38 protein-coding genes and 2 pseudogenes (2 of these 40 running past the window's edge) are annotated in these 57,671 nt (G+C 53.4%); 17 read left to right on the top strand and 23 right to left on the bottom strand.

What is annotated here, in order from left to right; all coding sequences use genetic code 11:
- The 13 genes from B1748_RS12530 to B1748_RS12475 all read right to left on the bottom strand — a co-directional run.
- Window positions 1-266, bottom strand: partial view of a sensor histidine kinase gene (locus tag B1748_RS12530; protein ID WP_087568247.1) — the start only. 1,609 nt of this gene lie to the left of the window's left edge; 266 of the gene's 1,875 nt are visible here — the first part of the coding sequence; it begins with the start codon at window positions 264-266; its stop codon lies beyond the left edge, outside the window.
- Complete coding sequence (locus B1748_RS36825) at window positions 239-385, bottom strand: hypothetical protein (protein ID WP_179215558.1); 147 nt, start codon at window positions 383-385, stop codon at window positions 239-241. Before B1748_RS36825 ends, B1748_RS12530 begins: the two co-directional genes overlap by 28 nt.
- Complete coding sequence (locus tag B1748_RS12525; protein WP_256975638.1) at window positions 372-1,139, bottom strand: HNH endonuclease; 768 nt, start codon at window positions 1,137-1,139, stop codon at window positions 372-374. Before B1748_RS12525 ends, B1748_RS36825 begins: the two co-directional genes overlap by 14 nt.
- A 166-nt stretch (window positions 1,140-1,305) precedes the next feature.
- Window positions 1,306-2,997 (bottom strand): ribulokinase, encoded by a 1,692-nt coding sequence (locus B1748_RS12520; protein ID WP_087568245.1) that lies wholly within the window; start codon window positions 2,995-2,997, stop codon window positions 1,306-1,308.
- A gap of 105 nt (window positions 2,998-3,102) precedes the next feature.
- On the bottom strand, window positions 3,103-4,818 hold the full coding sequence (locus tag B1748_RS12515) for an extracellular solute-binding protein (protein WP_087568244.1): 1,716 nt from the start codon (window positions 4,816-4,818) through the stop codon (window positions 3,103-3,105).
- Between the two features lie 34 nt (window positions 4,819-4,852).
- Entirely contained in the window at window positions 4,853-5,752 is a 900-nt protein-coding gene (locus B1748_RS12510; RefSeq protein ID WP_087568243.1) for a carbohydrate ABC transporter permease, read from the bottom strand.
- A gap of 29 nt (window positions 5,753-5,781) precedes the next feature.
- Window positions 5,782-6,684, bottom strand: a complete 903-nt coding sequence (locus B1748_RS12505) for an ABC transporter permease (RefSeq protein WP_087568242.1) — start codon at window positions 6,682-6,684, stop codon at window positions 5,782-5,784.
- On the bottom strand, window positions 6,681-7,778 hold the full coding sequence (locus B1748_RS12500) for a glycoside hydrolase family 172 protein (protein ID WP_087568241.1): 1,098 nt from the start codon (window positions 7,776-7,778) through the stop codon (window positions 6,681-6,683). Before B1748_RS12500 ends, B1748_RS12505 begins: the two co-directional genes overlap by 4 nt.
- Window positions 7,779-7,871: 93 nt before the next feature.
- The gene (locus B1748_RS12495; RefSeq protein WP_087568240.1) at window positions 7,872-9,509 is read right to left on the bottom strand and encodes a response regulator transcription factor; all 1,638 of its coding nucleotides are present in this window, start codon (window positions 9,507-9,509) and stop codon (window positions 7,872-7,874) included.
- 10 nt (window positions 9,510-9,519) lie between these two features.
- On the bottom strand, window positions 9,520-11,259 hold the full coding sequence (locus B1748_RS12490; RefSeq protein WP_087568239.1) for a sensor histidine kinase: 1,740 nt from the start codon (window positions 11,257-11,259) through the stop codon (window positions 9,520-9,522).
- 123 nt (window positions 11,260-11,382) lie between these two features.
- Entirely contained in the window at window positions 11,383-13,854 is a 2,472-nt protein-coding gene (locus B1748_RS12485) for a fibronectin type III domain-containing protein (protein WP_179215557.1), read from the bottom strand.
- 131 nt (window positions 13,855-13,985) lie between these two features.
- Entirely contained in the window at window positions 13,986-15,584 is a 1,599-nt protein-coding gene (locus B1748_RS12480) for a response regulator (RefSeq protein ID WP_087568237.1), read from the bottom strand.
- On the bottom strand, window positions 15,581-17,374 hold the full coding sequence (locus B1748_RS12475) for a cache domain-containing sensor histidine kinase (RefSeq protein WP_087568236.1): 1,794 nt from the start codon (window positions 17,372-17,374) through the stop codon (window positions 15,581-15,583). The genes B1748_RS12480 and B1748_RS12475 overlap by 4 nt, the downstream gene beginning before the upstream one ends.
- A 221-nt stretch (window positions 17,375-17,595) precedes the next feature.
- Between B1748_RS12475 and B1748_RS12470 the strand changes: the two genes are divergently transcribed.
- The 8 genes from B1748_RS12470 to B1748_RS12435 all read left to right on the top strand — a co-directional run bounded on the left by B1748_RS12470 (window position 17,596) and on the right by B1748_RS12435 (window position 29,938).
- Window positions 17,596-18,933, top strand: a complete 1,338-nt coding sequence (locus B1748_RS12470; RefSeq protein WP_179215556.1) for an ABC transporter substrate-binding protein — start codon at window positions 17,596-17,598, stop codon at window positions 18,931-18,933.
- Between the two features lie 64 nt (window positions 18,934-18,997).
- Window positions 18,998-19,885, top strand: a complete 888-nt coding sequence (locus B1748_RS12465) for a carbohydrate ABC transporter permease (RefSeq protein WP_087568234.1) — start codon at window positions 18,998-19,000, stop codon at window positions 19,883-19,885.
- Window positions 19,886-19,887: 2 nt separating this feature from the next.
- A complete protein-coding gene (locus tag B1748_RS12460) occupies window positions 19,888-20,718 on the top strand; it encodes a carbohydrate ABC transporter permease (RefSeq protein ID WP_087568233.1) in 831 nt (276 codons plus the stop codon).
- Between the two features lie 63 nt (window positions 20,719-20,781).
- The gene (locus B1748_RS12455; protein ID WP_087568232.1) at window positions 20,782-22,092 is read left to right on the top strand and encodes an FAD-dependent oxidoreductase; all 1,311 of its coding nucleotides are present in this window, start codon (window positions 20,782-20,784) and stop codon (window positions 22,090-22,092) included.
- Window positions 22,077-24,440, top strand: a complete 2,364-nt coding sequence (locus B1748_RS12450; RefSeq protein ID WP_179215555.1) for a glycoside hydrolase family 36 protein — start codon at window positions 22,077-22,079, stop codon at window positions 24,438-24,440. The genes B1748_RS12455 and B1748_RS12450 overlap by 16 nt, the downstream gene beginning before the upstream one ends.
- Window positions 24,441-24,518: 78 nt before the next feature.
- A complete protein-coding gene (locus B1748_RS12445) occupies window positions 24,519-28,580 on the top strand; it encodes a discoidin domain-containing protein (protein ID WP_087568230.1) in 4,062 nt (1,353 codons plus the stop codon).
- Window positions 28,581-28,721: 141 nt separating this feature from the next.
- Window positions 28,722-28,901, top strand: coding sequence for a glycoside hydrolase family 99-like domain-containing protein (locus tag B1748_RS12440; RefSeq protein WP_087568229.1), 180 nt, complete (start codon window positions 28,722-28,724; stop codon window positions 28,899-28,901).
- 170 nt (window positions 28,902-29,071) lie between these two features.
- The gene (locus B1748_RS12435) at window positions 29,072-29,938 is read left to right on the top strand and encodes an AraC family transcriptional regulator (protein WP_179215554.1); all 867 of its coding nucleotides are present in this window, start codon (window positions 29,072-29,074) and stop codon (window positions 29,936-29,938) included.
- Between the two features lie 803 nt (window positions 29,939-30,741).
- On the opposite strand, the gene B1748_RS12430 is transcribed toward B1748_RS12435, so the two are convergent.
- The 8 genes and pseudogenes from B1748_RS12430 to B1748_RS12400 all read right to left on the bottom strand — a co-directional run bounded on the left by B1748_RS12430 (window position 30,742) and on the right by B1748_RS12400 (window position 38,960).
- Window positions 30,742-31,899 (bottom strand): ABC transporter permease, encoded by a 1,158-nt coding sequence (locus B1748_RS12430; RefSeq protein ID WP_087568228.1) that lies wholly within the window; start codon window positions 31,897-31,899, stop codon window positions 30,742-30,744.
- Entirely contained in the window at window positions 31,900-33,075 is a 1,176-nt protein-coding gene (locus tag B1748_RS12425) for an ABC transporter permease (RefSeq protein WP_087568227.1), read from the bottom strand.
- Window positions 33,076-33,105: 30 nt separating this feature from the next.
- The gene (locus tag B1748_RS12420; RefSeq protein ID WP_087568226.1) at window positions 33,106-34,050 is read right to left on the bottom strand and encodes an ABC transporter ATP-binding protein; all 945 of its coding nucleotides are present in this window, start codon (window positions 34,048-34,050) and stop codon (window positions 33,106-33,108) included.
- Window positions 34,051-34,172: 122 nt separating this feature from the next.
- Window positions 34,173-35,642: a sensor histidine kinase gene (locus tag B1748_RS38020; protein ID WP_373271271.1), complete on the bottom strand. Its 1,470-nt coding sequence runs from the start codon at window positions 35,640-35,642 to the stop codon at window positions 34,173-34,175.
- Window positions 35,642-35,848, bottom strand: a pseudogene (locus B1748_RS38015) (response regulator transcription factor); the annotation flags it as partial. The pseudogene B1748_RS38015 and the gene B1748_RS38020, both read right to left, overlap by 1 nt.
- A gap of 62 nt (window positions 35,849-35,910) precedes the next feature.
- Window positions 35,911-36,256: pseudogene (locus tag B1748_RS38010) on the bottom strand (response regulator); the annotation flags it as partial.
- A gap of 761 nt (window positions 36,257-37,017) precedes the next feature.
- On the bottom strand, window positions 37,018-37,896 hold the full coding sequence (gene aguB / locus B1748_RS12405; protein WP_087568224.1) for an N-carbamoylputrescine amidase: 879 nt from the start codon (window positions 37,894-37,896) through the stop codon (window positions 37,018-37,020).
- 29 nt (window positions 37,897-37,925) lie between these two features.
- Entirely contained in the window at window positions 37,926-38,960 is a 1,035-nt protein-coding gene (locus B1748_RS12400) for an agmatine deiminase family protein (RefSeq protein WP_087568291.1), read from the bottom strand.
- Between the two features lie 179 nt (window positions 38,961-39,139).
- On the opposite strand from B1748_RS12400, the gene B1748_RS12395 reads away from it, so the two are divergent.
- Entirely contained in the window at window positions 39,140-39,574 is a 435-nt protein-coding gene (locus B1748_RS12395) for a hypothetical protein (RefSeq protein WP_087568223.1), read from the top strand.
- A 22-nt stretch (window positions 39,575-39,596) separates the two neighbouring features.
- Here the strand turns inward: B1748_RS12395 and B1748_RS12390 are convergent, their stop codons facing one another.
- On the bottom strand, window positions 39,597-40,463 hold the full coding sequence (locus B1748_RS12390; RefSeq protein ID WP_087568222.1) for an AraC family transcriptional regulator: 867 nt from the start codon (window positions 40,461-40,463) through the stop codon (window positions 39,597-39,599).
- 174 nt (window positions 40,464-40,637) lie between these two features.
- Here B1748_RS12390 and B1748_RS12385 point away from each other — a divergent pair, with 174 nt between their 5' ends.
- Window positions 40,638-41,765, top strand: coding sequence for a Gfo/Idh/MocA family protein (locus B1748_RS12385; RefSeq protein ID WP_087568221.1), 1,128 nt, complete (start codon window positions 40,638-40,640; stop codon window positions 41,763-41,765).
- A 193-nt stretch (window positions 41,766-41,958) separates the two neighbouring features.
- Here B1748_RS12385 and B1748_RS12380 read toward each other — a convergent pair whose 3' ends face one another.
- Window positions 41,959-47,109: a 3-keto-alpha-glucoside-1,2-lyase-like domain-containing protein gene (locus B1748_RS12380; protein ID WP_256975637.1), complete on the bottom strand. Its 5,151-nt coding sequence runs from the start codon at window positions 47,107-47,109 to the stop codon at window positions 41,959-41,961.
- Window positions 47,110-47,601: 492 nt separating this feature from the next.
- Here B1748_RS12380 and B1748_RS12375 point away from each other — a divergent pair, with 492 nt between their 5' ends.
- From B1748_RS12375 to B1748_RS12345, 7 genes are all read left to right on the top strand, one after another.
- The gene (locus B1748_RS12375) at window positions 47,602-50,262 is read left to right on the top strand and encodes a 3-keto-alpha-glucoside-1,2-lyase-like domain-containing protein (protein WP_256975636.1); all 2,661 of its coding nucleotides are present in this window, start codon (window positions 47,602-47,604) and stop codon (window positions 50,260-50,262) included.
- Window positions 50,263-50,378: 116 nt separating this feature from the next.
- Window positions 50,379-52,148: a cache domain-containing sensor histidine kinase gene (locus tag B1748_RS12370; RefSeq protein WP_256975635.1), complete on the top strand. Its 1,770-nt coding sequence runs from the start codon at window positions 50,379-50,381 to the stop codon at window positions 52,146-52,148.
- Window positions 52,145-53,770 (top strand): response regulator transcription factor, encoded by a 1,626-nt coding sequence (locus tag B1748_RS12365; protein WP_087568219.1) that lies wholly within the window; start codon window positions 52,145-52,147, stop codon window positions 53,768-53,770. The genes B1748_RS12370 and B1748_RS12365 overlap by 4 nt, the downstream gene beginning before the upstream one ends.
- 130 nt (window positions 53,771-53,900) lie before the next feature.
- The gene (locus tag B1748_RS12360; RefSeq protein WP_087568218.1) at window positions 53,901-55,307 is read left to right on the top strand and encodes an ABC transporter substrate-binding protein; all 1,407 of its coding nucleotides are present in this window, start codon (window positions 53,901-53,903) and stop codon (window positions 55,305-55,307) included.
- Window positions 55,308-55,382: 75 nt separating this feature from the next.
- Window positions 55,383-56,282, top strand: coding sequence for a carbohydrate ABC transporter permease (locus B1748_RS12355; protein WP_087568217.1), 900 nt, complete (start codon window positions 55,383-55,385; stop codon window positions 56,280-56,282).
- Between the two features lie 99 nt (window positions 56,283-56,381).
- A complete protein-coding gene (locus tag B1748_RS12350; RefSeq protein WP_087568216.1) occupies window positions 56,382-57,287 on the top strand; it encodes a carbohydrate ABC transporter permease in 906 nt (301 codons plus the stop codon).
- A 32-nt stretch (window positions 57,288-57,319) separates the two neighbouring features.
- Window positions 57,320-57,671: the 5' portion of a glycoside hydrolase family 130 protein gene (locus tag B1748_RS12345; RefSeq protein ID WP_087568215.1), read on the top strand. 659 nt of this gene lie beyond the right edge of the window; the window shows 352 of its 1,011 coding nt (coding positions 1-352); it begins with the start codon at window positions 57,320-57,322; the stop codon falls past the right edge of the window.

Below are 57,671 nucleotides of genomic sequence, written 5' to 3'. Positions count from 1 at the left end.
TCCTGCTCCGGTGTCCTTAAGTAGTTCTGTACGTCAGGATGGCCGATGATGAATAAGGACTGGTTCTCGACGTCGGTGACCATGTTCTCCAGATAGGCGCCGATCTGGCGGAGCGTGTTCATCCCCGAGCTCTGCGCCTTCTCCTCCGTCAGCCCCGCGGCTATATTGTAGGAGAACAACCCGAGAGACAGTACCGGGACCAGCACCGAAATAATAATCAATAACGACAGCTTGTGCTTTAGCGAGCGTCCCAGCCAATTCTCCATAGCCATCCTCCGTTTCGTCGCTTCAAGCCATTGGCAAACAGGGCGCCACGCAACTCCCATGACGCCCGCTTGCCGATTGACGCGCTCAACTGCAGCATGACGCCCTTATACGAATTCATCCTCCAGCGAGCTTCTGAATTCGTCAACGTCCCTGTTCGCCTTGCGCTGATTGCATTCGTAACACGCGCAGATGCAGTTCGACGGCGTCGTGTGACCGCCCTTCGCGCGCGGCAGCTCGTGATCGATCGTATCGCCGAATTGGCCGCAGAAGCGGCACGTATAATTGTCTCGTGTCAGGATCAGCTTGCGGAATTCCTTATTGCTGTAGAGACGCCTGATCGTCGAACGATTAACGACGACGGCCGCGCCTTCCCTCACCAGAATTTGCGCCAGCTCCAATTCGACCTCCTGATACCAGCGGCGGCCGTTATCCGTCTTGCCGCGCATGCGGATGAAGCCGCTGGCGGTCGTTCGCAGGTAGGAGGCGTCCGCGGGATCATGCGTGCCGCGCTTCGGCGGCTCCGCCAGCAATCTGGGCTGGGCGGCGGGCCGCCTCTTATGCCCGCGTCCTCGCTGCTTGCGCGTCGCGGGGTCGCTCGGGGAAGCCGCTTGAGAGCCTTGGCCGGCAGAAGGCTGGGCCGCTTCCGCTTTCGGCGCATGCTGCGGATGCCGGACCGCTCCTTTGGCAGGGAGCGATTCGACAGACTGCCGCCCGCGGCGGCAATCCCGGCAGGTGCCGCGCCGGCCTTGTCCGCCCGCGCGTCGCCCCGTGCGGCGCAAAAACTCGTTAAGCGGCTTCATCTCGCCGCATTGCGCGCACAACTTCGTGCCTATATGTGGATGTTGGTTGGGTTCGGAATGTTCGGTAGTCATACGTAGAGTATAGCATATGGGGGCCGTTTCCTGCATGTTCGGGAGGCAAGGGATTGGAGGATTTGCGGGAACCTCAGAGAAATACCGAAGCTCTGAGGACCTGCCTGCGGACGGCGATACGCCCTCCGATGTCTATCGCTGCCAGTTATGGATTCGGATTTCACATTTATTGTACATACGTACGGTTTCCTCCGACCGGTTCTCTTACCGCTTTCAACCGTTTCATAACATCATTGTCGCCGCGTCCGAAGTAGTCATGAAGGCGGTGGTATTCCTCGTACAGCTTGTCGTACAGCGCAACGCTCTCCGGGTTCGGCTTGAACGTTTCCTCGCGCACGCGCGCCATCGAAGCCGCCGCGTCGACAATGCTGTCGTAGCCGCCCTTCTCCGCGCCTGCAGCCACCGCGCCGAACATTGCCGCTCCCAAGGCCGGCGTCTGCTTTGATGCCGCGATCTTGATCTCGCGGTTCGTCACATCGGCGTATATCTGCATCAGCAGACGGTTCTTCTGCGGCAGCCCTCCGCAGGCGTACAGCTCGTTCACCTCGACTCCGCTCGCATGGAACGCCTCCACAATTTTGCGCGTGCCGAACGCCGTCGCTTCCAGCAACGCGCGATAAATTTCCCACGGCTTCGTCTGAAGCGTCATCCCGAGCAGCACGCCCGTCAGGTCGGTATCGACGAGTACGGAGCGATTGCCGTTCCACCAATCGAGCGCCAGCAAGCCGGATTGCCCCGGCGCAAGCTCCTCCGCCTTGCGGGTCAGGTACGCATGCACATGTTCGCCAGCCGCTTCCGCTTCCTTAAACACATAAGCCGGAGCCGCCTCCTCCACATACCATTCGAAAATATCGCCAACCGCCGATTGACCGGCCTCATAGCCGTAGTAACCGGGAATAATGCCGTCCTCCACCACGCCGCACATCCCTTCGACTTCCTTCTCCTCCGTTCCGAGCAGCATATGGCAAAGCGAGGTGCCCATTGCCATGACAAGCTTGCCCGGAGTTACGACGCCGACGCCCGGCACGCCGGCATGCGCGTCTACATTGCCGACCGCAATCGCCGTTCCCGCCGCAAGCCCCATACGCGCCGCGAAAGCCGGCGTCAGCTCGCCGGCTTTCGTGCCGAGCGGCTCCACCTTGCCGCGCAGCTTCGTCTCCGTCAGCTCCGCCAGGCGCGGATCAAGCGCTGCGAGAAATTCGCGGCTCGGATAACCTTCCGCCTTGTGCCAGATTCCCTTGTAGCCCGCTGTACAGCTATTGCGGACAATATTGCCCGTCATTTGGCCAACGACCCAATCCGCCGCTTCCACGAATTGATCCGCCGTTTCATAGATTCCCGGCGCTTCGTTCAGAATCTGCCAGGCCTTGGCGAGCATCCATTCGGATGAAATTTTGCCTCCGTAACGCGCCAGCCACTTCTCGCTCCGCGCCGCAGCGACCTCATTGATCCGATTGGCCTCGTCCTGCGCCGCATGATGCTTCCACAGCTTCACCCAGCTATGCGGATTGTCCTTGTGCGCCTCCTGCAGGCACAGCGGCTGCCCCGCCGCATCGATCGGCAGCATGGTGCATGCCGTGAAGTCGATGCCAAGCCCGATCACATCGGCGGGATCAACCTCCGATTCCTCCATAACCGCCGGAACCGATGTCTCCAGCACCTCGATATAATCCAGCGGATGCTGCAGCGCCCAGTCATGCTCCAGCTTGATGCCGCTCGCCGGCAGTGCCTCGTCGATGACATGATGTCGATATGGCGTCACATGCTCCGCGATCTCCGCCCCGTCCGCCAAATCCACCAGTACCGCCCTGCCCGACTGCGTGCCGTAGTCGACGCCGATTGCATACTTGTTGCCCATTCTATCTTCCTCCTCTTATAAAAATAAAGAAACCCCTAATCGCATTTGCCAGCTACGCACCCGCAGTGCATATCCGACGTCTACGATTAGGGGCTCGTCCTGAACTTAGTGAATGATATCGTCTCTGGTTTTCGCTTTCTCGTTCATGAATGTTTCGTACTCCTGAACGCCGCCCTTGATCAATTGATTGCGGTAATCATTCAAGATTTGAAGTGCTTTCTCATCACTTGCAGCGAAATAGGCGCTTTCGATGACATCGCGTTGCGTATTGCTGTCCAGCAGGGTTTGAATTTTGTCGAATTCCGGATACTCGTTATTGAAATAACTCAAGCGGTAGCCGTCCACAACCGTCAACCCGTAAACTTCTTTCGATGTCTCGTACAGTTCGTCAACTTGAGCCGCATCGCCGGCCGCCTGGAACATCCGGTTCGGCAAACCGTATACGCCGAGCGTATAAACGCTGCCAATTCCTTGGTTGACGGCATAACTCGGATCGCTCTTCGCGCTCTCCAAAAATTTCTCCGTATGCTTCGGCTGACCTGCGGCATCCTTCGTCCAGTGCTCTCCTTCGACGCCAAGATACACCAGAAGTTTGCCTTCTTCGCTGTTAATAAAGTTCAGATAACGCATGGCCGCTTCCGCATTTTTCGAATCTGCGCCAATGAACATCCCGGGCACGCCGGATTGTCCCTTCAGGACTTTGGATTCGACCATCGTATTCTCGCCGTTGGCATCCGCAATCGGCCCTACCGGCACATATTCCATCTCCGGATGATCCACGTACAGCGACTGACTCAGCACGGTATTCATATGCGGATAATGAGCGCTCACCATCGCTACGCGGCCCGTCGCCATCTTTTCCTTCGCGACCGTGTCGTTCTGGCGGAACGCCTCGGGATCGAACAGTCCCTCTGTCACAAGTTTCCGCATGAATAACACTCGTTTGTCGGTCAATTCCGAGAAAATGCCAAGACGATATTGCTCATCAATCTTGGTAAATGCCGTAAAGTTGTTCTCCGTAAAGGAGTTCAGCATCGAACCGTAATTCCAGCCGTTCTGCCATGCTCCGGACGGAATAACGGGCCTTCCTGCCGTATCGGTAAAATTGCCGTCCTTAATTTGCTTAAGCAACGGATACAGATCCTCGGAATGGCGAATATCGGACGGCTTCACGTCGAGCGCCTCGAGAATATCTTTTCTGACGAATACATTGTACGCCCATTGCGTCGTATCTTCGGGGCTTAGCGGCGTATGCATCGGCAGCAAATAACGCTCTCCGTTGAACGAAACGTCCTCCAGATCGTTTTCCCTGAAGTCGGAAGCGACTCCAACATTGAAGGCGTCCTTCATATTGGAACCGTACTTCTCGATCAGGTCGTTCAACGGCATAATAAGACCTTCGCGCGCCGCTTTTTTGATCGCGACCGTATGGACATCCTGGCCGCCCCAATAAGGAGCCATGACCATGTCCGGCATGTTGTTCGTGGCGAACAGCAAGTTGAGCCGTTCGATTTCGGGAATCGTAATCCACTCGACATCGAGTGTAACGCCCGTTTTTTCTTTAATAATCTGAGCCACCGGATTGTTCGCAAGATCGGACGGCGCGAGGAAGGACAACCCTTGCCAGGCCACCAGCAGCTTCAGCGTCACTTCCTCCGGTTTCCCCTCTCCGCTTGCGTTGTTTTGCGAACCCGCGGGGGAAGCAGACGTCGAGGGGTCATTGCTTTTGCCGTTGTTTGCGTTCGTGCAGCCCAATATGGCAACCGAGCAAATCAACATCGCAAGACCAAGCGAGAAGCCTTTTTTCAACCAACTTTTCATGGACCGTTACCTCCTGAAGGGATGTATGTCTCCCTTATTCTTTGATTGAACCGATCATAACGCCCTGCACAAAGTACTTCTGCAGAAACGGGTAGACACATAGAACCGGAATCGTCACAATGATGACAAAAGCCATTCGGAGCGCTTCGGGCGTCGTATTCGAGACCGCTTTGGCCATCAAATCCGAATTCATGCTTTGCTGCATCGCATTGGCCTCGAACGAAGTTTCGGCAAGCACCTTCTGCAGCAGCGTTGCCGCAGGGATCAAGTCGGGATTGTTCACGAAGAACGCCCCCGTCACCCAGTCGTTCCAATGCGCGACCGCCACGAACAAGGCGATCGTAGCCAGTACAGGCTTGGAGAGCGGCAAGTAGATCTGGAAGAAAATGCGCAAATCGCCTGCGCCGTCCATTCGAGCCGATTCCGACAAGCTGTGCGGAATGTTCTCGAAGTACGTTCGAATAATGATGATATTGAAAAAGCTGTACATACCCGGAATGATGTAAATCCAGATCGAGTTGATAAGTCCGATTTCCTTGTACAGCATGTAGAGCGGTATAATGCCGCCGCTGAACAACGTCGTAAAGAAACAATAAAAAATAATATATTTTCTGCCGGGCAAATCTTTTCTAAGCAGCGCGTACGCCGCCATGGACGTCAGCAAAACCGACAGAAACGTTCCCACGCCTGCGCGAAGCACCGAAAGCCGGAAGGCGCTCATAATATTCGGATTGCCGAATGCGGTCTGGTAGTTGGCCAGCGTGAATTCTCTCGGCCAGAAATAGATGCCGCCCTTGAGCGCGTCTATGCCGTCGTTGAAAGAAAGAACGAGAATGTAAAAAAACAAATAGACGGTACTGCATCCGAACAAAATAAGAAACAGGTAGTTGCTTATTGTAAACCACTTTTCGCCGAGCGTTTCTTTGTAGACCAATTAACGATCCTCCTCCTTTCCTTGGGCGCTTACCATAGGGAAACTCCCGACGCGCGCCTGGAAATCGAGTTGGCTGCAAATATGATGACGAGGGAAACGACTCCCTGAAACATGCCGGCAACCGTAGCCAGGCTATAATAGCCCTGCCGCAAGCCCATATGGATAATGTAAGTATCCAGAATTTCGGATACCGCCAGATTGCTTGGCTGCCGCATCAGATAGATTTGCTCGTAGCCCGCGCTCATGAGCCCTCCCATGGACAAGATCAGCATGATGCCGATAATCGGCCGAATACTTGGCAACGTGATATACCACATACGCTGGAACCGTCTGGCGCCATCCATGCTGGCAGCCTCATAAAGCTCGGGATTGATTGCCGATATGGCAGCCAGAAATATGATCGTGTTCCACCCTACGTGTTTCCATACGTCCGACAATACCACAATCGAGTGAAACCATGACGGATCTCCGATAAAGAAAATGGGATCTCCGCCAAACCATTTTGTTTTCAGCTCATTGATAGGGCCGGCGTTCGGCGACAATATTTTCGAAAAAAGCGTCATGACCACGACCCAGGACACGAAGAAAGGCAAATACGATACCGTCTGGATCATCCGCTTGAACCAACGGCTTCGAATTTCATTCAGAAGCAGCGCCAGCCCGAGCGCAGCGGGAAAACCGAACAGCAGCTTCAGGAAACTGATAAACAGAGTGTTGCGAATCAGATCCCAAAATTTGTAATAGTTGATGAATTGGTCAAAGTATTGCATGCCCGCCCAAGGCATCTCCCAAATCGACTTGTTGAATTGGAATTCCTTGAACCCGAGCGTAATGCCGTACATCGGAATATAGGCAAAAATAAAGTAATAAATGATTGCGGGAAATAAAAACAGATACAAATATTTGTATTTCCACAATGACTTCAATCTCATACAATCTCAACCTCGTTGCGCGTCGGGTAAGGCGGGAATTGCTTGGCCGGCTGGGCCTGGTACCAGAAGGCGACCGAGCTGATATCATGCGTTCCCGGATAGAAGCGGCCTTCATCCCGCCAGCCGAGCGCCTGTATGGTCACCTTCAGATCGTTCCGGAAGCGGATCGGGTCTACAACATGCCAGCGATACATGGCGTGCCGGTGCTGCGATTGATAGAGCCCGTCCGGAGCAAGCACTTGATGCATGCCCATATAAGGCGTCGTATACGTCCGGTATTGACCGTCGACATCCCAATTGAATGCGCCTCCGAAATAATCTTCCGTTCCCGTTCCGCAAATCGTGGGAAACGCATCGTCTCCGTCCATATAAAACTTGATTTCCCCTTCGCCCCACCATCCGTTGTTGTTGATGCCCCAGCCCATAACGGTACCGACGTAATGCCCCTGTCCTTCAATGCCGTCCACGATCGTGTACACCTCTCCGTAGGGCAGTGGATTTTGCCGTCTGAACTGGGCGTGGAAATACGCGGCATCGTCCGGCACATCGGTCAGCGCATAGTTGATCTGGTAATAGATAACCTGATCCCGGGAAGGATGAATATTTTCCAGCGTCATGTAGCAACGCTTGCGGAAAGGCATTTCCCAGAAACAATTCATGCCCCGATTCGGATTGACCGCAACCATCATCGAGCTGATTTGCGCGAATGGCCCCTTGGTCGGGACCGCCGGGTCCATGAAGGCGAACGGTGTTGCAAAAAAGTCCGACAGCGGGCATTCCACGGAAGGCTGCTCGTTGTCATCCCAATAAATGCGCAGCACAAAGTCCCGCCCGATCGTCCCGGCGCACCACATGCTCTGAATGGCGCCCTGATCCTGAATATCCGCCAGAACCAGCGTTTCGCCCGGCTTCACCCATATGCAAGGCCTGCATTTCCAGCCCAGCCCAAGCTCGCGAGCGGGTCCCTTGGGATCAGCCTCGGCTTTGGCTCCGCCAGAAACCTCTCCTGTCGGGTTCTCCGGCGAAATCGATCGCGTCCTCGCGTCGGACAATTTCCATAAGTTGTTCGGATGCGTTTCTAGGCCGTTAAACATTTACATCGCTCCTTCTGTCTTCTGATGTATCTATCTTAATGTTTGCCGGCCCGGCGCATAATGGAGGAATCTTTGTTGCGGATTGGACGAAACTCAATTGTTGCGGTATTCAAGAGGCGTAATTCCGAAGCTTTGTTTGAATTTGCGGTAAAAGTACTGCACGTCGTCATAGCCTATGCTTGTCGCGATTTGCGAAACCGGCATTCCGGTGAGGCGCAGCAATTGCTGTGCCTTCTCCATTCGTATACGCGTCAACTCTTTCACGAACGTTTCTCCCGTCTCCGCTTTGAACAAGGTGGACAAATAATTGGGATTAATGGCAAACTTGCGGGACAGTTCCTTCACTGTCAGGTTTTCGGCATAATTAGCCACCATATAGCTCCTGACGTTGTGAATAATGGCGCTGCAATCCATTGGCAACGAATGGCCCGGCTTGACAAGCGTGACGATCGTCGTCAACAAATATTGCACCAAATCCTCGGTCCGATCAAAGTGTCTTGCCACATCCATATTCAAAAAATCAAAATCAAGGGAATCTGGCAAATCCAGCTGCTGCTGCGAGCTTATCCGCATCAGCGTACGTATAATTTCCATATAAACGAGTCGAAAATCCAGCAACGACGCATCCTTTAGCTTTTTGTTCGCAAGCAGCTCCGACAAGATAACTTCTACATTGCGGAAATCGGACAACTCAATCGCTTTGCCAAGCAGACTGAGCTGCTCCACCGGAATTTCCATTCGCGAAGACAGGAAGGCGTCCTTGGCATAAAACACGTTATGGTTGCCTTTGATCAAACGCAAATCCAACGCCGCTCGCGCCTGCTTGTACAGCTCTTCCGAAACCCGGTCCAGCGGAGAGCTGACCCCTATCGTTACCGTTATTTTCAGCAGCTTGGTTACGGTTGTAAACAACCGGAAAATAAACGGATCGGTATTTAGACCGCTCTCGTCCGACGGGCCGGCTTGCAGCAATATATGCACCTGGTTCAAATCTTGCAAATTGTTGCCGATTAGAAAAGGCCGGTCGGCCAGCAAATTTTCCGCGATGTTTTTAATCGCGAATTTGATCAAACCCAGATCGTCGTAATGGAACCGTTCGCTATTGTAGTTGGAACGATCAATATGGACGATAACCAGCGTGTATTTCATATCGGCACGGTCAAACTGCCGTAGATGCTCCGGCAACTCCGCGTCGGCATAACCCCACTCCTCGAGCAGCCCTTTGGGAAACGTCTCCTCATGCCGTGCCCTGTTTTGCGACAAGACGTGATTCAACATTTTCTCCTCGACCAGTTGTCTCGTCTTCTTTATTTGCATTTCGTGTTTGGCCTCCGACTGCTTCCGCTCCCTGCTGCTCCTCACATCCTCGCAAAGCTTGAAGAACACCGCACGGAACTGTTCTTCCTTGATCGGCTTCAGCAAGTACCCCATAACGCCCATATTGAGCGCCTGCTTGGCATATTCAAATTCCGCATGGCCGCTAATGATCATAAAGCGCAAGTCGAGCCCCGTCTCTCTGACCGCCCGAATCAATGAAATGCCGTCCATATCGTCCATTTTGACATCGGTAATGATAATATCGGGACAATCCGCATCTATCATCTCCAGTGCGACCCTGCCATCGTCAGCCTCCCGAATCCATTCGTACGGCATATTTAATTGCTGCAATTTAAACACGATTCCTTTGCGAACCCACTTCTCGTCATCCACGACAAGCACCTTGTACATCATTGCTCCGCTCCTATTTCACATATGGTACAACGATCGCAACTTTGGTCCCGATACCCGGATCGCTTTCGATCCGTAATCCGTACGACTGACCGAAGGTCAGATTGACCCTCGAATGCACATTTTGCAATCCGATGCTGTGACCGTGACGCTCCCCGGAGAGAAGCGTATCGTTCAGTTGCCGCACTTCTTCACTGGACATGCCCGCGCCGTCGTCCGTCACAATCAGCCACAGCTGCTCGTCCCGCTGCTCCGCCGTTACTTCCATATGGCCGACGTTTCTGCTTCCGCGAAAGGCATGCAGTATCGCGTTTTCAATAATCGGCTGCAAAAGCAGCTTCAGAACCTTGGCGCTCTGGAATTGTTCCTCCACCTGGATGGAAAGCAGAAAACGATCGTCGAAGCGAACATTTTGAATTTTGACATAATGGACGATATTATTAAGCTCTTCGCGAAGCGGGACCAGAGAGTCGCTTATATTGATGCTATAGCGCAGCATGTCGCCGAGACTTTCCGTAACCGCGCTGATTTCTCGCGCGTTCATCACCGTGGCCATCGCGTTGATGGATTCGAGCGTATTGAACAGAAAATGCGGATTAATCTGATTTTGCAGCGCCGACAGCTCCGCCTTCTTTTTGGACAGGCTCTGAATATAATTTTCCTGAATCACTTCATCCAGCCTTCGAACCATCGTGTTGAATTGGCTGTCGATAATGGCGATCTCGTCTCTGCCCTCGATATATTCGGCTATTTCCAGCTTTCCTTCCTTTACTCTGGCCATCTTATTGATAAAACGCCGCAGCCGCTTCATCAGAATAAGCGACATCAAGTAACTCATCATCAGCGTAAAGATGAGGATGAGGATGACAAAGAAAATCACCCTTTTGAACACGGCCTTGGTTTTTTTGTCGATTTCAAAGTCGGGAAACAGAAATAGGACCTCGCCGTTTAAAGCTTCGATCCTTTCGCGCACCAGAACCTCTCCCGAATCCATAAATTCAACCATGGCTTGACCGGACATGGCGCCGTTTTCGAGGCGAGCCGTGAAGGCTTCATGCGATCCGTATAAAATATGGTTTCGGCTGTCGCGTATCGCGAATTGGAATTCATTGGTTTGTTTCCTGACAAGGCTTTCCTCGAAAAAAAGCTCCGCTTCCACGTCGATTTTGAGCCAAGCAAGCGTCTTGTTGGACGAGCCTGAGGACAGGTCCTTCATCGGACTTGCGAACGACACGATTTTTTTCTTCGCCCCAAGCGTCCGGTAGTCAAAAACAATCGGCTCCAGCATATAGGTTGCCGGAACGGCGGAAAACCAGTATTCGCCCTCCATCACCTCGAGACTGGCGACATGCCTGCCATCTCTAGGAAATTCGGGATTTTCGGCGTAAAACATAATATTGTAGATTTCCGGGTAGTCCGAAAAAATGACATTTTTGATTTCGGATGAAACGAGGTTGCTGATGTAAACCATATCCTGGGCATCATAGAGGTACTGATTCTGCATAACGGTCTGAACGGTCTGATTGGCTAATAATGTTTCTTGCAGGTTTTTGTAGATATCAAGCTTGTAATTCAAGTTGGCGACATATTGCTCTGTGACATGAACGTAATTCGAGCTGACCTCCTGCCTGATGGATTGCTGCATCTCCTTTACAAATAACCAGCTCATCAGAAAAACGGGAATCATGACCATGGTAAATACCATGGCCACGATTTTATTGGAAAGCGACATATTAAGGAATATTTTTCGCATTGGAATATCCCCAGCATTTTTTCTAGTATACTAACACATTACAAGTTCATATGCAGTAAAATCATCACTCTGTCGGGTGCTAGTCTGAAGGTATTTCGATGACGGATGCTGCCCGCCGTTCGCCTACAATGTGCGTAATGAAATTCTTGTCGCTCCCTCGCTACCCCCGTTGCCGTTGATCGCCCTAACTTCAACCTCGTACTGCGTATTGGCTGCAAGCCCGGTAATATAGGCGCCGGTAACTGCCGACACGCTTTCGGGCCAGAGTGTCCATGTGCCGCTGCCATTCGCTCTGAACGCGATCGCGTAATCGGTTACGGCGCTTCCTCCGTTCGAAATCGGAGCCTGCCATGTCAGCGTAAGGCTCGAGCTTGCGGCAGATATGGCCAGGTTTTCCACATAGCCGGGTTTAGCGCTCGCCCGCTGTTGATTGATGCGAATGCTTTCCCTGGCCCATGCCAGATTGGCGTCGCCTCCGCTTCCCCTGGATTTGGTAATGTGGAACCACTCTGTCCAGCCGTTCCATGGGCCGAACGTGACGCCCGCCGAACCCAGCTCCGTTACGGCCAGCGTCTGCTGCAAGGCCCGCCATTGCGCCGTTTTTCCATATACATCGCTGGATGGGAACACATTGGTCGAATCATAGCCGGCGATCATGAACGAAGCAACCGGATAACCCGCGTCCTTCCACGTCTTGAGAAACCGTGTCGCCCAGCGCGTTCTCTGCTCTTCGGTACTGCCGTCGACTGTCAGCTCCCAAGGATGAATGAGCAGCACATGCGCATTGCCGGCCAAGTCTGCAGGTTTCGGCCCATAAGCTCCCGGCAGTATACCGCCTTCCGTTTCTTTCGGCAGTCTTGTCGGATCCAGAGCAAAACCGATCTCCATATCGTAATCCGATGCGACGGCTTCCGCTATGTCTGTTAAATTGTTATCGAACAAGGATGACGCATACGGCTCCATCTTGACGGATTCGATGAAGGATACGACCTGCTTCGCCTCGCCGTCCACGTTGTACAGCTTCAGCCAGCTCGGCGAATCGCCCCAACGCTCGGCCCAATAGCCGATTCTGTCCACTAGCTTCTGATTGGCGACGCCAAAGTCCAGATAAAAAGACATGGTGCTTGACGTCTCAATCAGCGGGTAGAAATAAAGTCCTTCTTCCTCAATTAAAGCAATAAGCCGATCGTAATCCTCGAAGATTTGTCCATCCGTACGATTGCGCCAAGCATTCATTGGAAGAAATTTGGAGCCGCTTAACGTATCCGCTCCGAAGAAGCTGATTTGCACCGCATTGATGCCGATTTCTTTCATGCGTCGAAGCTGTACGCGAATGTCTTCTTCCTGAAAGTTCATTTCGGTCTCAAGCGGCAGCGCCGTATAGGCGGTCATATAATTGTCGTTCGGTTTGCCAGGAAAATACAAGGTGGACGCCAGCACATTGGAGGCAGCGGAGTCGTCCGCGATTTTGCCCCAGGCATTGCCCAGCTTGCGGGACAACACATCGGATTCAAGTCCTGCTCCGTAGCTGTTGACGGCGCGAATCCGGAAGTCATACCAAGCGTCGACCGTCAACCCCGAAATGACGGCCGACCTGGACGCGGTCGTGCTATGGAGCAGCCAAGCACTTGAGGATGCTTGTTTGTACTCGACCCGGTACCCTGTGACCGGCTCGTAGGAAGAGAGCGGCGCCGACCATTTCAGCGTGACTTGATTGCCGGCAACAGTTGCCTTCAGCTTCCTCACCTTGTTAGGCGCCAAATAGCGCCCGGTCTGATCCGCTTCGATCGCCGACCGTTCCACGGAGCTTAACGCATCGCCGAATATGAGCGCCTCCTGCAAGTAGCCGACAAGCCCGACGCCAACCGCATTGCTGCCAAGCGTAGCCGTAGAAGTCAGCCCATTGCTGCCCATCGTGCCGGCAACGACTGTTCCGTTCAGGGATAGCGAGGAAGAGGAGCCGTTAATAATTGCAGTACTCACAAAGCTTTCCCGGAAATCGAGACCCGGCGTTTGCAGCAGATGACCGGCGTTCCCGACCCGCATCTCATTAGCCGCCGGCGCTACGTTCCAGCGATACAGCTCGGCGCCGTTCGGGTCGAAAAGATAGCGGCTGCCGTTGCCGAACGTCGTTCTGCCGACCACATTTATGGAGAGCGGAGCAGGAACATTGATGTCGCTTAACGCCAGCTCATTGAACTCGTCGAAGTAAATGGCCGGTCTGCCGTCCAGCATCTGGGGGACTCCCTCGCTCACGATGAGCGGCTGCCGGGCGGGGACGGCCTGCACGGCATTGGCTGCATTGCCGCTTTGGTCATACCAGACGGCAACATGACCGTTCGCGCTTCCCACAAATTCCAGAAGCGCTTCAAGCTCAAGTTCGCCTTCCGCGTCGCTGTAAACATCCATTGTCGCATGGTCGTCGGATCGTCTGACTTGAATGAGCGGTCCATTGTAATCGCTTACCAATTGACGCAAGCTGAACAAGGCCGCTTGATTGTCTGCGTCTTCCACACCTTGTGCCGCCGCGTTGCCCGCATTCGGTACCGCGATTATTCCCAAGCCGCAAATCAGGCAGACAAGAACCAATTTCAAATGATGAACCACCATTATCCACAACCTTTCGCCATTAATACCATCTATCATACCGAACATTGCCGTTCGGCATAATAGACAAACGTTAGAAGGCAGGTGGACATATCTCGATTGCGCCCGAACTTGGGCCGCTACAGCTCCTTATACTGGTTCGGCGTCAAACCCGTCTGCTTTTTAAATACTTTGTAGAAGTATTTCATGTTATGAAAACCCGTCATCGCCGCTACCGCGTTAACCTTGTAATTGCCGCTGCCGAGCAGCTGCTTGGCCTTGTCGATACGGTAATGGCTCACATAGTCCACAAAGTTTTTCCCGGTTTCTTTTTTGAAAATGCTGCTGAAATAAGCCGGCGTAACATAGACATGGGCTGCCACCGTCTCGAGAGACAAGTCCTCCATGTAGCGGTTGTGGATATACCCGCGCGCTTTTTCGATGAGCTTGCGCGCGCCGGTTTCCCGGTTGCTCAGCAAGGCGTCAAACGCAAGCGCCAGCTTGCCGGCGAACCAGTCCAGCATAGCCTCGATGCTTGTGCATTGATTGACCTCCTCGTACAAGGACAATTCTTCTCCCAGCAAGGGCGCAGGTTCGGCGTCAAACCGTTCCAATATTTTGAACAGCAGTACAATGAGCTGGAAGTTGAGTTTCAGCAAGCTGGCTCTGTCGATAAAGTCGAGCGCAATAAACGGTTCGTACATCCGGCGCACAATCGCCATTGCGGCTGCCTGATCGCCCCGTTCGAACTCCAACAGCATGTCCTGTTCCACCTGAAAGCCGATTCCTTTAAACTGATCCGGGGACGCGACGGGCCGCTCGTAAACAATAACGCTGCCCGTTCCCTTTACCAATCGCTGCAAAAGCGCTTTGCCCGCCGCCTCATAGGAGGAAGGAAGCTCGGACAAGGTGCAAGCCAGGCTGCCGATGCCAATTGTCGCATGCTGCCGCAAATAACGCCGGATACTCTCTTTCACTTCCGTACACAGGGACATCAGATCGCGGGGATATTGCACGGATAGAGGGATATTCGCCAACAGAAAGAAACCTTGTTCGGCATCGCCCGGCCAGACGCCGACATCCGCCTGCTGCAAAATTTCGCAAGCGATGTTCTCCGCCCCGTATTGGATCAGCGCCTGATCGTTGGAAGGAAGTCCGCTCGCCGGCCCTGAAACCGGGTCGAGCTCGATGCGGACAATCGCGAACTGCCGATGCGCAAAGCCGATCTCCAGCTCCTTCAACCGTCCCGCCACATAACCTTCGGCCAGTGGCGTCGTCGCAGCCAGCTCTCCGATGAAACGCCGCCGCATAATCTCCATGCTCTGTTTCAGTTGGATGTTCGTACGCATGGCGGTTTCCGACCGGATATCCTGCAACTGCCTGTCCAGACGAACCTTTTGAATAACGGCATAAAGCTCGTCCGGATTGACCGGCTTAAGCAAGTATGCCGTCGCTCCCAAATTCAGAGCGGTCTGGGCATAGCTAAACAGATCGTAGCCGCTGAGCATGACGTACGGCAGCTGGATGTTCAGCCGCTTTAGACGCTCCAGCAATTCGATGCCGCCGAGGCCCGGCATACGAACGTCGACGATGGCCAAATCCGGGCGTTGCTCTTGCACAAGCTGCAGTCCCGCATGGCCATCGTCGGCCTCGATAATATCCGAGATGCCGAACGTTTCTAACAAATGGACGACTGTTTCGCGGACGAGGTGCTCATCGTCGATAACCAACACTTTCATGTAGCGAGCCTCCTTGCCGGAAGGGTGATTTTTACGCCGGTTTCGCCCGTATTCCCGCGATACAGGCGAAGTCCGAACTCTTTGCCGTAGTAGAGCTTGATGCGGGCATCGACGTTCAGCATGCCCAGGCTGTCCGACTGCGATCGCTCTCGAATATCCGCGCTCTGCTGCAATTTGTCGTTTATTTCATTCAGCTTGCCATCACTGATGCCAACGCCGTTGTTGACAATGTAAATATAATAATGGTCGCCAAACGCTTTGGCCGTAATTTTGAGCTCCCCGCCTCTCTTGAGCGGCTCTAACCCATGTATGATCGCGTTCTCGACCAGCGGTTGCAGCGACAATCGGACAATGCCGTTAGCGAGCACCTCTTCGTCGATATCGTAGCCGACCTTATATTTGCTGCCGAAGCGGCAGGATTGGATATACAAATATTTCTGAATGTGGGCGAGCTCCTCTTGAAAGGCTACGATCGCGGCTCCCCGATTCAGGCTGTATCGAAACAAATCGGACAGACTGCGCAGCATCGTGGACGAACGCTCATAATCCCGTTTGTTCAGCACCGCCAGGATGGAAGACAACGTGTTGAATAGAAAATGCGGATTGATCTGACTTTGCAGCGCATCGAATTCCGCCTGATTTTTTAGCATGTCCTTCTGATAGTTTTCCTGAATGAGCCTCTCCATATTTTCCACCATGCCATTGAAGGTCGTACCGATCTGGCTGAATTCGTCTTCCCCCCCGATCGCCACTCGCGTCTTGAAATCGCCCTTGCCCAGCTTGCGCAACGAGAGCAACAGATGTTTCATCGGTTTATTGACCAGATAGGTAAAAAAGATCGACAGGAGAAAGGCAATCAAAATGAGAAAAAGCAGCAAGGACAAGTGAATATCGCGCAGGAACAAGCTTTTTCGGGATAACTCCTCGGCCGGGATGGACGTAATGACTTTCCAACCGTAATTTTCCAGCGTATTGGAATGGACGAGCAAGCTGCCCGCGTCCGATTCGACGCGAAACGATTCGCCCGCCCCTTGCAGAAGCAGCTGCAAATCGTCGTCCGATGTTTCCGTCGCTTCCGTATTGCTGTAGATCGACGCTCCGCTGCTGCCGATAATTCTGAACTGCTGATTGCGTTCCCATTCCGTGTCGGATACGTTTTGCACAAATTGCGAGACTTCCTGGTCGAATACGACAACGCCAAGCGGCTTGCTGTTCGTAAAGTCGATGATGGTGCGCGAGATGGACAATACCGCCTTGTTGTTGGGCGATTTGTTGTCGATATAGGACTTGTAATGCGGCTCGATCAGCAGCGGCATGCCCTTGCGCGCCAACGTTTCCTGAAACCAGGCTTCGTCGGCGACCTGCTGCAGGTTGATCGAACTGCCCTGCTTGCTGGAATAGTACAGCACTTTCCCTTCCATCGAAAGCAGGCTGACGGCATATAGACGGTCGTTGCCTTGGAGCAAACTATACAGGAAGTTGGAAGCCGGGCCGTAGCTGGCGACCGTATCGGCAAGCCGGCCGGAAGCGCTAGCTGCAAGCAGATTGACAATATCGTCCGAGTTGGCGTACACCGCCATGGATTGACGAGTCATGTTTTTAATGTTTTCTTCCAACGTTTTTACAATTTGCCGATTCAGATTGCTTTGCGCATTTCTGTACTCCTGTTCAAGCGTTCGGGTGGACATCGTATACGACAAACTGCCAAAGAGGAGGATAGGGATCGTAATGCCGATAATATAAAGCGAAAAGAGTTTGATCTTGATGCTTTTGCGAATAAAGCGCAACATGCCCGCATCCCCCTTTTTTTCGGCGCGCAACGGTGAGTTTATTCTATCACCCCTCAATTTGCGGTGGCAATTGTCGCAAGAGCGAAGCGTACAACTGCATATAAAAGTGGACTATATCGTAAATTTTGAACCCTGCCGCCCTGCGAGCATCGTTGATATAGTTAGCGTGTGCCCCGAAACGAAGGCATGATGAAGATGAAATGACAGAAGAGGTGGTTGCAATGAAGAAGAAATGGTTAATGCCGCTGATCCTGATGACGACGGCAGTCGCGCTCTACGGCTGCAGCTCAGGAAACAATGGTCAAGGTCCGGTTGCTTCGCCAGGCGGAAGCAGCAATAGCGCCAGCGAAAGCCCCAAACCAAACGTTACGCTGAAGTATGCATCCTGGATGTCCAAGGGGGAGGACAAACCCATTATCGAAGCCTTCATGAAAGCGAATCCCCACATCAAAGTAGAAGAGGAAGTCATTGACGGCGGTCAATACAGCCAGATGCTTCAAACGCGCATCCTGTCGGATGACGCGCCGGATGTCTACTTGCTGCCGTTTAACCAGTACACGCAATATGCGACGGAGGGCCATTTGTATGATCTGAGCAACGAGCCGGGGATGCAGTTGATGATCGACAATCCGCTAGTGGATCAAGCCTTCCAAATTAACGGCAAACGGTTCGGATTTATGGTCAATGCGGGCACGCCGGTGAGTCCGATCTATTACAACAAGAAGATTTTCGAAAAATACAACCTGGATGTGCCGACAAATGCGGAAGAGTTCCTGGCGGTCAACCAGACGCTGAAAGACAACGGCGTTGAACCGCTCGTATTCGGGGCGAAGGACGCGTGGACCTTGTCCGGCACGCTTTATACCGCCATATTCAGGTCGTATGCGCTGCCGAAAACCGACGGGGACATTTTTTATGCGCTGGCCAAAGGGGATGTCAAACCTTCCGAGGTCATTGATTATCCGCTGCAATTTATTGCCGATCTGGTAAATAAGGGCTATGTCTCCGAGGCCTCCTCAACCCTTACCTATGACCAGTCCGTGCAATATTTCGCCGACGGCAAAGCCGCCATGCTCCCGCAAGGCACCTGGGTTCCGACGCTTGACCCGATTGTTAATGCGGACAGCGCTTCATTCGAGCTAGGCGCGTTCATGCCGCCGGTGCCTCGGGCGGACGGGATCATTCATGCGATGAGCAACGGCGATCGCATGCTGGTCGTCTCCGCCAACACGAAGCACCCGGAAGAAGCCAAGGCCCTGTTCAACTTCTTCGTCAACCCGGATAATTTGAAGCCTTATTTGGAGGAACAGTCCTTGTTCACCGTGCTGAAAGGGTTGGATATCCAGACGGCTCCGGTATTGCAGGATTATGTGAACGGCTTCTCGGCGGATGACGTGTCCGTCGTCATTGGCAGCCGCTCGGCGGTCACGCCGGCATTCAGCAAGGAAGTGGACATCTCGCTGCAAAATATTTTGGTCGGCTCGTCCGTGGAAGCGGAGCTGAAGCGGCTGGACGAGGAATTCGGCAAAACGAAGGACCAAATGGTAGTCAAAGAATAAAACAGCTCGCAAGGGGGCCGGCAGCGATGCCGCCCCCTCCCGGTTGAGAGATAGGAGTTCGGACATGATGAGATACCGGCGGAGATTGGATTTACTCTATGCGCTGCTCTTTGTATTGCCGGCGTTAACGTTGTTCCTTGCCTTCAAATATTACCCGCTGTCCATGACGATGTTCTATTCGCTCACGAATTGGGACGGCTTTAGCCGATCCTACCAGTTTGTCGGATTGGACAATTTTATATCGGTGTTTAGCGATAGCAAGGTGCTGGGGGCTTTTTACAATACCGTTTATTTTGCGATAGTCAGTATATTGCTCGGTACGGTCATTCAACTGGGCCTCGCCCTCATCCTTGTCAATCGCATCAAGGGAGCCAAGGTTTTCCGCACCGTGCTGTATATGCCGGCCGTCATCAGCGCGCTGATTATTAGCATGACCTGGATTGCCTTCTTCCAATACAACGGCATCATCAACCAAACATTGAAGCTTGTCGGACTGGAGACGCTGGCGCACAACTGGCTGGCGCATCCCGTCATTACGATACATGTGCTGATCGTTATCAACATCTGGCAGTGGGCGGGCTATGGCATGATTATTTATATAACCGGCTTGCAAGCGATCCCGACCGAAATCAACGAGGCGGCCGCGCTGGACGGCGCGACGGGATGGCGCAAGCTGCGTCTGATTACGTTGCCGCTTATTATGCCGGCGGTCACGATTAATATGTTCATTTCGATTACAGGGTCCCTTCGCGTATTCGAGCTGCCGTTTGTATTGACCGGCGGAGGTCCGATGAATACGACGAACACGGTGACGATGTCGATCTACAATACGGCCTTTCTCTCCAACCAGTTCGGCTATGCTAGCAGCATTGGACTTGTGTTTTTCCTCTTTATCGCGACGATTACGCTGATTCAGTTGACGGTGACGCGACGGCTGGAGGTGGAGTATTAATCATGGCATCGGCAAACGGAAGATGGCTCCGAATGTTTAACTATACGATTTTGTACGCGGCGGCAGTTATTATTTTGATCCCGGTCCTTAATATAATATTAAGCAGCTTCAAGACCAATCAGGAGATCAATCGGGTATTTACGCTGCCCTCCTCGCTGCAATTCGACAACTATGCCCGGGTTTTTGACAACTCCTACGTCTGGCTTAACATCGGCAATTCCATTTTCATTACCGGCATTTCGATTGCGGCGGCGATCTATTTGACCTCCATGGCGAGCTACAGCTTGGCGCGTCGCAAGGAATGGATCTTTCAGGCGCTTTATTTGGTGTTTATCAGCGCTTCCATGATTCCGCTCGCCGCCAATCTGGTGCCGCTTTATGTCCTGATGAATAAGCTCGGACTGGTCGATACCCGGACATCGGTCATTATTATCAGCATTGCGGGAGCGATCCCGATGGGCATTATGCTGTACACCGGTTTCATCAAAGGAATCAGTCGAAGTCTGGACGAATCGGCAAGCATCGACGGCTGCGGCCGAGTACGGACTTTTGCCCTGATTATCTTGCCATTGCTTAAGCCCGTTACGGTTACGTACATGGTCATTTCTTCGATCTCGATCTGGAACGATTTCCTTATGCCGCTTTTGTTCATACGTTCGGCATCTAAAAAAACGATTACGTTGGCCGTGTACTCTTTTATGAGCGAGTATGTCAACGATTGGGGCGCGGTCTACGCGCTGCTCACGATCGCCTTTTTGATTCCGGTGGCGTTTTTCCTTTACAACCAGAAGCACTTTTATGGCGGAATGACGGACGGATCCGTCAAAATGTAAACTCGACTGCGAGTTCCAAAAGTTCGGATATCAGTACAAATGGTGTGAGCGGAGGTAGACAAGGTGAGTACAGAACTATTTCGGGAGCCGGCGCGGGATATTGAAGTGTTGCGGCAAGCCGATGTCGTCGTATGCGGCGGCGGACCCGCAGGGGTATCGGCGGCGATTGCCGCCGCCCGTACGGGCGCGAAGACGGTGCTGCTCGAGGGGCACGGAGCGTTGGGCGGCATCTGGACATCCGGTTTGTTGTCCTGGATTATCGATGCCGGCAACAAGCCGGGCATCATGAAGGAAATCATCGAGCGGCTGGATAAAAAGGGCGCCCGGCGGCAAAGTCTGGGCGAAGATTTTACGTACGATCCTGAAGCGATGAAGTTGCTCCTGGAGGAGATGTGCTGCGAAGCGGGCGTCATCGTTCAATTGCATACGAGGGTGTGCTCCGCCGCGGTCGACGAAAGCGGCCGTTTGGCGCTGGCGCTGACCGAATCGAAATCGGGACGGCAGGCATGGGCAGCCGCTTGCTTTATTGATGCGACGGGTGACGGCGATCTGGCGGCACAGGCGGGCTGCGGATTTGCGCTTGGAAGGCCTGACAGCGGCGAGACTCAGCCGCTTAGCCTTATGGCGCTCGTCTCGGGCATTCGTCCGGAGGAAGTTGCGCCTTATACGATGGATGGCCTCAGCGAGGAGCCCAAACGGCGTTTGCTGGATCAGATGGGCATAGCAGGCGTGTTCCCGTCGTACTCCGGCCCGTCGTTGTTTCATATCAGAGACGGCCTCTTTGCTTTAATGGCTAATCATATGTACGGCGCGAAGGCGACCGATGCCATGCAACTATCGCAGGCGACAATGCTGGCGAGGCAAGAGCTTCACCGGATTATCGACGGGCTGCGGGCGGCAGGCGGCGCGTGGAGCGGCCTGCATATCGTCAGCACCGCCGCCCAGATCGGCATCAGGGAAGGGCGGCGTATTGCAGGACGCTATACGGTCGACGAGCATGACTTGCAGGCCGGCCGCGTTCATGAGGACGGCGTATGCCGCGTAAGATACGGCATCGATATCCATTCAACGAATCCCGAGGATGGCAAGGGTTTCGGGGATGACGGCAAGTCGAGCAAGCCGTACGATATTCCGTTCCGCGCTTTGATCGCGGCGGACGTGGACGGTCTGCTGCTTGCGGGCAGATGCATCAGCGGCGATTTCGTTGCCCATTCCAGCTACCGGGTTACGGGCAATGCGGTCGCCATGGGCCACGCCGCCGGAGCAGCGGCAGCGTTATGCGCCAGCCGGCGTTTGTTGCCGCAGCAGCTCGCTTGGCCGGACATAAGGGCTACACTATCGAGGCTGGAGGAGACGCAGTGGAACAAACTATAATTCGGCATCAGGCCTTGCCCGACGGGAGGATCCGGCTGGAGCGGCCCGCGGAGGCAACGCTTGATTTCGGCTTTCGCATTGTGCGCGGGGACGGGCATGTCTGGGATATATCCGACTTTCCCGAGAGGCAAATCCTCCCTCCTCGGCGTGGACAAGAGGAGCGATACGGATACGTTTATCGGAATGACGCGCTGCAGGTCACTCTGGAGTTGATCCTGCCGGAGGATAAGGGATATGCGGAATGGAGGCTGCGGCTGCGCAATGAAGGCGACGATCCGCTGGTCCTCTCAGCCGCCCATTTGTGCGAGGGGCAGCTGCGCTGCGCGGCAACACGGGCGATTGAAGACGAGCGCGGAATTGGTACTGGCGAGATTGGAGCAACTGCAGCAGGACGCGACTGGCTCGCGCTTAATGTCGGGCTGCAGTCTACCGACATGCACATCGGCATTGAAGCGGTCGAGCCGGGTCGCAACCATTATTTTGACGGCTTTACCGTGCTGCACGAGCCGACATTGAACCAGCATCTTTTGATCGGGTGCAGCTCGCATGCCACCTACTTTCCGCATGTGCTGGCGCGACAAGATGCGAATAACGAAGGTTTCGATGTCTGCGTAGCCAATCAACTCGAGAACCTGGTTCTCCGTTCCGGCGAGACCGCCGATACGGAGTGGGCGATCTTTATGACCGATCATGGGCATGATCGGCTGCTCAGCCGTTACATGGACCGCGTTTGCGCAGCCATGATACCGGCAAGCGCATTTCGCGAGCCGGTTACCGGCTGGATTTCCTGGTATTACTACTACGGTACCGTGACGGAGCAAGCCGTACTGGACAACGTGCGGGCGTTGCTGGAGTTTCCGGACATCCAGCCGGAGTATGTCGTCGTGGATGCGGGATGGTTTCTGGAGACGGGATTCGGGGACTGGGAGGCAAACGGCAAGTTTCCGCATGGCATGGAGTGGCTCGCGGCCCGTATTGCCGAAGCGGGCTTCAAGCCCGGCTTATGGTTTTCCCCGTTGCTGGCGGATGCCGGTTCGCAACTGGTCGACGAACACCCGGACTGGCTGCTCTGGAGGGACGGGCAGCCGGTAGCGGGGATGAATCCGAACGGCAGCGATGTGCTCGAGCTCCATGAGAAAAGCAATATCAAATACGTTCTGGACATTACGAATCCGGAGGTGCTCCAATACCTGCATCGGCTCATTCATCGGGCTGTGCACGAGTGGGGGTATCGTTACATCAAGCTTGACTTTCTGGTGCGCGCCCTATTTACCGACAAGGGCACGCACTCAAGCCTGGAGCGGGATCAGGTGCATTATCCCGGGACGACGACAGCGCGGGCTTATCGCAATGCGATGCGGGTTATCCGCGAGGCGGCCGGGGATCAATGTTTCATTTTGGGCTGTGCGGCCCCCCTGTTCGCGAGCCTGGGGCCGTATATCGACGCCAATCGGATGACCCCGGATATTACGAGGCGGACTTATACAGCCTTGCAGGAGCGGCCGGGGTATTGGGAGCTGGTGAAAATTTGCGCCCAAGCGATGGCCGCCCGCTATTTCCTGCACCCGCGCGCCGGCTTCAACGATCCGGATGCGCTGGTTGTCCGGGGACACGAGCCGGAGGGCATCGTCGACGACTACACGCCGACTCTGGACGAGGCGCGAGTGTGGGCCGGCGTCGTGGCGTTGTCGGGCGGTTTGCTGTTCTACAACGACAAGCTGTCGGAGCTCGAAGAGGAGCGGCGGCCCCTTATTAGCCAGCTGTTCCCTGTCGGCCCCGGCGTCGCTGTTCCGCTCGACTACTTCAATCCGGATATTCCCCGCTTCTGGAAGCTGTCTATCGAGGATAACGGACGGCGTTGGAGCGTGCTTGGCGTATTCAATTGGAGCGATGCGCCGGATGCTCCGTCACTGCCCCTTCAAGAGCTCGGCTTCCATCAAGAAGAGCAGGTAATCGGTTGGAGCTTATGGGATCGGCAGGAGACGGCTTTGCTTTCCGACGACGCGGTGAACGCCCAATTGTCTCTTCACGAAATAAAACCTCATTCGATGCAGTTGCTTGCGCTTCGCGCCGCTGCCGGGCATCCTCATCTGGCGGGAACGGATATGCATTTTACCCAAGGCTGGGCCGAATTCGGCGATGAGTGCTGGGATGCAGCGGAGCGGCGGTTGATCTTGCAATGGAGGCCGGGTTATACGAAGCGCGGCACCGTATACGTGCACATACCGGAGTCGTATCGCCAAGCCGTCAAGTCCAGCAATGCGGTAATCGCGGATGACGGCGGAGACATTGTCGTTTTGCATTGTTCAGGCTGTACGGAACCGCTGTTGTGGATCGCTTTTGATTAAAAGTCGGCCTCTCTGCCTGATGCATATTGCATATGCGGCGGGGCCGGTCTCAACCATAAGAGTGGAGGGGATTTTGTTATGAACCTGTTAGACGAAGACGACACCATCAGGACAAGAACTACCGGTTATTACAGGATCAGCATGTTGGTCATGTTATTTTTTTCATTATCCGTTATGTTAGCGCTTACCGGAAGCGTCTCGGCCAGTCAGGAGCCTGACATTGAGTTGTGGCAACCTTATGAAATTACGTTATCCAGCTCCGAAACGTATGCCAATCCTTATCTGGACGTGCAGGTATCCGCTCAATTCAGCGGTCCGGGAGGACTGGAGATGGAGCTTCCCGGCTTCTGGGACGGAGATGCGGTATGGCGTATCCGGTTCGCGCCGCCGGTTGCTGGCGAATGGACCTATGAGACGAGCGCTACCGATTCGGGAAACGCCGGCCTGCACCAAACGGGCAGCTTTACGGCAGTTCCCTATACGGGAGATCAGGCTATTTACCGGCATGGATTCCTGCAGCCGTCGGTTAATAACCGTTATGTTGCCTATAGCGACGGAACGCCGTTCTTCTGGCTTGGCGATACGCACTGGATGGGATTATCCGGACGGGAAAGCCTGAACGGCTCCAATGATGCGAGGTTCGATTCCCAGTTCAAAGGGATGGCCGATATCCGCAAGGAGCAAGGCTACAACGTTTATGCCATGAGCTTGTTTGGCGGCAGCTGGGGAGATGTTTCCCCCCAAGGCACTTACAATGAGGGCGGCCCGATCTGGCAGGCGGCAAGCCTCGCCGCCTCCGCTTCCAGTGCCGTAGCGCCATCCGGCGGCGGGGATCATCACGGCGCCAAGAAAGCGCTGGACGGCAATTTAGGTACGCGCTGGCAGGCTACAGCCGCGACTTACCCGCAGTGGCTTGAAATCGATCTCGGCGAGATTTCGTCCATTGGTCAACTCGATTTGCATTTTGGCGAATCCGATACATGGTCGTATATCATCGAAGGCTCCCCCAACGGCATTCAGTACAATACGCTGGTGAACCGTTCATCGGGTGCATCGGGCCAAAATTTCACCGATGCGGTCTCTGCCGCCGCACGCTATTTGCGCGTCACGATTACCGGAGCGCTCTCCGGGCGTCCCGCCTCCATAACCGAATTTGTCCCCTATGGAACAAGCATGCAGCCGCTTAACAACAACGGCTTGTTTAAGCAATTAAACCCGGCGTTTTGGCAAAGCGTCGATGAACGGATCGCTTATCTGTCCGAGCAAGGAATGACCGCTGCGCTCGGGCTCGACTGGGGCCGCAATCTGGAAGCCGCCAATGAGGCGGACTATATGCGGCTTGCCCGGTATGTCGTGGCCCGATATGCGGCTTATCCGGTAGTTTGGCTGGGTGCGGGCGAATATTCCACCGGCAACACGGCTTCCTGGGGAAATGTGTCTGCGTATATTTATGAACAGGACCCCTACAAGCGTCTAAACTTTTTGCATAATGCCGTATGGAATGCCAATAACTTTCGAGATGAGCCCTGGTACCAAGTGGACTACCTGCAGGCCGGTCATGGCGTTCAGAAATCCAAGGATTATTGGCTTGGCCACTATAATGAAACCCCGACCAAAATTATGATCGAGGCGGAAGTCAATTACGAGAACATTAACGGCATCCCTTCCTCGTTTACGAGAGAAGCCGCCTGGAACGCGTTCATAGCCGGCAGCGCAGGTTTTACGTACGGCGCGGAGGGGATCTGGCAAGCTACGCATGACATGAAGGACACATGGCAGGTATGGAACCTGGCGCCGACACCATGGTATGAAGCGATTCATAAACCGGCGGGCGAGCAAATGCGGTTTTTAAAGGACTTTTTCACCGCGCTTCCTTGGTGGGACATGACCCCCGACGCGGCTCGCGTTCAATGGCAGGGCGCTCCGGCGCTTAACAACAAGGCAGCTCCTTATCAGCGTTCTACGGCGGATGGAGCGGTAATTGCGGCTTACTTGCCCTCGCATACGTCCACTTATACCGGCAAGGCGCAAGGGCTTGAGTCTGGCGAAACGTACCAAGCAAGCTGGTACAATCCGCGTACCGGCCAATACACGGCGATTTCGGCGGCATTCGTTCCGGACGGGAACAACGAGTGGCAAATCCCCCCACAGCCAAGCGCTTCGTCGGATTGGGCGCTGCTCATTCAGCGAATCTCGGATCGGGCTGCGACGCCGAATGCCGACAAGAAAGGCGGATCCTATCGCTCGCCTGTGACGGTGGCATTGTCTACGACAACTGCCGGAGCCGCGATCTATTACACATTGGACGGCACAGAGCCGAATGCCGATAACGGCTTGGTATATACCTCGCCGATCACCATTCAATCTGCCGCCACCCTTAAAGCGGTGACAATAGCCGACGGGTTGGAGCCTTCGCCATCGATGGTTTATTACTATCGTTTTCCGGGCAACCTGGCGTACGATCGGACGTACAGCAGCTCAACGACCTTTGCGTCCGGTCAGGAGGCGGCTAAAGCGTTTGACGGCAATCTGTCGACCAACTGGCAGGCGGGCAATTTGGATCGGCTTAATCAATGGCTGGAGGTTGATTTCGGAGGAGCCGCTACATTCAACCAGGCGGTCGTGAGCGAATACGGCAATCGGATCACTTCATTCCGCATTGAATATTGGAACGGTTCTGCCTGGCAGACGGCGTATACCGGGACGACGATCGGGGCTGACGCCAATGATCGTCGCACATTCAACTTTCCGGCCGTGACCGGCAGCAAGGCAAGACTGTATATCGTTCATGCCACGCTGCAGCCGATTATTTACGAGTTGGAATTGTATCATGCTCCGACGGGACTGGCTGCGGTTTCGGGGCACGGAACCGTATCACTGTCCTGGAATGCGCTCTCCGGGGCTAGCCATTATGAACTTTGGCGACAGGATGCAGAGGGCGAACCCGGTCGTGTCGTCGCTGCGGGCAATATGTTGGCCTATACCGACACCGGGCTGGGGAACAAACGGGAGTACAGATACCGGCTTGCCGCCTTCGACAGCTACGGCAATGAAATGGGGGGATCAGCTTCTGTTCAAGCTGTAACTTCGGGAGCGCAGCCGTTAAGCATCAATCGCACATATGCCGCGTCCTCCGTATTCAACGGCTCTCAGACCGCCGACAAAGCGTTCGATGGTTTGCAGAACACGAATTGGCAAGCGGCAGTCGGCCAGACGGCGGGCCAGTGGCTGGAGGTTGATTTCGGCGAGCCGGTCGTCTTCAACAAAGTCATTGTGTCCGAATTCGGCAATCGCACGCAAGGGTTCGAGGTGCAATATTGGAACGGCGCGTCCTGGCAAACGGCATATAGCGGGACGACGATCGGAGCGACTGTGTTCGACCGCCGGCAACTCCACTTTCCCGAAGTGACGGCAAGCAAAGCAAGGCTGTATTTCACCGCCGCTGCCTCGCAGCCGATTATTTACGCCTTTGAGCTATATGAAGTTCCCCAAGGCTTGCAGGCTGCTGGCGGTCCGAAGACGGCGAAGCTGGCATGGGATGCGATTCCGGGCGCCGAATCCTATTCGGTTTACCGCAGCATGTATGCGGACGGCGCATATGAGGCGGTGGCCGAAGGACTTGAAACAACCGACTTCCGAAATGCCGATTTGCTGGAGGGAGCGACGTATTACTACAAAGTATCGGCGTTGATCGACGGAAAGGAAACCGAGTTATCGCAGCCGATTGCGGCCACGACCTCGGGACCGTTTAATTATGCTTACGGGCGCGTCTACCAAAGCTCATCCAATTACAATTCCGCGCAACATGCCGCCATGGCGTTCGACGGAATGACCCAGACCAACTGGCAAGCGGGGGTCGGCAAATTCGCGAATGAATGGCTGGAGGTTGATTTTGGAACCCCGGTTACCTTTAACAAGGCTATATTGAGCGAGTTCGGCAGTCGAACCTCGGCCTATCGCATCGAATATTGGAATGGAAGCTCCTGGCTGACGGCCTATACAGGCACTACAATCGGCAGCTCGGCGCACACGCCGTTGACGGTCAACTTCTCGCCGGTTACCGGCAGCAAGGCTCGCATATATTTTGTGTCGGGAACCTCGCAGCCGATTATTATCGAGTTTGCTATTTATAAAGAGTAAGAGTGAGGAGCATAATCGATGCATGATAAAATAGAAGTAGGTAGGCCGGATTAGTATGAAAGTTTCGCGAAGAAGGCAGAATGACGGGTACAAATTCCGGGATCAATATCGCATCCCCTATTTCCCAAACGTCTCTATGGGATGGGATTCCAGTCTTCTTTACAATCGGTCAAACAGTTTCTATTGGAGGGGGGGACGAAACCCCCGATTGTGACCATCAATTCATGGAATGAATGGACGGAAGGCAGCTATATCGAACCGGATACGATACATGGAATGGGGTACCTGGAGGCGATCCGGACCGTATTCAAGCTGGAATAGCCTTCCGGAATGTAGAGGATTAGAGGATTTCAATAAAGAAGAATCGAATAATAAACACATCCTTCTTCTATATCGCAAGCTTCCGATAACCTGTTCGAGAAGCGCACGCAATGACAGGATTGTCGGCAGCCCGCTTGATAAAATAACAATCGAAGGAAGGTGACGCGCAGGTGGAAGCGCTTATTCGCATGATGAACGCCCTGGATTACATGGAGACGAAGATGGAAGAAAAGCTGGATATGGAAGAGATCGCGAAGAAGGCGCATTCGTCCACGTTCCACTTCCAGCGCATGTTCCACTTCCTAACGGGCATGTCGGTGGCCGAATACGTCAGGAAGCGAAAGCTTACGCTTGCCGCACAGGAGCTGGCTGCTTCGAGCGCCAGGGTTCTCGACGTTGCCCTCAAGTACGGCTACGATTCGCCGGAATCGTTCGCCAAGGCGTTCCGCCGCATACACGGCATTGCGCCGTCAGAGGCCCGGCTGCCCGGCGTTCAGCTGAAGGCGTTCCCCCGCCTCTCCTTCCACTTATCCTTGAAGGGAGATCAAGACATGGATTACAGAATCGAAGACAAGGAATCGTTCACGATCGTAGGCAAGTCGCTAGCCGTATCCTGCGTGGATGGCGAGAATACCAGAGAAATACCGAAGTTCTGGGGAGCCAGCCACGCGGATGGCACGGTTAGGGCACTCGAGGAGCTGGCTCCGGGCGAACTCTGTCTTGGCGTCTGCCTCGACATGAAGCCCGAGACGGGCGACTTCAACTATATGATCGCCGTGAAGGCTGACGAGGACAAGGCAACGGGCGATCTGGTCGCGCGCGCGGTTCCCGCCTTGACTTGGGCGATCTTTACGTCCATCGGCCCCATGCCGGACGCCATCCAAAGCCTCTTCGGGCGCATCTACTCGGAGTGGTTCCCCGCCACGGGCTACGAACATGCCGGCGGTCCGGAGATCGAAGCCTATACGGACGGCGATACGACATCCGAAGAATATCGCTGCGAGGTATGGATACCGATCATCAAGAAAGCCAAGTGAGAAAACCTCTATCGTGGCCTTTCAGAGATGAGCGACCTGCAGCTTTGCAAAGCAAAGTTGCTTCGGAAGCATGAGGCAGGTTTAATCGCCAAATAGCATTTCGGTTTTCGAATGCTTTAGATCGATGGCGCCGACTTAAATCTTGAAAGACAGCTAGTCAGCGAGCTTTAGATCGATGACGCCGACTTAAATCTTGATAAACAGCTATTCGGTGAGCTTTAGATCGATGACGCCGACTTAAATCTTGAAAAGCAGCCAGTCGGCTAGCTTTAGATCGATGTCGCCGATCTAAATCTTGAAAAGCAGCCAGTCGGCTAGCTTTAGGTCGATGTCGCCGACTTAAATCTTGAAAAGCAGCCAGTCGGCTAGCTTCAGGTCGATGTCGCCGACTTAAATCTTGAAAAGCAGCTAGTCAGCGAGCTTTAGATCGATGTCGCCGACTTAAATCTTGAAAGGCACCAGTCGGCTAGCTTTAGGTCGATGGCGCCGATCTAAAGCTTGAAAAGCAGCCAATCGGCTAGCTTTAGGTCGATGTCGCCGACTTAAATCTTGAAAGACAGCTAGTCAGCGATCTGCACCGCGTGCAGCTCCCAGCGCGCGGTGGGGCGGCACGGGTGTCACCGATGCGTTTCAGAATGTTGGGTTCCATACTTTTACCACAACAAAAAAAAGAGGCGGGAGACATCCCACCTCGAATATTTTATAAATTCTATAATTATGAGAAAAAACTTCTATCTAAGCGCTTCGGTGGAGCGACCGCATTTATGTGGAGAAACGGCCTCCTTCCGCCGCTGCCGCTATTCTTAAATGAAAGTCCTCGTATCCCGATTGCGTCCGAACTTGTAGGCCGCGACGAGGCAGAAGGTTAACGCGAACGCCGCCAAAGTGAGGCCGTTCAGAACCAGCGTCGCTGCAGGCGCGCCGGATTGCAGCCCGTCGATGCCCTCCAGCAGCCATCGCTGCGGCAGAAACTCGGCAATCGCCCGCAGCGGCGTCGGCATGGCCTCCACGGGGAACATGCAGCCTGCGATCAAGCAAGTGGGAATGATCAGCAGGTTCTGCAGCGCGTTCGCGGATATGGCGTTTCGCGAGAACGCGACGATGACCAAGGACAATCCCACCGCCACCCATGCAAATAACACGAGCGCAAGCGCAATGCTCCAGAGTGGGGCCCCGGGCCGGATGCCGAAGCCCACCGTCATGACCGTTAGCACGACGGCTACCTGAAGCATGAGAAGCAGGACATTGGCGGCGACGTTCGACGCCACGTAGGCTCTGGAGGAAGAGGGGGCGGCCAACAGCCTGTAATAAGTCCGGTTCTCCCTCTCTTTGATCATATGGGTCGACAAGCTGACGGCGGAGAACATCATGACGATCACGAGGTAACCAATGGATCGGTTCGTCATGTCCCGCCCCGCGGAGAGATCCTCCGCCGTTTCCTTCCGCAGACCGAATTCGGCCGCGACGAGCTGTGCATACCGTTCCTCGAAGCCGGAGACGTCCCCGGACGTTGCCGCCGCAAGCGCGCTTACGTTTTCGACGTACCGATTAAGCATGAGCTCCACGTAAAAAGCGACTTCCGAGCCTTCCAGAGCCATTAACTCCGCTCTCGCATCCGCACGCCCCTCAATTAGAGCCTGCGCGTAACCTTCCGGTATGGTAATCGCGACATCCAGCTCCCCCGACAGCACGACTTTTTCGGCCTCGCCGATGGACGGAAGCGTCGCGATTTCCATAGGTTCGATGTCTTCCAGATAGGCCAGGACGCCATCCGATACCGGCTCCCCCGCGTCCAGATTCACGACTCCCACGTTAAGCGGGCTGGGATTGGCGCTGCCTCCGATGATAAGAAAGGCCAGCACGATGCCGATGACCGGCGTAATCAGGAAAACCAGCAAGCTTTTATATCCCCGCAGCATGGACCGTATCGTCCTTCGCAACAACCAGATCATATCCTTCATCTATAACCCTTCCTTTCTGCGCATGATCCCAATCGCAGCGGCCAGGAACAGGACGGAGAAGCCCATGTTCAGAAGGATCGCCGCGTATTCCGCGGACATCCCGCCAATGGGACTTTCCACGCCGCCGTAAATGACCGAAAGCAGCCCGTCGTTGGTCCAATCCAGCGGCGAGAATCGCGTCAACTTGCTGAAGGAATCCCCGTTATCCACGTTCTGGAAGTACGATCCGCCGAAGAGCGCCGCCAGTTGAATGATCGTCATGATGACGGCGCCGGACGCCTTCGATCCGAGCATATAGCTGCTGCCAAGCCCCAAGCTGATCGCGAACACGATTTGCGAAGCCAGCACCAGCAGCACCATAACGGGATTGTCTCCCCAATCGGCTCCGTACATATATTTGCTGAGAAGCACGATAAGGATGACGAAGAACAAATGAAGCAGGAGCGACCCCGTTATTTTGCCGGCAAAAATCTCCGCCTTCGTCACCGGCGCCACCAGCAGGCGATTAGCCGTATGGCGAACGCGTTCGTTCTCGATCAGGAGGCCCGCCGTCATGGAGATGTACATGATGATCATCGTCGTCACGGCTACCGAATAATAATCGATGGCGTTCGGCTTCGGCGGCGCTTGCAGCTTCCTTGTCTCGAAATGTTCTCCCGATGATGCGGCCCCCTCGGCCGCGCCCGCAGCTTCCGGGAAGACGAGAGACAGCTTGCGATGGTCCGCGTATGCCAATAACAAGCCCTGGACGATCGCGTTCTCGGCTCCGATCCGGTCGTTGCCGTAATAGCGGATGCCCTCGTCGCCAATCGTTGCATAGCCGATGTAATCGCCGTTTTTCACCTCGTCGATCGCCGCTTGCTCTCCCATCTTGGCTTCATCGAAGGCGATCCCCTTTACTATAATCCCCCTGTCGCCCCGCTCCGTGCCTTCGAGCCCATCTGTCTCGTCGATAGATCTGCCGATCCAGGACTCCCAATGCTCCTTCACTGCTTCGTCCCCGCTTGCCGAGTACAATACGCGGACGGTTCCTACGGCCTCTTTGCCGTTGAAGTTGCCCGACAGCACCGAGCCGAGAATGAGAATGAGCAGAACGGGCGTAGCCAGCATAAAGATCAGCATCGCCGGGTCTCTCGACGTCATCAATTCCTTCATCGCAATTCGCCAAACGTTCACGCGGTTCTCCTCCTTTCTTCTCCTGCCATTCTAATCATCCCTCAAGCTGCGGCCGGTCAGCGTCAGAAAAACCGTCTCCAGACTCGGTTGTCTCTCGTCGACCGAGCGGATCTCCATGCCGCTCTCCATTATGCATTGAAGAACCCGGTTCAGGTTGTTGACCTCGGCGTCCGATTCTACGCGAACCGCGCTCCCCTCAACGTCTAAGGCCACGGCCCTCACTCCGGCGATGCCGCAAAGCTTCTCCTCGTTCAGTCTTTCCGCGGATTTCAGCTCGATCATCAGCGTCTTTCGGTCGGTAATGATCGACTTGAGCTGCGCCTTCGTCCCTTCCGCGATCATCTTGCCATGATCCATAATCGCGATGCGGGTGCAAAGCTCTTCGACTTCCTCCATGTAATGGCTCGTGTAGATAATGGTGCAGCCCATCTCGTTAAGCTTCCTGACGGAATTCAGAATGTAGCTGCGGGACTGCGGGTCGATGCCGACCGTCGGCTCATCCATCATGATCAGCTTCGGACGGTGGGCAATGGCGCAAGCGATGTTCAGCCTCCGTTTCATGCCCCCCGAGAAATTCCGCGGGAAGCTCTTATGCTTGTCGTCGAGCCCCGCGAACGCGAGAGCCTCCTCCGTGCGGCTCTTCAGCTCCGCGCCCCTCAATCCATATAATCCGGCAAAAAAATGCACATTCTCGTAAGCCGTCATATCCTCGTAGATGGCAATTTCCTGCGGCACGAAGCCGATGTTCGACTTCGCGAACCTGCCGTTTCGCGCTATATTGCGATCCAGCAGCCGAATCTCGCCTTTGCTCGCCGGAATCAAACCCGCGATCATGTGGATCGCCGTGCTTTTGCCCGCGCCGTTGGGGCCCAAGAGTCCGAATATTTCGCCCTCCCTTATGCTAAGCGACAGTCCGTCCACGGCTGTAAAGTCGCCGAATGACTTCGTCAATCCCTCCAGTTGCAGTACGTTCATCCGCATTCCCTCCCGTAACTCTTTCGTCTTGCCCTTATCGTACAAAAAAAGATGAACCCCGCGGAAGTGCGTAAGTTCATCTTCTGACATGAGAAATCTCATGGTTATGGATATGGCGATACTCATGCCTTGCCGCAAGGAAGGAGCGTCGTGACGGAGAAACCCGCCGAGCCGTCTACGATGACCTTGCCGTTCGCGGACGCCGCCCGTTCCTCCATGCCGGCGATGCCGAGTCCCTTCACGATCTTCGAAGCTCCGACTCCGTTGTCGGAGACGCCGGCCTTCACCATCGTGTTCAACACCTCGATATGGACCGACACGGTGGTTGCCCGCGCATACTTCGCCGCGTTCGTCAGCGCCTCCGTCACGTTGCGATGGATAATTTGCCAGTGCAGCTGCTCGATTCGGCCCACGTCCCCCTCGAAGGTAAGCGCGACGCGCAGCCCCTCGTGCGTGGCCGCAAATTCGTCGATGAACAGCCGCAGCCGGTTCAGCCCAAGCTGCTCGGCCAACGGCTTCATGTCCCGGAGGACGAGGCGAATGCTCTCGATGCCTTCCTTGGATATGGCGATCGCGTTGCCCAGCAGCTCGGCGGAACGTTCCGGATCTTTGGCCTGCAGCCGTTTGGCCGCCTCCATCTGAATGAGCGCTCCCGTCATGGAATGCCCGATCTTGTCGTGAATATCCTGCGAGAGACGGTTGCGTTCCTCCAGCTTGAACGTATACTCCGATTGGCGGATGTAGTCGTTGCTCTCGCCAAGACTCCTTTGCAGGCGATGGATGTCGGCGCGCAGCGCCTCCATCGCAGCCTTGGCCGTCGCGGATTGACGGGCGTGCCTGTCCAGCAGCCAATGGAACAGCAACGAGAGCAAGGCGATTAGTCCGTAGGAAGCCTGCAAGTCGCCTTGAAGAAGCGGCAGCGGCGCCAAGGCAGGCAAGTATAAGAGAGCATGCCATTGCGAGAATCCGGAATTGTCATGGACGCCGCGTTCCGCTGTCGGCTGCAGTGTGCCGGAAAGCGGCGGACCGCCGGGGGCGTCCGCATACCGCTCGCTCCCGTCCGGCCAACTCGAGCGCGTCGTCGTATACGCCGCTCCGGACGCCTGCCGCGCCGAGCCGCTCGTTTGGCTATACGCCGCTTCGGAGGCTTGAAGCGCCGAGCCGCGCATTTGCCTATACGCCGCTTCGGACGCCTGACGCGCCGGGCCACGCATTTGGCTATACGCCGCCTCGGACGCCTGCCGCGCCGGGACGCGCGTTTGGCTATACTCCCGTCCGCGCACGCGCTCTGACGACAGGAAATCCGCCATACTCGCGGCTATTCCATACAGCTGAATCGGCAAGAACAGCGCCATCGCCGGCTCGACGAAATAGGCCGCAGCGACGATGAACAACGTCGCGAGCGTCTGAGCGGCACCTTTCCACGCTAGCCCGCGCTTCATATACGCCAGCAAGTCAAAGCTGATGTACAGAAGGATCGCGATCGTGTCCAGGGCCTGCCGGCCGTCCCCGTAAGTCGTGAAGACGACGTATAGCAGCAGGACGAGCTTGAAGCCCATCAGCCATGTTTCGGGCCGCAGATCGCGCTCCATCAGCGGCGCCCCTCTCCGGTCAAATAATAGATCGCGATTTGCGTACGATGTTCGAGCCCCGTTTTGCCCAGAATGGATGTGATGTGGTTGGCGACCGTGCCCTCCGACAAGAAGGCTTGCTTCGCGATCTCCTTGTTGGACAGTCCTTTCGCGATCAGCGACATGATCTCCAATTCCCTCGCCGTAAAGAGGTCCTTGTCGATGTTCGTTCCCGCGCCGTTCTTCGCCGGTTTCTGATCCTCCGCTTGGCTCATCAGGCCAGCGGCAAGCTTCTCCATTACGACGTCCTGCAGCACATGATGCCCGTTATGTACCGTGCGGATCGCATCGCGGATTTCCTCGGGATCATTGTTCTTCAAAAGATAACCTTTCGCCCCGTTTCGAACCGCCTCCGAAATGAAACGATCCTCGTCGAACGTCGTCAGAATAAGCACCTTCGTCCGCGTCCGCTGCGTGATTCGGCCCGTCGCCTCCACGCCGTTCATATTCGGCATCTGCACGTCCAGCAGCGCGACATCCACCTCATGCTCTTCGCAATAGGCCACCGCTTCCGCCCCATCCTGCACCGTCGCCAGCACCTCGAACTCCTCGAAAGTGGACAAGATGATCTTCATCCCTTCCCGGATGAACGAGTTGTCGTCCGCTATCAATACGGTAATTTTCAATGTCTCCGCTTCCCCCTTCTCGATGTCCGCTCCCGCCTCGATTTGTTTTGATCTTATCGCATGCCGGTGGCGTTGTAAACGAATAATGCAGGCAGTCTACTCTGCGGCATCGGGTGGTCGATGCGCTTCCTGCTCCATTCCGCGCAAGCATTCTAACGGACACCGGAGGCGCTATTCTGCCTCAAATCGCCGATCTTGAAATCTAACGGACACGGATGACCTTATTCGTGCGAATGAGGCTGAGAGCAGCTGGTTACTGACCAAATAGCGTTTCTCCCGTCCGTTAGAATTCGAATAAGGGCGTTTCCATTCCAATAATGTCGTCTATGTCCGTTAGGCTCGAAATGCAGATGCGGTCTTCGTTCGGAGAATCGAAAATGGGAAATCCCGCGCGCTCCGTCGAACGATTCATAGGGGGAGAGTAACATTGCCAGGGACAAAAACAAAATAAGGAAATTTTAAACTTTTCTTAATGGGCGGGAAACGTTTGTCGGGTATAGTCGGGAGGTCGGTATGGGAATACACTGATTTCCTGAAGTTCTGGCGGCATTAATGACTTTACGAATTGTCTGGGCAAAAGAGGTATAGCGACGGCATCTCCCTATAGTAGTATCCAAAGATCGACGTAAACGGTATAAGATATAATGGCACCTTCCATGCAAATAGAAAAAAACTCCTTAACCGGGAGGCCAAGGAGTTCTCAGAAGCATTTAGCGAACCCGAATCTCGCCGTCGTAAGATGCGATGACGCCATACAGATCCGGACGACGGTCGCGGAAGATCCCCCACTCTATGCGCTGCACTTCGAGCTGGTCGAGATCGAACTCGGCGACAAGCACCGTCTCTTCGTCGCGACCCGCCTCGGCCACCATGTTGCCTTGAGGACCCGCGATGAACGAGGATCCGTAGAAGTTGATCGAGGAATCTTCGTCGCCCTCTTCGCCGATGCGGTTGGACGCGATGACCGGCATCAGGTTGCAAGCCGCGTGGCCTCTCATGCACATCTGCCAGTGGTCCTTGGAGTCGATCGTGCCGTCCTGCGGCTCGGAGCCGATCGCCGTCGGGTAGAACAGCAGCTCCGCGCCCATTAACGCCATGCTGCGTGCCGCTTCCGGATACCATTGATCCCAGCATACGCCGATGCCGATCTTGGCGTAACGCGTCTTCCATACTTTGAAGCCCGTATCGCCGGGGTTAAAATAAAACTTCTCCTCATAACCCGGTCCGTCCGGGATATGGCTCTTGCGGTATTTGCCAAGCACCTCTCCGTCGGCGTCGATGACCGCGAGCGAGTTGTAGCGCGCGTAGTTTTTCTTCTCGTAAAAGCTGATCGGCAGCACGACGTTCAGTTCTTTCGCGATACCGCGGAAGTGATTGATTGCCTTGTTCTCTTCCAGCTCCGTCGCGTAGACGTAGTAGTCGGCTTTCTCCTTCTGGCAGAAATACGGTGTCTCGAACAGCTCCTGCAGCAGGATGATCTGCGCGCCTTGCGCCGCCGCTTCGCGTACCAGTTTCTCTGCTTTGCGGATATTCTCTTCTATATTCGTTGTGCAGCTCATCTGAGTAGCTGCTACTTTAACGGTTCTCATGGGTATGTTGGCCCTCCTTGTTGTTTCTGTTACGCCCGTCGAGCGGGCATTTGCTGCGTCGTGCAATGGACGTTGCCGCCCTCGCGAATGATGGCCATGCCGTCAATCGTGCGGATCCGGCGATCCGGGAACGCCGCCTGCAGCTTCCGGGTAGCCTTGCGGTCGGTCTCCTCCGCCGCTCCGCCGAACACTGGCAGGATGATGCCGCCGTTGACGAAGTAGAAATTCAAATAGCTCAGCGTAAGACGAGACTCCTCGTATTCGGCGTAAGGCGGCTGCTCGAGCTCGATAACCTCCAGCTTGCGGCCCTTCGCGTCTACCGCTTCGCTCAAAATGCGGCGGTTTTCCTGCGTAATCGCGTAGTTGTCGTCGGATGGATCATCGCATACTTGCAGGATAACCTTGCCTGGCGCCGCGTAGCAAGCGATGTTGTCGACGTGACCGTCCGTCTCGTCGCCGCTAAGTCCGCGTTTTAGCCAGATGATGTTGTCTACGTTCACGAATTCTTTGACATAAGCTTCGATCTGCTCGCGGCTAAGCTCCGGATTGCGGTTCGTATTAAGCAGGCACTCTTCTGTCGTGAGCAAGGTGCCTTCGCCATCCGTATGGATTGAGCCGCCTTCCATGACCAACGGGGCGTCGAATTGTTTTACGCCGACATGCTTCAGAATTTGCGGCGCTACGGCATCGTCCAGATCCCATGGCGAATATTTGCCGCCCCAGGCGTTGAACTTCCAGTTCACGCCGGCCAGCTCTCCATCGCGGTTTACGACGAATGTCGGGCCATTATCGCGCAGCCAAGCATCGTTATGCGCGATAGGCAGGCATTCCACGGCATCGTTGCCCGCAAATAGCGAGCTCACTTTGTCGAGATCCTGGGGATTTACGACAATCGTGATCGGCTCGAATTCCGCAATGGCATTTACCAGCTCCGCATAACCGGCGCTGACTTGCTCATAATGCTCGGGATAGACCATCGAGGCTTGTACCGGCCAACTGATAAACGTACGTTCATGCTCAGTCCATTCGGCCGGCATTGTATAATTCAATTGTTTCGGATTCATATGAATTGGTTCCCCCATTATCGCAATCGCAAAGTACTTCAGACGTTCATTGCCGCTGAAACCATCCTTATCATATAACAAATCAACCTTGGTCTCAATTGTCGGATTTTAGAGGATATCCATCGTTGCGGCTTCCCTAAAGGATCTGACGTTGTTTCCATTAGAAAGGCGGGAGTAAGATGAAGAAAAAAGTGCTTATTGTTATCGGTTGTTTTATTGCCATTCTTGCTTTGACGATCGCAGGCGCAAGGTCCGTTTATAACGATCATCCCGACTTCTTCAACATGTTCAAAAGCTTCACCGTTCGAATCGACAATCAATCGGACTTCGATTTTGTGGCAATCGAGGCTGGCATTCTTCAGAGCGGCAATAACGGCGACATCGTGGAGACCGGCTCCAAAGATACATTGGCAAATCCCCTCGCCAGCGGGGACAAGGTAACATTCAAGCCTAAACTTAGCATTCAAGGCGAGGGCGGCATCTACTTGAAGGTGACCGATTCCAGCGGCAGAACGGAAACTTACGGCATATGCTCATACACGGAATCTTTGTCCGGGCAGACTGACGTTACTGTAAGCAATGACGGTGTGAAGATCGATCAGAATTGTTACTGACATCGGGTAGAAGTCAGCAATTTTAACTGTTAAAGCGGGACGGGCCGGCATGAAGCTTGTGTTTCTTGCGATAGCGTTCCGGCGTCATGCCCGTATGCTCCTTGAATACGCGGCTAAAATGCGAAGGATGCTTGAATCCGACCTCATAGCCGATTTCGGTAATACTGTTTCCGAGCTCGATCAATTCAAGCTTGGCCTGGTAAATTCGGCGATGCATCAAATGCTGGAAAATGGTCATGCCGGTCACTTCTTTAAAGGTTTTGGACAAATAATATTTGTTTAAATGCAGCTCGTTTTGAATGGCATCAAGCGTGATCTCTTCCCTGAACGCGGCTTCTATATAAGAAATAATGGATTGAACATGCTGTTCCTTAAATGTTGGGAATGACGATACCGTTTGAAGTGGCTTTTCGCAAAGATCATAAATGAGAATGAGCAGATCCAGAAGACGGGCCTGAAACCGCAGATGGGCATGAGGTTTATGCTGAAGGTACAACTCTTCAAGCTTTTGCAGCTCGGCTTCTACTTCGGCCTTGTCTTCGTTTCGAAGCTGCAGCCGGATATTGTGAAGCTTCTCGAAGGGCGCAAGCAAATCCGGAGCGGAGGCAGGCTGAATATATTGTTTGAAGAAAGAGGGATCGAAGTGCAGCGTGGTGCGTATGTAAGCATCGTTATTGATGATATGCGCTTTGTGCAAAGTCATGCCGTGCATCAGCAGCATATCGCCTGGCTCCAGTACATGAATGCGGTCGTTAATCAAATAATTGACCTTGCCCCCGCGAAAATAATAAATTTCATAATGGAAATGGGTATGGTATTTCGTTTGATTGTTATAGCTGGTCGATGTGACCATTATAAAAGGAGTCTTAATTCGCATCTTGTTATTCATTTGAATTCCTCCTGCAAGTACACTTATTATACACCAACCACAGTCAAATAAAAATTTTATTACATAAATACGAATGAAGTTCCCCTCTTCTCGCAGTGGTACGATACCACTAAGCGACAAGGGTTTTTTGCAGGATTTGACAATAAATTCGAGATGATAAGGAGCTCGCCGGAAATGGAATTTATGCGTTTAGGCGTTATTGGACTTGGAAATATGGGCAAAGGACATATCCGTTATATTTTGAAAGGAGATGTTCCCGGGGCGAAGCTGACGGCAGTCAGCGACAACGCGGAAGCGGGGAGGCAATGGGCAAAAGATAACGTAGATGAAGGGGTTAGCATTTATGCCGATCCTTATGAAATGATGGATTCCGGCAAGGTTGACGGAATATTGATCGCAACTCCGCATTATTCGCACCCGGAACTGGCAATTGCATGTTTCGAGCGCGGTTTGCATGTCATGGTAGAGAAACCTGCCGGTGTATTTACCAAGCAAGTTCGCGAGATGAATGACGCCTATGCCAAAACAGACGTAAAATTCAGCATGATGTACAACCAGCGTACAAACCCGTTATACCGAAAAGTGAAAGATTTGGTGGACAGCGGGGAGCTTGGCGAAATCAGACGAACCAACTGGATTATTACGAACTGGTACCGCTCGCAAAGCTACTATGATTCAGGCAAATGGAGAGCGACATGGGAAGGCGAAGGCGGCGGAGTTTTGCTGAATCAGGATCCGCATCAACTCGATTTGTGGCAATGGACGATCAGCATGATGCCAAAGCGGGTTCGAGCCTTCTGTTATTTTGGCAAACATCGCGATATTGAAGTCGAAGATGATGTAACGGCTTTTGTTGAATATGAGAATGGGGCGACTGGCGTATTCGTAACGACAACCGGTGAATCGCCTGGCACCAATAGACTCGAAATCAGCGGCGACCGCGGAAAAGTTGTCATTGAAGACAACAAGCTGACCTTTTGGCGCCTGCGCGAATCCGAACGGGAATTCAATGCAAACTTCAAGGGTGGCTTTGGCCAGCCGGAATGTTGGAAATGCGATGTTCCGATCGTTGGGGAAAATTCGAATCATAGAGGCATTATGCGCAATTGGACAAACGCGATCTTACATGGCGAAGAGCTGATCGCTCCGGGCGAGGAAGGCATTAAAGGATTGATGTTATCCAACGCGATGCTGCTATCCACCTGGATCGACAATTGGGTGGACTTGCCGATTGACGAAGAATTGTATTATGCGCAGTTGCAGGAAAGGATCGAAAGCTCTCGTTACCGGAAGCGGACATAACATCGAACTAGGCATAGGCGCATATGGGCTTCACAGCTTCGGATATTCCTTCCGGGTTGCGGAGCTCTTTTGGCATTTCGGCGCGTTCGACTATAATGCTGACGAATATGCCAGTGGCGGACAGCACGAATAGAGAGGGGGCTAGACGTCCCCCTCCTACTCGCAATGAAACTATTAAGCTGTAAGCTGACGACTAAATCAAGTCCGATTGCTGCAAGAGCCTCGTTACAATGACAGCAACCTCCGCACGCGTCATATTGTTTTTTGGCGCCAATACATGGACATCCCGTCCATTAATGATTCCAGCCTTCAAGCAGGATGCGATGCTTTGTGCGGCATAGTCGGAAGCATCGCCGACATCCTCGAACATGGACAGCAACTGTTCAGCTTCATTCTCGGCAAGCTCCACGTTCAAGCCGGTTAATTTCATCGCTCTAGCTGTCATGGTCATGGCTTGCTCACGCGTGATTTTATCCGCAGGCCTGAATGTACCGTCTTCATATCCTTCTATGATCCCATACTCGTGCGCGATGGCAACGGCATCATAAAACCAGTTGTCTTTGGTTACATCATCGAAAATATCCTTACCGGTACCGGAGCGCATAACCCCGAGTCCCCTAATGACAATCGCGGCGAATTCCGCGCGGGTAATATCTCTTGCAGGCTCAAACTTGCCTTCTCCGTTGCCATTAATCACAAGTCGGGAGCCTAAATCATTGATCTCCTCCTTGGCCCAATGCGTATGAACGTCCGCAAAGGTTTTGGGGCTTGAAACAACCGAATAGACGCTATTGGTCAAGCTTGCGATTTGAGCATAAGGCTTTCCGTCGATGATAACGACTTTTGTAGGCACATGTGACAAGGAGCCGTCAGAGCCCAGGACAACGCCTGTTGTGATCGTGCCCGAGCGGGAACCCTCGGGGAGCGCAATGTTTCTTTGCACATAACCGTCGAATTTTGAAATCTCCACATCGCTACTGTTGCTGCTGGCGATGATCTTGAATTCTATAGGCTGTGCAACAATCTGATAACCTTGACGCTCCGCAGTGTCCTGCACCAGATTTACCGTATCCGCTGCAGGCGTTGCTATCGTAATATGGACCTTGATGTCCTGCAAGGACAACTGAGTTCCCAGCTGACGCGACACGGAATCCATTTTGATTTGCGCCGCTGCCAGCGTATAAGTTGCCTTGTCTGTTATGATCAGCAGCAGCGTCTCCTTTGCTTCCAGAAGCTTCACCATCTGTCCCGTCAACTCCACGACGACCTTGTCGGATTGTGTATTCACCGGAATGGCAATCGTTGCGCCATTGTTCTCCTGGGACAGCTTCTGCTCCAGTCTGGCAGGATCGATGGTAACGATTGTGACGCTATTGCCGTTCTCTTGAGTCGTAGTTTCCGTACTGATTCCGACTGCCGGTGTATCTCCACCATTGTTGCCCGTTGGCGGCGACGATGGTATTTCTCCACCGCTGTCGACCTTGGCATTGACTGTCAAGGCGGCCGATTTCGTATCGGTTGCGTCGTCCATCCAGGCGGTTCCATCCCAGATTTGTTTTTGGAAAGTAACCTCAACGAGGTATTGTCCTGCCGTCGAAGTGGTATAGCTGGAGGAATAGACCCCCTCGGTTACCGTGAATACCCCGGATTTTCCGGCTTCGGTTGAGCTCCATAGAGCGGGATAATACCGATCCTCGCCTAGCTGAGCTCCGCTTTCATTCTGTCTGTCGCCTGCTGCCGTAATCGTTACCGCATCGCCTGCCGTAGCGCTGCTGCGGCCGAGGGTTACGGTGTTTTTGGAAGCGTCGGCCGTTGGAGGCAATGGTGTTTCTCCACCGTTGTCGATCTCGGTGACTGTCAATAAGGCCGATTTCGTATCGGTAGTGACGTCAAGCCAAGCGGCTCCATCCCAGCTTTGCTTCTGGAAAGTAACCTCTATGAGGTACTGTCCTTCTGCTGAAGTGGTGAAGGTGGAAGTATAAACCTGATCGCTTAACGCGAATTCCCCCGATTGTCCAAGCTCGGCAGAGCTCCATTCAACGGGATAATAGCGCTCCTCACTCATCACTGTTCCGCTTTCATTCTGTCTGTCGCCGGTTGCCGTAATCGTTACCGTATCGCCTGCCGTCACACTGCTGCGGTCTAGGGTTATGGTGTTATTCGACGCATCGGCCGTAGGGACCTCCGTTTGCGCCTGCTTAATGCCTGTAACGAGAACATTGCGATAGGCCGTATTTACTGATGTTGTTCTAAAGCCTATCGAGCCTGTTGTCCATTCGATTACGGGATTGGTCCATTCCAATTGTAATTCCCCATCCATATAACCCTTTATCGCATTCCCGTATACAAGCACTTTCAATGTATACCATTGTTTCGCCGCAGCCGTGATGGCCGTGCTGGATAAGAGTGTCATGGCTCCATCCACGGATTTGTATAATTCCAGTTTTTTGTTGTTTACGTTGAGCCGGTACATATAGAAATTTTTGTTATCCTGTACTCTGAAGACAATGCCTGCATTGGCATTGGAGATGTGAACACGTACATCGGCTTCATAGGAATAATCACTCCATGAATCGCCTTCTGTAAGGAGAAGGAAGGCCGTCGTATCCGCTTTTTGAACCAGGACATTCGAGTCTTCTTCCGATTCTACCCGCCAGGTGCCTCCGCTGGAGGTCCATCCTGCGGTATTCCCGTCCGCGAAAACATGACTGTAAAGAACGTTGTTTGGATCGGATTCTATGGGCAAGTCATCCGCCTCTATGATATGAATCGTAAAGCTCTTTTCATAAAAAAGTCCGCCTGAATCTGTGCTCCGCACCCGGATGCTGTAGCTGTCTTTGGTTTTGTAATCCAGGTTAGTACGGAGAATCAGCGTGTTCCCAAGCACGGGAATGGAGAAGCTTCCATTGTCGGTATCTCCCTCTCCTGCTGCAAGCGTGTATGAAAATGTATCCCCTTCATCGGGATCTGCTGTGGAGAAGGCGCCAACGAAGCTGCCTACAGCCGTATTTTCCACCAGAAGATCATTTGAAAGCATCATATCGGTCGGCGCCAGATTAATGGCGGAAACGACGACATCGTCAAACTTCACATTGGCCGAGGTGGTTCGGAATCCGACGCCTCCTGTTGTTAATTCATCGACAGGATTAGTCCAGGTCGTCATCAACACGCCGTCCACATAAGCTTGGATCGTATTGCCTTGAAGGGCCACTTTTATCGTGTACCACTGCTTGCTAGGCGTAAACGCAGTGTCGGCAGCCTCTATACGGGTCAAGGTTCCGCCTGTGGCTTTAAACAGCTCCAGCCTCTTGGCGTCCGCATTGATTCGGTACATATAATAGTTGCTTGCATCCGCCGCCCTGAAGATCAGGCCTGCGTTTTCTTTGCCGTTTGCCAAGTGAGGATGCGTTCGGACTTCAAAGGCGTAATCGCTCCATGAAGCGCCCTCTTTGGACAGCAGGAGCGAAGCGCTGGTCCGATTCCCGCTGGATAGAAATTTTCCTGCATTTAAAGCTGCTTCATCCGTTATAACTGTCCAGCTATCCTCAGGCCGAAGGACCCACTTCTCAAGTGTTCCGTCTTCGAAGTCATCGCTGAAGATAGGCGGAATCGTATTGGCGAAGGCCACTCCGCGCACATTTTCATTCCTCACGGATGCTTTCAGGTCGCTCAGGCTTCTCGCTAGCACGCCCTTTACATAAACGTCGGTGAACGTCAACCCGTTCACCATCCCGCCTTTGGTTGGATTTCCTTGAATCTGTGATGTGCCTCCCGTCTGGCGAACATTAATATTCTTGAACAGGATATTGCTTACATCTCCGGCTGTGCTGGTGGAAACCCTGAACCAATAATTTCCGAATTGATTAATGCCGACCCGTTCGATATCGATATTCTCGAACGTAACATCCTGAGCGTAACCTTCCACCGGAAGCGGATTATTTGTAAAAGCATGGTCGACAAGCAGTGCTCTGGCGCTTTGATATACAAATGAATTCTTGATGGTTACGCCGATTTGGGGCGTGGTTATGCCCATGCCAAGCTTGAAAGCCGCGGTGCGGGTCCAGGCGAGGCAGTCGTCGAAGACCACGTTGGATAGATGCTCAATTGCGCCTGGCCAATCCTTGGACATACCCATTTGCGGCCAGGTTTTGGTGGAATAGGCATCGTCGTCCGAGATTGCGAGGGCATGTTTGACCAGCACGTTCTGACTTTCGTTAATATCGATGCCGTCATTCTCAAGCATGCGCAAATCCTGGAATACCTTATAATTGGTTATGGTTACGTTGTCGGAACGGACCACCATGAAGGTCCAGAAGCCGGCATCCCGCAGCATCAACCCGTCGAATGTAAAGTTGCTGGTCGCAATCGGCACCAACAGGTTGTTGATGAAGCCTTCCCCTTGCTTATGAGTAGAAGGGGCATTCGTCATCTTGCGATTTCGCATTTCAACCCCTTTGCCATCGATGGTTCCGCGTCCCCGCATGGAGATATTCTCGGAATCGACTGCCGTGCTGATAAAGTAGGTTCCATCTCTAGAGAGCGAATCCTTGCGAAAGTCGACCCGGTAATCCTCGCCTTTGCCCGTACCTACGATGACGGCGCCTCCGGCCAGGTAGAAGTCGACATTGCTTTTCAAGGTCAGATTGCTGGAGGTGTAGACGCCGGCTGGAATATAAACTGTGCCGCCTCCGGCTTGATGGGCGTCGTCAATGGCCTGTTGAATACCATTGGAAGCCATTGTAGCCCCTGTATTGTCCGCATGGTAAGGCGCTGCCGTCACATTGTAAATGCCGGGGCCGGAGGCGGCGGGAATATCCGTCTCCAGCGGATCGGCCGCAATGACAAGTCTTTTCCTTATCTTTGCCGGATCGCTTTCATCTACCTTTTCATTCGGATCTTCATTAATATCCACGATCAAGTAGGTAGAGGTAGACAGCGTAAATGTCAGCTTATTCCCATCGACCGTTCCCGTGATATTTTTGGCCAGCGGGCTGATCGAATACGACGTAATCGGTTTGTCCGCCGTAACCTCGATGGTGACCGTTCCTTCGAAAGAAAATTGGGCGTAGTCATATTCGGACTTGTAATGGATGACTGGAACCGCCTGATCATCCGCTTTCAATGAATAGACACTGGATGGTGCATAAATAGAGGGCATGGGGTAGTTCTGAATGATTGCCGCCCCTTCCGTTGCTTGAAGCAAAGGCGCATTGGTTTCCGCATTCGCGGTACCCGTTGAAGCTACAAAGTCGGTTTCGACCATTTCAGCCGCACGGGCAGCTTGCGGCATCAACCCTGTGAGCATGACTGCAAATACTAATAAAAGACTCAACACTTTTCTCATAAACATGCATACCTCCGTAAGATCAATATTCTCCCCCTGATGGCTACACTGGGTCCCGCTTATGCAAGCGCTATCAACATAAAGCAATTCGGTTTATCTCGGTTGCCCCCTCTCCTGGAACCATTCATTTACTATAATCCTTGTCGATCTAGAAAGGAGTGAGGTAATCTCACTCTCGAGGGATAAAATTGTAGGGTTTTCGCCCGAAACCGGATCTGCAGCGAAGAGGACTCGATGGCTCGATCGGTGTTGTCGAACCATTAGAATTTATCCCAAAAGAGTGAACCTGCCGCACTCTTTTTTGTCCGATCAGAGATTATAATCGAATTTGAGAGAAAACCTGGATAATGAGGGGGGACCCAATAAAGGGCATGTTTGCTCCGAAGAATGACAGCGCTTTCCGAAAATCGTATGCAAGGACATTGCCCGAGCGGGGTCCTCGTAGCTTAACATCGGTGGGCAGACAAATCTAAGGAGGCAATGATACTAATCATGACAAAAAAAACGATCAGTATGTTGGTTGTGCTTGTCCTCATGATCGCGGGGGCCTTACCGCAACCGCAAGCGGCCCATGCAAACGGGAATGCCACGATTCAAAATTACCCCATGCCATCCATTTATACCGCATCCAGCGTGTATTCAGTAAGAGCGGATAGTCAATCGGTACCCGTCATTAGTTATATGCCCGATTATGATTATGCGCAATTTTCTTTTGACGGCACGGTAAGTATCGAGGTGACCTTTAATGCGCCGATTACCTCCTATTCCATCAGTCCATTGGCCAAAAACATCGAGGGTACGGTGAACGGAAACAAGCTGACTTTTTCGCTGGCTTCCTCGACCTATGTCATTGTGGAAATCAACGGCTTGCGGAAGCGGCTGGTCATCGCGGCGGATCCCTTAGAGACTAATATCCCTCCATCCTCGGGAGCCGGCATTTATAATGTAACCCATTCGCCGTACAACGCGGACAATACGGGGGCCGCGATGGCATCGGGCGCGATTCAGCGGGCGATCGATGCGGCCCATAATGCCGGCGGCGGCACTGTGTTTATTCCGGCAGGCGTCTATAAAAGCGGCAATCTGACGTTAAAAAGCAATGTGACCTTCTATTTGGCCGGAGGAGCCGTCATTGTCGGCACGGGCAAAGGCGAAGACTACGCCAATGATTTCCGCAAGACTTCGCGAAATGCGGACGGTACGTATTTTATTCGGACGACCGCAGGCTCCAGCAACATTACGATCCGGGGACGGGGAACCATTGATGGCAAAGGCATAGCGATGCGGGAGCGAAAGATGCCGGCGCCGAACAAAAATGAAGGGTTTCTGAATAATCTGCTGGTTCCGATGCAAACCTCGAATTTTAATTTTGACGGACTTATATTGCGGGACGCCGGCTTCTGGTCGTTCATGGTGGTTCGTTCCGACAATGTGACCATCAAGAATTTGAAAGGATTTCAGGACTTATACAAAATCGAGAATGACGTGATCGATATCAACGAGAGTCAGAATGTGCTTGTCCAGCATTCCATTGCCATCTCGGATGATGACACGTACTCGACTAAAACCTGGCTGCAGACGGGAATGTCCAGCGGGTGGCCGGGAGCGCTCGAGCACTTGGAGAATGTGGTCTTCGATGACGCGTTTGCATGGACAAGGTGCGTGGCGTTCAAGATTGGCCAGGGAGTGGCTCAGGCGCAAATCGGAGTGACCGTCCGCAATTCGTATGTGTATCAGAGCGCTAGAGCCTTGCTGATTGATCATGGCTACACCATGAACACGCTTCCGGAGGAAGGCTACGCCAGGCGGATTACGTTTGAGAATATCGATATTGAACGAGTTGACGTCAATCAGTTCGGGAATTATTGGCTGGGGATCTCGACCAGCACCTCCGGCGATGTCAGCGATATCGCGGTGAAAAACATCAATATTCGCCAGTTGGGATCGCAGCAATCCAGACTTTCCGGGAATGTCACCAGAGGCGGAATGGTGAAAAACGTTATGTTCTCGGATGTTTACGTGAAGGGCAAGCTCGCGACGAGTCTGACCGACTTGAAAGTTTCCGTAATCAATAGCAACGTAACCGGCGTAACCTTTGCCAATTCCAGACCGTTGCTGTTCGGCGACAATTTCCAAAGCGGCAATACGACGGGCTGGACGTCAGCTTCAGGCAGTTGGAGCGTACCGACGGATGGCGATAATGGCGTATTGTCCAGCGGAAGCCAGACCATTACGTCCTTGATTACCGCCCAAGCCGGCAATGCATGGACGGATTACGAGTATGAAGCCAAAGTGAAAGTGGCGATTACGAATGCCAATGCAGGCATCGTATTCAGAGTCCAGGATGCCAATAACTATTATATGTACCGAATCAATGCAGCGAATCAGATGCTGGAATTGTATAAATCCGTGAATGGACAAATGACGCTGGCAGCCAGCGCGCCGTTCGCGTCTCAGAGTAAGAAGTGGTATAACCTCAAGGCGGTTGTTGAGGGGAACAAGATTATTTGTTATGTAGACGGGCATGCAGAGATGGAATGGACAAATCCGGTAACGGAATTGACAACGGGAGGAGTCGGATTCCGGACCACCTCGGCAGGCGTTCATTTCGACAATGCGGCGGTTTACCCGATCACCCGGTTCAGCGATGATTTTGAAGACGGAAATACGACTGGCTGGACATCGTCTTCCGGTTCGTGGAGCGTGACGGCAGACGGGTCGAAAGTGTTGACGCAAGCCGCCTCAGCCGCCGCGATCACGACAGCCGGCGATCCATGGACGGATTATGCCTATCAAGCCGAAGTCAAAATGCCTATCTCAAATGCCAATGCAGGTCTTCTATTCCGGGTTCAAGATGCGAACAATTATTATATGTACCGAATCAATGCGGCGACTCAGGTTGTGGAATTGTACAAATCCGTGAACCAGGTGCTGACTCTGGTGGCCAGCGCTCCTTTCGCGGCTCGGGCGAACCAATGGTATACGGTTAAGGTCTTCATTGAAGGCAATACGGTAAAAGGTTATGTGAACGGAGCTTTGATGACGGAATGGACCAACCCCGTAACGGAATTGACGGCGGGAAAAATCGGATTCCGGACCACCTCGGCGGGCGTATCTTTTGACGACGCCCTGGTTCTGGCACCTCCCGCCTAACGCCGGTAGGCGCGCAACAGAAGGAGCTGTCCCTTAAGCCGTGTACCGGCTGCGGGACAGCTTTCGTTTTTTGCATTGTCGAAGCAGCGGCTAGGGTGACATAATCATAGGAAATAATGTTGACGAAAGGTGTGACAAGCTTGGACTATCTCGGCAGGCAATCGCTGCGCAACAAGCTCCAAATCGCGTTTCTGGCCATCATCGTCATTTCTGTCCTGATGACCGGAGGGTTGTCCTATTATATCTCGGCCGCCACCATGGAGAAAAACGCGCTGAAGCTGACGCAGGACACGGTGGCAAGGTCCGCGCAGATTGTAGACGAGAAGCTGAACAAGCTGATGTTAATTATGATGACGTTTATGATCAGCCAGCCTTTTGATGAGATGCTGAGGGATGTCGTTTTCGGGGACGACAGCAGGTACTACAAGCATTTAAGCGATCTTGACAACGTTTTCTCGCAGGCGCGTGTCGCCGAACCGTTGATCCATTCCATCTACGTGTCTACGCCGATCGGCGAATTTTATCCCTCGTCCATGAACCGCAATCGGAAGAGCGCCTTCGAGGATACATTCTTGTATGAACGCATCGGACATGAGAAAAGGAATCTATGGGTGGAGGGACATGAGGATATGCTGTTCTCCGGCAAGGACCGCGTCATTTCGCTCATTCTGGAGCCGATCTTCGACACGCCGGTCAGCGGCGTTTACATTGTTGTGAATATTCGGGAGGATGGCTTTCGCAAGCTGGTTCAGGGAGATACAGGCGGAGGGGCATCAAGCTTTCTGCTGGATGATGAAGGGGAGACGGTCTACCCGCCGAATGAACGGCTGGTCCGTGAGGCGGTGGATGCGGGAAATCTGAGGAGCATGATGGATCGCTCGGAGGGCAGTCAATCCTTCGAATTGAACGGCGAAACCTATTTGCTTAACTATGCGGGCATAGGCATTGCGGATTGGACGATGACCACCATTCAGTCCCGGGCCGGCGTCTTGAAGGATCTGGTGTATGTCAAATGGCTGATCGCGGCGGTTGCTCTGGCTGCTTTCATTGTAACGACGCTGATCTCCGGCGCATTCTCGCGTTATTTGCTTATGCCGCTGCAAGGACTAATGAAAGTGATGAAGCGGGTCGAGAACAACGATTTGACCGCCCGCTTCGAGAGCGGCAGCGGGGATGAATTAGGGCAGGTGGGTCATCGCTTCAACCGAATGCTGGAGCAGATCGTCGTATTGATTGATGAGGTCACGGAGGCGCAGACGCTTAAGCGGTCTGCGGAGATCAAAGCATTGTCGGCGCAAATGGACCCCCATTTTCTATACAACACTCTGAATACCATCTACTGGAAGCTAAAGCTGAAGCAGATCGAGCCTTCGCAGCAGATGGTCATGTCGCTCTCCCGCCTGTTCCAGCTGGGCCTGAACAATGGACAAGAAATTACGACATTATCCAAAGAATTGGAGCATGTGCGTCAATATCTAGAGCTGCAGTTAAGCTGCTATGAAGGTTTATTTACTTATGAGATCCATGTGCGGGAGCCAGAGCTGATCGCGCTTTCGATTCCGCGCATCCTCTTGCAGCCGCTGACGGAGAACAGCATTCTGCATGGGTTTCGTGATCTAAAAAACGGCGGGCGCATCGAGATAGAAATCGACGAAGAGGGCGAGCTCTGGACGATCGTCGTGCGTGATAACGGCAAAGGCATGGAAGAGGATGTGGTGCGCGCCCTCTTCGGTCTGGAATCAAGGAAAGGGTATGCCGTATCCAATCTCATTCGGCGGCTCCAGCTCTATTATGGGGATAAGGCGACTTTAGAAGTGAACAGCGAGCCGGAGCACGGGACGGAAATACGGATTTCATTGCCCAAGAGAGGGGAGCAGTTCGAGTGAATCATACGGAAGCAATCAGCCTATGTATTATTGACGATATTAAGAGCGTGGTCGACGGTTTAACCGCGATGGATTGGGAAGAACAAGGGATTACGGTCGCCGGAGTATCGAGCAATGGCGAAGAAGGGCTTCAGTTAATCAGCAGATTGCGGCCGGACTTGGTCATTACCGATATTCGGATGCCCATCATGGACGGGCTGAGCATGCTGCGCATGGTTCTTGAAGAAAACCGCAATTGCAAATTCATTCTCATTAGCGGCTATGCAGACTTTGATTATGCGCAGCAGGCGGTGCAGCTCGGAGCGTTTGATTTTGTGGTAAAGCCCTTTTCGGAAGAGGATATTATGTCCGCGGTGCTGCGAGCTAAAGCCGAGATTACGGAAGAAAGAATGCAATTGCTAAGCGTGAGGGAAATGGAAAACAAGCTTCGCGAAAGCATGCCGGTGCTTCGTCAGGAGTACTTCGCTCTTCTCGTAAACCACCGCATCTCCTGGGAAGATGCCTCGGAACGCTGGGACTTCTTGAATATTAAGCTGGAGCCCCGGGGGTTTGTCGTCATGCTTATCGAAATGGACAATGTACGGGAAGGGACTGCGGAGCCATCTATCCGGGAGTTGGAGCTGATCCGCTTCTCGTTGCTCAATATTATGCAGGAGACGCTTGCCGAGCATGCGCGCAGCGTTGTTTTCCGCTACCGTCTTAACCAGTACTTGGCCGTACTTAACGATACGGGAGTGTCCAGTCCGATCGAAATGGCCGAGCAGATTTGCCGAAATATCGAACGATACACCAAGGTTACGATTTCGGTCGGGGTTGGGGGCAGAGTATCGGAGATTAGCGAGCTGCCGGATTCGTACCGCCAAGCTCAGCAGGCGCTTTCCCATCATCTGTTCACCGAAGGAAATACGGCGATCATGTATGACGATATCCACCAGAGCGGAAGTCAGGAGCCGCTGGCGCTTGAATATAAGGACGAGCTGCTGCTTGCCCTTCGTTCCGGGAATGTGGACAAGACGGTCGCCATTCTGTCTACCATTGCGGTTTCGCTGCAGAAGCTGGTCTCCCGTCAAAATCCGAATTATCTCCTCAGCCTGTACGATGAGCTGGCTGCTTCGGCGATCCGCACCTTTTACGAAATGGTTCCGTATTCGGACATACAGCCACTGATTCAAAACTTTAAGTCGGTACAAGGGACTGTCGGGTTGTCTCTAGCGTCCTTGCAGCGCCAACTGCTTACCTTGTGCACGGAGGGGGCAACGTTAGTGCACAAGAACAGCCTGTCTAGCGGCCAGAAGGTGGTTTACAAAGCGATAGACTATATGAAAAGCCGGCTGTCGGAGGACATTGCCGTTGGCGAATGCGCCGCCCATGTGCATCTTAGCGCCAGCTACTTTGCCAGCTTGTTTAAACAGGTGACCGGGATGACGGTGACGCAGTATATGACCTCGGAACGTATTCAGAAGGCGAAGGTGCTGCTCGTTGAGGGGGCGCAGGTTCAGGAGGTGGCACTCGCTGTCGGGTATGAGGAACGCCGATATTTCAGCGATGTGTTTAAGAAGATCACCGGCCAGACACCCTCCGAATTCCGGGCAGGCTATCATACGGATCGGCCGGAGACATAAGCGTTTTCCCCCACTCGGACCATAGAAATCTATCCCTCGAGAGTGAATTAGACACACTCCTTTTCCCAGTGCGAGGACCTATAATAAAAAAGAGCTTACAACTCAAATGTGAATTAAAGGGGTAGAATGTATGCAGAAAAAATGGTTAGGTCTAGGCATGAGTGTCATTCTGGCTACCGTAATAGCAGGCTGCAGCGGGAATGACGGCAACGGCAATGGCGCCAGCGCGACGAATGGTCCCTCCGAAGGAACCAAGGCGACGCCGACGGCAGAGGCGAACAAGCCTCCCGTGACGCTGAAGTATTGGACGGACGACCGTCACGATCAGGAATACATCAATGAAATGATCAACAAGTTCAATGAGACGAACGAGGACAACATTAAAGTGGAATTGACCGTTATGTCCGAGAACTATGCGCAAAGCGTCGACATTGCGTTTTCCAGCAACCAGGCGCCGGATGTGCTGCGTCTGAAGAGCGGCAATACGCCCGGTTTTGTCAAAAAAGGGTACCTGGAGCCGATCAACGACTTTCTTACGGACGACATCAATACGAAGTTCGGCAAGCTGATGCTTGACGGCGTCAACCGTTTTGACGACAAAGTGTACAGCTTGGCCAATAACGGCAATACGTTGCGACTGGTCTACAACAAGGATCTTTTTGCCAAAGCGGGTATCGAGAACCCTCCGGCATCGCTGCAGGAAATGGTCGACTCTGCCAAGAAAATTACCGAAGCCGGCAAAAGCGAGGGCATTTATGGTTTTGCTCTGAACTTCAAGAGCCCTAAATCCGCGTTTGACCGTTCCATTCGGGAAATTCTTTCCTTAAGCGGTCATCAAGGACTTGGCTTCGACTTGAAAACAGGCCAATTTGATTTCGCCCCTTACTCGCAGGTCATCGAATATTTCAAACAAATGTATGCTGACGGAAGCATTCTTCCTGGCGCTGAATCGCTCGATATCGACCCGCTGCGCGCCCAGTTCGCCGCAGGCAAAATCGGCATGTATCTGTCCTTCTCGACAGAGCCGGGCGTATACAAGGATCAATTCCCTACGGAAATCAATTGGGCTGGCGCCTTGGCTCCAACGATCGATGGCCAGATCAAGGGGACTTCCGAGATCGTGTCCGCAGGAACATGGCTTGGGATCAGCGCCCAGTCGGCCAATAAGGAAGCCGCTTGGACATTCATGCAGTACATGTACGGTGACGAGATTCTGAAGACCTATCATGAAAAAGGCCTTGGAATTGCCGTAGTGCCAACTATTGTGGAGCAAGCCAAAAATCCGGATATTAACGGGATGGAGGGTTTCCTGGTCGGGGAACACGACTCTATCTGGCCGGTCTCGCCTAACGTTACTCCGGAGGGAGCGGGTTATGCCGACGCTTTCTTCAAATATGTGCTTGCAGGCGGGGATCTGCAAGCCATCACGACGGATTTGAACACAAGATACAATGACGCATTGTCCAAAGCAGTGGAGAAAGGCGAGGTTGTTGTGACGCCGAACCCTGCCTTTGATCCAGCCAAGCCGCAGGGATAAATAGCAGGCAAGATGGGGGCTGCCGCGCATGTTTTGGCGGAAGCCCTTTTTCTTTCCCCAAAGGAGGAACGGATCATGAGCTTTAAATGGAAACGATTTGGGGAGAATTCTCTGTTTCTGTCCCCGAGCATTATTTTGACGGCAGTGCTTGGCATCTACCCTTTAATATGGATGCTGCGTTATATGTTTTATGACTATGCCGGCTACGGCGAACCGCTGTTTATTGGATTGGACAATTTCCGACGAGTGATGCGCGACGATCTGTTCTGGGAGTCGGTTGGCAATACCTTTATCTATGCCGGGGGCAAGCTGGTGCTTACGCTGCCGATTTCTCTGTTACTTGCGGTTATCTTGAATGGCAAACTGCGCGGCGGCAATTTTCTGCGCGGAATCTATTTTATGCCGACTGTCATCAGTACCGCGGTTATATCCGTCGTGTTCTATACCATCTTCAATTCTTATAACGGGATGGTTAACACCGCTTTGATGAAGCTGAACCTGGTCTCGCAGCCGGTCGACTGGCTTGGAACAAAATTTGCGATGTTTACGCTAATTCTTGTGGCGGTATGGGGCGCAGTCGGCAATTACATGCTGCTGTTTCTAGCCGGACTACAGAGCATCCCGCAAGATTTGTACGAAAGCGCGTCGATTGACGGCGCGAACGCCGGAAGAAAGTTCTGGAATATTACGCTTCCGATGCTGGCTCCGGTTGCACAGTTGGTTATTATGCTCGCGATTATCGCATCCCTGAAAGGTTATGAGAGCATCATGCTCATCACGGAGGGCGGACCAATCGGCAAAACCGAGGTCATGTACCTCTATCTGTACAAACTATTGTTCCCGGTTTCTACGGGTTCGCCTGTTGAGCAGCAGCTTGGCTATGGCAGCGCCGTCGGCTTCGTTACCGCGGTTATTGTCGGCGTGATCACCGGCTTGTACTTCCTGTTAAGCCGCAAAATGAACAAAATGTATTAACGGCGTTAAACGCCGCTAATGCGAAGCCCTTACGATTCGAACACAACGCCGCAGTTGCGTTTATTATAAACGGCTGCAGGCTTGCAGGAGGATAAGCAAATGAACGAACAGGTGGTATCCCAAAAGCCGGAAAGCAACGGCGGCAAAACGGCCGTCGGCACGCATGCGGGCCGCTTAGGCAGAATCGTGAGCCGCACGGTTATGTGGCTGTTCTTAATAGTAACTGCCGCGCTGACCTTGTTTCCTCTATTAATGACGCTGTCCGGCTCTCTCAAGACCGGCGCCGAGATGATGACCGGCGGAAGCCTGCTGCCGGCCAAGATGCAATTCGCCAACTATGCGGAGGCCTGGAAGCAGTCTAATTTTGCCCGCTATACCTGGAACAGCGCATTTGTCAGCATTGTTGTTACAGTGGCCTCTCTGTTGGTAGCTGCCATGGCGGCATATGTAGTCGATCGGCGGCAATTTCCCGGAAAGTCGCTCTATGTAACGACCCAGGCGGCCATGATGTTTATATCCGTCGGGGCCATCGTGCTGCGTCCGCAATTCGATTTGATGGTCGTGCTGAACCTGAACACCACGTTGTGGGGGGTTATCCTCATCCTGGTCAGTGCCCATTCCAGCACGTTCTTTCTACTGCTTGGCTTCTTCAAAGCAATACCTCGCGAGCTGGATGAAGCGGCAATGGTGGATGGTTCGGGCTTCGTTAGAACCTTCTTCCGCATTGTTCTGCCGCTCTTGACGCCGGGACTCGGCGTGGCCGGTTTATTTGAATTCCGACATGCCTGGAACGAATACATTCTGCCGCTGGTGTTCACGATGACGAATCCGCAGTTGCAGACGCTTACCGTCGGGCTTGCGAATCTCCGGTACGGCTCCTCCGCGGCGATGCAAATTCACTTGATGATGGCGGGCGCATGTCTGTCTATCCTGCCGATGCTGCTTGCTTATATTTTGGCGAACAAGTCGTTTATTCAGGTCACGTCGGGTTCGATCAAAGGCTAATTTCAATTCTAAATATGAGGAGTAACTTGCATATGAGCGATTTTACGGTAGGACCTCTGTTTTCCAGCCCGATCATTACCCGAAATCCCGGAAATCCGATTCTGTCTCCAGGGGATGTCCCTTACGGTCCGGCAATGGTATTTAATGCGGGCGTTACCAAGTTCAGAGGCAAATACGTCATGGTTTTTCGCAATGACTACGGAGATGAGAGCAAAGAGACCGTTGCTCCGCATCATACCACTAATCTGGGACTGGCCTTTAGCGATGACGGCATAAAGTGGGATGTGCGTCCTATGCCCTGCTGGTCCTGGCAGGATGAAGAGGTCATCCGCGTGTACGATCCGCGTCTGACGGTAATCGGCGATCAATGTTACATGTGCTTTG

This window comes from Paenibacillus sp. MY03 (assembly GCF_002165585.1).
Classification (GTDB): domain Bacteria; phylum Bacillota; class Bacilli; order Paenibacillales; family Paenibacillaceae; genus Pristimantibacillus; species Pristimantibacillus agaridevorans.
The sequence above is the reverse complement of the archived record's forward strand: the minus strand, read 5'-3'. Positions and strand labels throughout refer to the sequence as shown.

Excerpts from the sequence above, each read along its gene's own strand:
- B1748_RS36825 (WP_179215558.1), bottom strand. The coding sequence starts at position 385 with ATGAATTCGTATAAGGGCGTCATGCTGCAGTTGAGCGCGTCAATCGGC.
- B1748_RS12525 (WP_256975638.1), bottom strand. The coding sequence starts at position 1,139 with ATGACTACCGAACATTCCGAACCCAACCAACATCCACATATAGGCACG.
- B1748_RS12520 (WP_087568245.1), bottom strand. The coding sequence starts at position 2,997 with ATGGGCAACAAGTATGCAATCGGCGTCGACTACGGCACGCAGTCGGGC.
- B1748_RS12515 (WP_087568244.1), bottom strand. The coding sequence starts at position 4,818 with ATGAAAAGTTGGTTGAAAAAAGGCTTCTCGCTTGGTCTTGCGATGTTG.
- B1748_RS12505 (WP_087568242.1), bottom strand. The coding sequence starts at position 6,684 with ATGAGATTGAAGTCATTGTGGAAATACAAATATTTGTATCTGTTTTTA.
- B1748_RS12500 (WP_087568241.1), bottom strand. The coding sequence starts at position 7,778 with ATGTTTAACGGCCTAGAAACGCATCCGAACAACTTATGGAAATTGTCC.
- B1748_RS12495 (WP_087568240.1), bottom strand. The coding sequence starts at position 9,509 with ATGATGTACAAGGTGCTTGTCGTGGATGACGAGAAGTGGGTTCGCAAA.
- B1748_RS12490 (WP_087568239.1), bottom strand. The coding sequence starts at position 11,259 with ATGCGAAAAATATTCCTTAATATGTCGCTTTCCAATAAAATCGTGGCC.
- B1748_RS12480 (WP_087568237.1), bottom strand. The coding sequence starts at position 15,584 with ATGAAAGTGTTGGTTATCGACGATGAGCACCTCGTCCGCGAAACAGTC.
- B1748_RS12475 (WP_087568236.1), bottom strand. The coding sequence starts at position 17,374 with ATGTTGCGCTTTATTCGCAAAAGCATCAAGATCAAACTCTTTTCGCTT.
- B1748_RS12470 (WP_179215556.1), top strand. The coding sequence starts at position 17,596 with ATGAAGAAGAAATGGTTAATGCCGCTGATCCTGATGACGACGGCAGTC.
- B1748_RS12465 (WP_087568234.1), top strand. The coding sequence starts at position 18,998 with ATGATGAGATACCGGCGGAGATTGGATTTACTCTATGCGCTGCTCTTT.
- B1748_RS12460 (WP_087568233.1), top strand. The coding sequence starts at position 19,888 with ATGGCATCGGCAAACGGAAGATGGCTCCGAATGTTTAACTATACGATT.
- B1748_RS12445 (WP_087568230.1), top strand. The coding sequence starts at position 24,519 with ATGAACCTGTTAGACGAAGACGACACCATCAGGACAAGAACTACCGGT.
- B1748_RS12440 (WP_087568229.1), top strand. The coding sequence starts at position 28,722 with ATGGGATTCCAGTCTTCTTTACAATCGGTCAAACAGTTTCTATTGGAG.
- B1748_RS12430 (WP_087568228.1), bottom strand. The coding sequence starts at position 31,899 with ATGAAGGATATGATCTGGTTGTTGCGAAGGACGATACGGTCCATGCTG.
- B1748_RS12420 (WP_087568226.1), bottom strand. The coding sequence starts at position 34,050 with ATGAACGTACTGCAACTGGAGGGATTGACGAAGTCATTCGGCGACTTT.
- B1748_RS38020 (WP_373271271.1), bottom strand. The coding sequence starts at position 35,642 with ATGGAGCGCGATCTGCGGCCCGAAACATGGCTGATGGGCTTCAAGCTC.
- aguB (WP_087568224.1), bottom strand. The coding sequence starts at position 37,896 with ATGAGAACCGTTAAAGTAGCAGCTACTCAGATGAGCTGCACAACGAAT.
- B1748_RS12400 (WP_087568291.1), bottom strand. The coding sequence starts at position 38,960 with ATGAATCCGAAACAATTGAATTATACAATGCCGGCCGAATGGACTGAG.
- B1748_RS12395 (WP_087568223.1), top strand. The coding sequence starts at position 39,140 with ATGAAGAAAAAAGTGCTTATTGTTATCGGTTGTTTTATTGCCATTCTT.
- B1748_RS12390 (WP_087568222.1), bottom strand. The coding sequence starts at position 40,463 with ATGAATAACAAGATGCGAATTAAGACTCCTTTTATAATGGTCACATCG.
- B1748_RS12385 (WP_087568221.1), top strand. The coding sequence starts at position 40,638 with ATGGAATTTATGCGTTTAGGCGTTATTGGACTTGGAAATATGGGCAAA.
- B1748_RS12380 (WP_256975637.1), bottom strand. The coding sequence starts at position 47,109 with ATGAGAAAAGTGTTGAGTCTTTTATTAGTATTTGCAGTCATGCTCACA.
- B1748_RS12375 (WP_256975636.1), top strand. The coding sequence starts at position 47,602 with ATGACAAAAAAAACGATCAGTATGTTGGTTGTGCTTGTCCTCATGATC.
- B1748_RS12370 (WP_256975635.1), top strand. The coding sequence starts at position 50,379 with ATGTTGACGAAAGGTGTGACAAGCTTGGACTATCTCGGCAGGCAATCG.
- B1748_RS12360 (WP_087568218.1), top strand. The coding sequence starts at position 53,901 with ATGCAGAAAAAATGGTTAGGTCTAGGCATGAGTGTCATTCTGGCTACC.
- B1748_RS12355 (WP_087568217.1), top strand. The coding sequence starts at position 55,383 with ATGAGCTTTAAATGGAAACGATTTGGGGAGAATTCTCTGTTTCTGTCC.
- B1748_RS12350 (WP_087568216.1), top strand. The coding sequence starts at position 56,382 with ATGAACGAACAGGTGGTATCCCAAAAGCCGGAAAGCAACGGCGGCAAA.